This is a genomic window from Spartinivicinus marinus, from assembly GCF_026309355.1.
In the GTDB taxonomy this organism is placed as follows: Bacteria; Pseudomonadota; Gammaproteobacteria; order Pseudomonadales; family Zooshikellaceae; genus Spartinivicinus; species Spartinivicinus marinus.
In genome coordinates this window covers 1,554,454-1,612,124 of sequence record NZ_JAPJZK010000001.1, presented here as the reverse complement: position 1 = coordinate 1,612,124, position 57,671 = coordinate 1,554,454, and the positions used below count along the sequence as shown (strand labels likewise).

The 57,671-nt window shown below is 39.5% G+C and carries 55 protein-coding genes (1 of these 55 running past the window's edge); 41 read left to right on the top strand and 14 right to left on the bottom strand.

Annotated elements, in window-relative coordinates; translation table 11 throughout:
- Positions 1-224 carry the 5' portion of a hypothetical protein gene (locus OQE68_RS07440; RefSeq protein ID WP_180571025.1) on the bottom strand. It extends 148 nt beyond the left edge of the window, so 224 of the gene's 372 nt are visible here — the first part of the coding sequence; the start codon lies at positions 222-224; its stop codon lies off the left edge, out of view.
- On the bottom strand, positions 202-381 hold the full coding sequence (locus OQE68_RS07435; RefSeq protein WP_180571024.1) for a hypothetical protein: 180 nt from the start codon (positions 379-381) through the stop codon (positions 202-204). The genes OQE68_RS07440 and OQE68_RS07435 overlap by 23 nt, the downstream gene beginning before the upstream one ends.
- A 1,115-nt stretch (positions 382-1,496) precedes the next feature.
- Between OQE68_RS07435 and OQE68_RS07430 the strand changes: the two genes are divergently transcribed.
- The 17 genes from OQE68_RS07430 to OQE68_RS07340 all read left to right on the top strand — a co-directional run bounded on the left by OQE68_RS07430 (position 1,497) and on the right by OQE68_RS07340 (position 19,238).
- Positions 1,497-1,763, top strand: coding sequence for an IS1 family transposase (locus OQE68_RS07430; RefSeq protein WP_180571023.1), 267 nt, complete (start codon positions 1,497-1,499; stop codon positions 1,761-1,763).
- 534 nt (positions 1,764-2,297) lie between these two features.
- A complete protein-coding gene (locus OQE68_RS07425) occupies positions 2,298-4,976 on the top strand; it encodes a right-handed parallel beta-helix repeat-containing protein (RefSeq protein ID WP_180571022.1) in 2,679 nt (892 codons plus the stop codon).
- 145 nt (positions 4,977-5,121) lie between these two features.
- Entirely contained in the window at positions 5,122-5,796 is a 675-nt protein-coding gene (locus OQE68_RS07420) for a deoxynucleotide monophosphate kinase family protein (RefSeq protein WP_180571021.1), read from the top strand.
- Positions 5,797-5,907: 111 nt separating this feature from the next.
- On the top strand, positions 5,908-6,375 hold the full coding sequence (locus tag OQE68_RS07410; protein WP_289623323.1) for a GspH/FimT family pseudopilin: 468 nt from the start codon (positions 5,908-5,910) through the stop codon (positions 6,373-6,375).
- A complete protein-coding gene (gene pilV, locus OQE68_RS07405; protein ID WP_180571020.1) occupies positions 6,375-6,944 on the top strand; it encodes a type IV pilus modification protein PilV in 570 nt (189 codons plus the stop codon). Before OQE68_RS07410 ends, pilV begins: the two co-directional genes overlap by 1 nt.
- Positions 6,941-8,029 carry a PilW family protein gene (locus OQE68_RS07400; protein ID WP_180571034.1) on the top strand — a complete coding sequence of 363 codons (1,089 nt, stop codon included), beginning with the start codon at positions 6,941-6,943 and terminating at the stop codon, positions 8,027-8,029. Before pilV ends, OQE68_RS07400 begins: the two co-directional genes overlap by 4 nt.
- Positions 8,030-8,031: 2 nt before the next feature.
- Entirely contained in the window at positions 8,032-8,631 is a 600-nt protein-coding gene (locus OQE68_RS07395; protein WP_180571019.1) for a pilus assembly PilX family protein, read from the top strand.
- 28 nt (positions 8,632-8,659) lie between these two features.
- Positions 8,660-12,208 (top strand): pilus assembly protein, encoded by a 3,549-nt coding sequence (locus OQE68_RS07390; protein WP_180571018.1) that lies wholly within the window; start codon positions 8,660-8,662, stop codon positions 12,206-12,208.
- Between the two features lie 18 nt (positions 12,209-12,226).
- Positions 12,227-12,586 (top strand): hypothetical protein, encoded by a 360-nt coding sequence (locus OQE68_RS07385; protein ID WP_180571017.1) that lies wholly within the window; start codon positions 12,227-12,229, stop codon positions 12,584-12,586.
- A gap of 23 nt (positions 12,587-12,609) precedes the next feature.
- Positions 12,610-13,005, top strand: a complete 396-nt coding sequence (locus OQE68_RS07375) for a type IV pilin protein (protein ID WP_180571016.1) — start codon at positions 12,610-12,612, stop codon at positions 13,003-13,005.
- Between the two features lie 458 nt (positions 13,006-13,463).
- Positions 13,464-13,772, top strand: a complete 309-nt coding sequence (locus OQE68_RS07370) for a hypothetical protein (RefSeq protein WP_266195563.1) — start codon at positions 13,464-13,466, stop codon at positions 13,770-13,772.
- Between the two features lie 257 nt (positions 13,773-14,029).
- Complete coding sequence (locus tag OQE68_RS07365; RefSeq protein WP_180571014.1) at positions 14,030-14,788, top strand: rhodanese-like domain-containing protein; 759 nt, start codon at positions 14,030-14,032, stop codon at positions 14,786-14,788.
- A gap of 1,163 nt (positions 14,789-15,951) precedes the next feature.
- Complete coding sequence (locus OQE68_RS07360; RefSeq protein ID WP_180571013.1) at positions 15,952-16,263, top strand: TRL-like family protein; 312 nt, start codon at positions 15,952-15,954, stop codon at positions 16,261-16,263.
- Between the two features lie 362 nt (positions 16,264-16,625).
- The gene (locus tag OQE68_RS07355) at positions 16,626-16,895 is read left to right on the top strand and encodes a hypothetical protein (protein ID WP_180571012.1); all 270 of its coding nucleotides are present in this window, start codon (positions 16,626-16,628) and stop codon (positions 16,893-16,895) included.
- A 282-nt stretch (positions 16,896-17,177) separates the two neighbouring features.
- The gene (locus OQE68_RS07350; RefSeq protein WP_219340196.1) at positions 17,178-17,774 is read left to right on the top strand and encodes a hypothetical protein; all 597 of its coding nucleotides are present in this window, start codon (positions 17,178-17,180) and stop codon (positions 17,772-17,774) included.
- Between the two features lie 228 nt (positions 17,775-18,002).
- Positions 18,003-18,722, top strand: a complete 720-nt coding sequence (locus tag OQE68_RS07345; RefSeq protein WP_180571011.1) for a DUF1266 domain-containing protein — start codon at positions 18,003-18,005, stop codon at positions 18,720-18,722.
- An 18-nt stretch (positions 18,723-18,740) separates the two neighbouring features.
- A complete protein-coding gene (locus OQE68_RS07340) occupies positions 18,741-19,238 on the top strand; it encodes a hypothetical protein (protein ID WP_180571010.1) in 498 nt (165 codons plus the stop codon).
- Positions 19,239-19,471: 233 nt separating this feature from the next.
- Here OQE68_RS07340 and OQE68_RS07335 read toward each other — a convergent pair whose 3' ends face one another.
- Complete coding sequence (locus OQE68_RS07335) at positions 19,472-19,609, bottom strand: hypothetical protein (protein ID WP_180571009.1); 138 nt, start codon at positions 19,607-19,609, stop codon at positions 19,472-19,474.
- 273 nt (positions 19,610-19,882) lie between these two features.
- Between OQE68_RS07335 and OQE68_RS07330 the strand changes: the two genes are divergently transcribed.
- From OQE68_RS07330 to OQE68_RS07310, 5 genes are all read left to right on the top strand, one after another.
- Entirely contained in the window at positions 19,883-20,221 is a 339-nt protein-coding gene (locus OQE68_RS07330; protein WP_180571008.1) for a DUF5713 family protein, read from the top strand.
- Positions 20,222-20,313: 92 nt separating this feature from the next.
- Entirely contained in the window at positions 20,314-20,727 is a 414-nt protein-coding gene (locus tag OQE68_RS07325; RefSeq protein WP_180571007.1) for a hypothetical protein, read from the top strand.
- Positions 20,728-20,810: 83 nt separating this feature from the next.
- The gene (gene istA / locus OQE68_RS07320) at positions 20,811-22,013 is read left to right on the top strand and encodes an IS21 family transposase (protein ID WP_180571876.1); all 1,203 of its coding nucleotides are present in this window, start codon (positions 20,811-20,813) and stop codon (positions 22,011-22,013) included.
- Positions 21,991-22,770, top strand: a complete 780-nt coding sequence (istB, locus tag OQE68_RS07315) for an IS21-like element helper ATPase IstB (RefSeq protein ID WP_180571877.1) — start codon at positions 21,991-21,993, stop codon at positions 22,768-22,770. The genes istA and istB overlap by 23 nt, the downstream gene beginning before the upstream one ends.
- An 807-nt stretch (positions 22,771-23,577) precedes the next feature.
- Positions 23,578-23,919 carry an immunity 51 family protein gene (locus tag OQE68_RS07310; RefSeq protein WP_180569942.1) on the top strand — a complete coding sequence of 114 codons (342 nt, stop codon included), beginning with the start codon at positions 23,578-23,580 and terminating at the stop codon, positions 23,917-23,919.
- Between the two features lie 439 nt (positions 23,920-24,358).
- On the opposite strand, the gene OQE68_RS07305 is transcribed toward OQE68_RS07310, so the two are convergent.
- Positions 24,359-25,495, bottom strand: a complete 1,137-nt coding sequence (locus OQE68_RS07305) for an acyltransferase family protein (protein ID WP_180569941.1) — start codon at positions 25,493-25,495, stop codon at positions 24,359-24,361.
- Between the two features lie 265 nt (positions 25,496-25,760).
- Entirely contained in the window at positions 25,761-27,026 is a 1,266-nt protein-coding gene (locus tag OQE68_RS07300) for a 6-phosphofructokinase (protein ID WP_180569940.1), read from the bottom strand.
- A 381-nt stretch (positions 27,027-27,407) separates the two neighbouring features.
- Here OQE68_RS07300 and mpl point away from each other — a divergent pair, with 381 nt between their 5' ends.
- The 3 genes from mpl (at position 27,408) to OQE68_RS07285 (ending at position 30,091) form a co-directional block, all read left to right on the top strand.
- On the top strand, positions 27,408-28,778 hold the full coding sequence (gene mpl / locus OQE68_RS07295) for a UDP-N-acetylmuramate:L-alanyl-gamma-D-glutamyl-meso-diaminopimelate ligase (RefSeq protein ID WP_180569939.1): 1,371 nt from the start codon (positions 27,408-27,410) through the stop codon (positions 28,776-28,778).
- On the top strand, positions 28,775-29,398 hold the full coding sequence (locus OQE68_RS07290) for a flavin prenyltransferase UbiX (RefSeq protein WP_180569938.1): 624 nt from the start codon (positions 28,775-28,777) through the stop codon (positions 29,396-29,398). The genes mpl and OQE68_RS07290 overlap by 4 nt, the downstream gene beginning before the upstream one ends.
- Before the next feature lie 105 nt (positions 29,399-29,503).
- Positions 29,504-30,091, top strand: coding sequence for an LON peptidase substrate-binding domain-containing protein (locus tag OQE68_RS07285; protein WP_180569937.1), 588 nt, complete (start codon positions 29,504-29,506; stop codon positions 30,089-30,091).
- A 1-nt stretch (position 30,092) separates the two neighbouring features.
- Here the strand turns inward: OQE68_RS07285 and OQE68_RS07280 are convergent, their stop codons facing one another.
- A complete protein-coding gene (locus tag OQE68_RS07280) occupies positions 30,093-31,526 on the bottom strand; it encodes a bifunctional DedA family/phosphatase PAP2 family protein (RefSeq protein WP_180569936.1) in 1,434 nt (477 codons plus the stop codon).
- 429 nt (positions 31,527-31,955) lie between these two features.
- On the opposite strand from OQE68_RS07280, the gene OQE68_RS07275 reads away from it, so the two are divergent.
- From OQE68_RS07275 to lipA, 13 genes are all read left to right on the top strand, one after another.
- Positions 31,956-33,545, top strand: a complete 1,590-nt coding sequence (locus tag OQE68_RS07275; protein ID WP_255490971.1) for a M28 family metallopeptidase — start codon at positions 31,956-31,958, stop codon at positions 33,543-33,545.
- Between the two features lie 158 nt (positions 33,546-33,703).
- Positions 33,704-34,297, top strand: coding sequence for a DUF2845 domain-containing protein (locus OQE68_RS07270; protein WP_180569935.1), 594 nt, complete (start codon positions 33,704-33,706; stop codon positions 34,295-34,297).
- Positions 34,298-34,454: 157 nt separating this feature from the next.
- Positions 34,455-35,711, top strand: a complete 1,257-nt coding sequence (locus OQE68_RS07265) for a glutamate-5-semialdehyde dehydrogenase (RefSeq protein ID WP_180569934.1) — start codon at positions 34,455-34,457, stop codon at positions 35,709-35,711.
- A 58-nt stretch (positions 35,712-35,769) separates the two neighbouring features.
- Positions 35,770-36,117 (top strand): ribosome silencing factor, encoded by a 348-nt coding sequence (gene rsfS / locus OQE68_RS07260; protein ID WP_180569933.1) that lies wholly within the window; start codon positions 35,770-35,772, stop codon positions 36,115-36,117.
- Positions 36,118-36,134: 17 nt separating this feature from the next.
- On the top strand, positions 36,135-36,602 hold the full coding sequence (rlmH, locus tag OQE68_RS07255; RefSeq protein WP_180569932.1) for a 23S rRNA (pseudouridine(1915)-N(3))-methyltransferase RlmH: 468 nt from the start codon (positions 36,135-36,137) through the stop codon (positions 36,600-36,602).
- A 25-nt stretch (positions 36,603-36,627) separates the two neighbouring features.
- Entirely contained in the window at positions 36,628-38,502 is a 1,875-nt protein-coding gene (mrdA, locus tag OQE68_RS07250; protein ID WP_180569931.1) for a penicillin-binding protein 2, read from the top strand.
- Positions 38,499-39,659: a rod shape-determining protein RodA gene (rodA, locus tag OQE68_RS07245; protein WP_180569930.1), complete on the top strand. Its 1,161-nt coding sequence runs from the start codon at positions 38,499-38,501 to the stop codon at positions 39,657-39,659. The genes mrdA and rodA overlap by 4 nt, the downstream gene beginning before the upstream one ends.
- A 288-nt stretch (positions 39,660-39,947) precedes the next feature.
- Positions 39,948-40,970 carry a lytic murein transglycosylase B gene (gene mltB, locus OQE68_RS07240; protein WP_219340126.1) on the top strand — a complete coding sequence of 341 codons (1,023 nt, stop codon included), beginning with the start codon at positions 39,948-39,950 and terminating at the stop codon, positions 40,968-40,970.
- A gap of 63 nt (positions 40,971-41,033) precedes the next feature.
- A complete protein-coding gene (locus tag OQE68_RS07235; RefSeq protein WP_180569929.1) occupies positions 41,034-41,861 on the top strand; it encodes a septal ring lytic transglycosylase RlpA family protein in 828 nt (275 codons plus the stop codon).
- Between the two features lie 180 nt (positions 41,862-42,041).
- Entirely contained in the window at positions 42,042-43,208 is a 1,167-nt protein-coding gene (locus tag OQE68_RS07230; protein WP_266195560.1) for a D-alanyl-D-alanine carboxypeptidase family protein, read from the top strand.
- Positions 43,209-43,549: 341 nt separating this feature from the next.
- A complete protein-coding gene (locus OQE68_RS07225; protein WP_180569927.1) occupies positions 43,550-43,828 on the top strand; it encodes an HP0495 family protein in 279 nt (92 codons plus the stop codon).
- 13 nt (positions 43,829-43,841) lie between these two features.
- Complete coding sequence (lipB, locus tag OQE68_RS07220; RefSeq protein WP_180569926.1) at positions 43,842-44,531, top strand: lipoyl(octanoyl) transferase LipB; 690 nt, start codon at positions 43,842-43,844, stop codon at positions 44,529-44,531.
- Positions 44,532-44,534: 3 nt separating this feature from the next.
- Positions 44,535-45,527, top strand: coding sequence for a lipoyl synthase (gene lipA / locus OQE68_RS07215; RefSeq protein WP_219340125.1), 993 nt, complete (start codon positions 44,535-44,537; stop codon positions 45,525-45,527).
- A 78-nt stretch (positions 45,528-45,605) separates the two neighbouring features.
- On the opposite strand, the gene holA is transcribed toward lipA, so the two are convergent.
- From holA to leuS, 3 genes are read right to left on the bottom strand one after another with little or no spacing between them, the layout of a single operon-like run.
- Complete coding sequence (holA, locus tag OQE68_RS07210) at positions 45,606-46,613, bottom strand: DNA polymerase III subunit delta (protein ID WP_180569925.1); 1,008 nt, start codon at positions 46,611-46,613, stop codon at positions 45,606-45,608.
- A gap of 45 nt (positions 46,614-46,658) precedes the next feature.
- On the bottom strand, positions 46,659-47,234 hold the full coding sequence (locus OQE68_RS07205) for an LPS-assembly lipoprotein LptE (RefSeq protein ID WP_180569924.1): 576 nt from the start codon (positions 47,232-47,234) through the stop codon (positions 46,659-46,661).
- Positions 47,235-47,261: 27 nt separating this feature from the next.
- Positions 47,262-49,865: a leucine--tRNA ligase gene (leuS, locus tag OQE68_RS07200; RefSeq protein ID WP_180569923.1), complete on the bottom strand. Its 2,604-nt coding sequence runs from the start codon at positions 49,863-49,865 to the stop codon at positions 47,262-47,264.
- A 274-nt stretch (positions 49,866-50,139) separates the two neighbouring features.
- Here leuS and OQE68_RS07195 point away from each other — a divergent pair, with 274 nt between their 5' ends.
- Both OQE68_RS07195 and OQE68_RS07190 read left to right on the top strand, forming a co-directional pair.
- Positions 50,140-50,448, top strand: a complete 309-nt coding sequence (locus OQE68_RS07195; protein WP_180569922.1) for a hypothetical protein — start codon at positions 50,140-50,142, stop codon at positions 50,446-50,448.
- A gap of 154 nt (positions 50,449-50,602) precedes the next feature.
- Positions 50,603-51,346 carry a YdcF family protein gene (locus tag OQE68_RS07190; protein WP_180569921.1) on the top strand — a complete coding sequence of 248 codons (744 nt, stop codon included), beginning with the start codon at positions 50,603-50,605 and terminating at the stop codon, positions 51,344-51,346.
- Here OQE68_RS07190 and lnt read toward each other — a convergent pair.
- The 5 genes from lnt to miaB all read right to left on the bottom strand — a co-directional run bounded on the left by lnt (position 51,343) and on the right by miaB (position 56,950).
- The gene (lnt, locus tag OQE68_RS07185) at positions 51,343-52,923 is read right to left on the bottom strand and encodes an apolipoprotein N-acyltransferase (RefSeq protein ID WP_180569920.1); all 1,581 of its coding nucleotides are present in this window, start codon (positions 52,921-52,923) and stop codon (positions 51,343-51,345) included. The two genes, OQE68_RS07190 and lnt, sit on opposite strands and share 4 nt — an antisense overlap.
- A 127-nt stretch (positions 52,924-53,050) precedes the next feature.
- On the bottom strand, positions 53,051-53,887 hold the full coding sequence (locus OQE68_RS07180; protein WP_180569919.1) for a CorC family transporter: 837 nt from the start codon (positions 53,885-53,887) through the stop codon (positions 53,051-53,053).
- A gap of 13 nt (positions 53,888-53,900) precedes the next feature.
- Positions 53,901-54,365 (bottom strand): rRNA maturation RNase YbeY, encoded by a 465-nt coding sequence (gene ybeY / locus OQE68_RS07175; protein ID WP_180569918.1) that lies wholly within the window; start codon positions 54,363-54,365, stop codon positions 53,901-53,903.
- Positions 54,362-55,375 carry a PhoH family protein gene (locus OQE68_RS07170; protein ID WP_180569917.1) on the bottom strand — a complete coding sequence of 338 codons (1,014 nt, stop codon included), beginning with the start codon at positions 55,373-55,375 and terminating at the stop codon, positions 54,362-54,364. The genes ybeY and OQE68_RS07170 overlap by 4 nt, the downstream gene beginning before the upstream one ends.
- A 216-nt stretch (positions 55,376-55,591) precedes the next feature.
- Entirely contained in the window at positions 55,592-56,950 is a 1,359-nt protein-coding gene (miaB, locus tag OQE68_RS07165) for a tRNA (N6-isopentenyl adenosine(37)-C2)-methylthiotransferase MiaB (RefSeq protein ID WP_180569916.1), read from the bottom strand.
- A gap of 346 nt (positions 56,951-57,296) precedes the next feature.
- On the opposite strand from miaB, the gene OQE68_RS07160 reads away from it, so the two are divergent.
- A complete protein-coding gene (locus OQE68_RS07160) occupies positions 57,297-57,620 on the top strand; it encodes a DUF1820 family protein (protein ID WP_219340124.1) in 324 nt (107 codons plus the stop codon).
- Positions 57,621-57,671 lie beyond the last annotated feature (51 nt).

Genomic DNA, 57,671 nt, shown 5'->3' with positions numbered 1-57,671 from the left:
GTATTGCTTTGCTGTTCAATTAAGGATGGAACTAATATAGTAGGTGAATTATAGTATTTAATAAAAGCCCTTTGGGCTACAAGCTCATCAAGGGATATTAAATCTACCCGTTTTTTATTGATCATTTTTATGCATTGTTCCAGTGTGGCGGGTTGAATAACTTGTAGCTTGAATTTTTTTATAACAGTTTTTATATGGGCATCAGTCCAGCCTAAAGGGCGCATAATATTTTATTGTTCCATTTACTCCTTGTTTATCAGAATTTCTGACATAATAAAATAGTTTTGAAATTAATATTGGTGAGCTATATAAAAAGCTTTGTTCCCGTTCAGTATTCCATGCATAAGGGTAGATACCATCAAGTTTAACTTTCTGAGCCATATTATAACCTCGATTCCAGGGTATACCAATTTAAACAAGCATATACTGGTATACCGTCTTTATAAGGAGGATAGTTTTCCCCTTGAATTAATGCGAGCTGCTTGGAGTACCTACCTTCCGAGTGAAATCTACTCAACAGTTACATTTTTGTTTATTGCACCTATTGCTGTATCTATTACTATTTTAGTTAGGAAAACCAAGATTTTATATCAAAGATAAAATTAAATTAATGTATAGACAAAATAACTTTGAATCATAGCACTAACCCTATTGTAATACTCTGATCAATACTACTAAAGTAGTATACTTTATTGTTTTAAATAGACTGTAATCGTCACAGAACGGTTTTAATTAGCAAAAAACCTTTTTGGCTCCTGTATCCATCATGGTTATGTTTTGTTTTTGCCTAAGTAGGATTAGGTGCTATCTACACAATTAATAGTTAATACTATTTACACTACTACTATAGCCCCAGTGTAGTCCTACTGCTCACTTTCCCCCCATTCAGTTTTTTACTAATTATTTGTTTCTAGGAAATATAAGTAGTAGCAGTTTTAATTAACTGAATAGTTAATATACCTTCAATATGGTGATTAATAAGGCTCAAACTTTGAGGATAAGGCAATGTATTATCTTTCATTTAGGTATCGGGAAATTGCTTAGGAATAGTTTAGTAGCCGCTGGTTTTTGTGGGGTACGTCACATTTTTTTGGTGTAGTAGTATACGGGGAACAATAATATTGTGTTCATGGTTCTCTAGACACACAAGTATAGGTAAACTGCGATCCAGTTAAATGTTTGTTTAAAAGTAAGAAAAGAAATTTAAAGTATATAAAGCTTAATTTAAGTTATAAGCTATCAAAATCCGAGTCTAACCACTTGATTGTTGAGATAAGATAGTTAGAAATGAGTGTTAATAGGTTTGCATATCTAAGTAGCTAAATTTCAACGATGTAAGTGAGTATAAGGCTAAGTATAACTGCAGGGTTTTTATAAAGCTTTGTATATATTAATAGGAAACTTAATTAGCCTCTAAGTATAAGTCTATATGAATAAGTAATATAACAACTAATACTAGGCTGATTATCAGCTGTATACGTCTGTGTAGTGTTTTTTTGTTAGACAATAATGTTGTGAGTATAGCTGTGATAAAAAAAATGGTGTCATGCAATAAATGTGGCAATGGCCGTGTTAAAAAGATTGGTCGCACATTACAGGGCAAGCAACGCTATCTTTGCCAAAATATAATTTGTAAAAAATCATTTATTCTAGATTATACCAATAACGTCAGCGAGCCAAAGGCAAAACAAGCCGACATGAGATCAATAAATGAAATAGTATCTACTACAAACAATAAGTTAGGTGTGACTGATGAGTTTTAAAACTATGGATATTTATATATGGCTTGTCTATTAACGTCACAAAATGTCGATAATAAAAAAGCGTATTATGAAATACCTTACTTATAATCCCCATGTAGAAAAAACTATTTTAATTAATTTTTCCTATGTGCTAAAGAAACCTTCTGAGGATTAAAGGCTGATAGCAAGATTTGTTGTATGTAGCCTTCTTGTTTCTCAGTGAGGATCAGGGTCTTAACTTTTGCTCAAAACAAATATGCTAGAAAAATGAAATAACTAAAAATGGCATAAATAATTGTAGTTAATAGCTTAATCTATGTGTATTACAATAAAAGCGTTGGTTTTTACGGTGAAACAAAATGTATGATATACCTAGCTAGGCTTTTTATTATTCAAGATGCTGGCTTTAATTGTTGAGCAATTGATTAATAATTTTTTAGAAAAACAAGAGTTAAACCTATATTAAAAAATAAAAATGTATCAAAGAGAGGCTGATTTCAGAATCACAACAATCACATAAGTAATAGGTAGTTACGATAGAAGTAGGAGAAGTATATGAATCAAAAAAGCCACTATTTGGGTAATATTTTACTCATTATTTTACTTTGCATGCTCTCTGCATGTAAGAGCGATAGCGATAATGATAATGAAGACAGCACTCCAGACCCATTTGCTTTTTTACCAGTCAATGATGTAGAGATATCGACCCTCACGGAATCTGCCCCTGTCACTATTCAGGGAATAAATACAGCTAGCTCCGTTCACATAAGCGAAGGGGAATTCAGTATTGCCGGTGGTAACTATACCAGTTCCCCTTCGACGATTAATAACGGGCAATCAATTAGTGTCCGTATTATGTCTTCGGCACAACAGCTGGGTACTGCATCAACAACACTAACGATTGGTGGAGTGTCTGCCGTGTTTACTGTTACTAGTAGAGGTAATGACAACACTCCAGATAACTTTCAATTTTCACCCATTACTAATGCAGAAAGATCAACGAATGTTGAGTCCAGCTCGGTGATTATTCAGGGTATAAACACACCGGCTCAGGTGAAAATAAACGTTGGGGAATATAGCATTAATGGTGGCAGCTATACTAATGCCCCAGCAACGATTGAGAATGGGCAATCTATTCGTGTGCGTCTGATGTCATCACAACAATATGAGTCTAGTACTTCTTCAACACTCACTATAGGGGGGATATCTTCAGACTTTAACGTGACAACAAGAAATATTGCTTCTTCTGATGATTGTTTTTTTTCTGCACAAGACATTCAAGCGAATGAAGTGGTTTATATCAACTGTCAGCTAAATTTGAGAGGGCAATCTATTAATTTGCCTAGTAATGTGAGTTTTGTTAATGATGGTGGGCTAATAACAAACGGAACGCTAACTTTTAATACTGGCAGTATAGATGGAGAATTATTGAATGCCTCTCTGACGGTTGAAGGAGTTGCGCACTTGACTCGCCCAGAGTTTACATTGATCAAAGAACGTTGGGATATCATGGAAGGTCAAGTAGATGAAGCAGTCGCTCGAAACAACAAAGCTATAATGCGGCAGCTGATTAAACAAATAAAGCTTTTAGGAGCTAAAACACTCAAAATTAATCAACTTGATGCCTATTTTTATCCAAGTGAGTTTGCTATTCATCCCGTTTCTGGCAAAAAGGTATGGCCGCATGATGCGCCTTTTGAACTACCTTCTGATTTTACTTTATTGATGAGTGATGACACTTTTATTCGTGTGTATAAGAATGACATGGCTAGGTATGAGTTAGTAAGGATCGGTAATGGCAAAAATAGAACTGGCGATGAGGATGACCCTTTTACTGATGTTAAGAATGTGAAAGTCATTGGTGGAAATCTAATAGGTGATCGTCAAGAGCATAAATATACCGATGAAGGTAAAACTCATGAATGGGGGCATTTGATTGATATAGTACATGGGGAAAACATTGAAATTGATCGAGTAACAATGAGAGATGCCAGTGGTGATGGGATTCATATTTCTGGTCAAAGGTATGGGGTGGTTCCAAATAATACAGATCGTGGGTCAAGAAATGTTCTTGTTAAGAATTGCCTATTTGATCGAAATAGACGTAACCAAATTAGTCTAGTTTACGGTTATGATATTACCATTGAAAAAAATCACTTTAAAAATTCAAAGGTTAACTTAGCCACTTCAAATTACATTGCACCAGGCTTACCTATTGATATAGAGCCTGAGGTGTATCAAGAAGTATACGATGTTAAAATAATAAACAATACGCATGAAGGTAAAGGTAGTTTCCATGTGTATAAGTCTACACCAATGCCTACAGATTATAATTCACCACACCCTTATATTTCTCCTTTTAATATTGCCACTGAAGATCGTGGTGGTAGCATTATCTTGGAGGGAAATAAAATGGAAGGTGCCATTACAATGCTGCTAGGTAATGGGGTCCGTATTCGACATAATCAAATTTCAAAGATCTTGACTGGCCGCGCATCAGCTTTTGATAAGAAAGAACTAATTTTTGATAACATTATTCATGATAATATTATCGATGGTAAATTCAGTCGTGATCCAAATATAAATCGTCCTCATGGCATTCTTGCTGCAGGAAGAGACATTAAAATACATCATAACAAAATTCGTAATGTTTCAACCGGCATATATATTGGAGCTGGTTCAAGAGCTGATGAACTTGGTGGTTTGAAGGATACACAAATCTACGATAATGATATTACTGCAAATAATTTCGGAATTGCAGCTATTAATGGAGTGGATAATGTTAGTATTGAAAATAATTACATTACAGTAGTAAGGTCTAATTCATCTACACTAGGCGTTGGCCACATTAGACTTGGTTTGGTAAACAATAAAGAACAGTATAAGGATTATACATTTAGTATTGCAAGCAATACTTTTAGGGGGCGTTTTGAAAATCAGGATAGATCATATTCATCTATTTTCAATAATGTTACTGGTATAAAGATCACTAACAATGATTTTAGTGGTGGTATTTCATTAATAGATGTGAATAACAGTGAGTTTTCATCAAATACCATTTATAGTAACACCTCAAATGGATTTTATAATTTAGGAAATGTTAATAATTCGTCTATTGTAGGTAATAAAGTCAAAGTCGAGCAAGGGCCTTTTGTGTGTTTCAAACAGAAGGAAAACACCTTTCCAGGAATAAATCTTGTAATAAATAATAATGAATGTCAGCAGGGACTCTAGTATAAAAAGATAGTATTTTTAATTGCAAATTTTATATATTCCCAGCAAGCGTTAGTATTCTGAACATTACTCTAAGGGCTGGGAATGTTTATGCTCTTTTTGTGCTTAAACTAATTTATAGGATCCTATTAACTAAGGAGTAAAGATGCTAATAGGAATAACAGGTGAAACCCAGTCAGGTAAAAACTATTTTGCAGACCTGCTGCAAGAACAATTGCCAGAATACAATAGGTATGATTTATCTAGCTGTATTAATAAAGTCATTAATGAACACTTCTGGAAAGACTTAAATCCAGATCAGTTTAAAGATATAGAGGTGTTTACTTATCCTAATAAAGTAAGGGAAATAATCGAAAGTCTTGAGCGAGTTACTGGCAATAAAATATCAAAATTTAATTTGATTACAACTTTTATAAGAACTTTTCAGGCGTACAGGGTTAATGAAAAAATTGATGAGAATGGTTTTCGTCAACCGCCAATATATAAAATTAGCCCGAGAAGAGCCTGTCAGATATTTGGTGCTGAGGTTCGCGGTTATTTGGATGCAGAATTCTGGTTGAAACCATTAAAAAAAATGACTGATACTATAGTGACTGATGTGAAAACAGATAAAGAAGCTGAATATATCAGAGGGAGAGGAGGAATAATGATTAGTATTGTAAGAAGAAATAATTTATCTATAGAAAATTTTGTTCTTGGACAAGAGGTGTCTCAGCATCTTATAAACCAAACTGTACTATATCATGCTGATTCAGTATTAATGCTTAAGGCTAGTCAGATTGCTAATAACCTTGCAAAAGGCTCACAATATATTTGCTAAAATTATAGTCTATATAAACAATAATTTTTTTAAATTCGCCACTATATTGTTAAAAGTTTGTATTATTATCTGTTTTTTTAAATTTAATTATAAAGCATGGGGCGTGAGTATATGCGGTCAATAGGCTTTACACTCATAGAGATGTTAGTTACACTAGCTATTGCCTCTATTCTATTAGGAATAGCATATCCTTCATTTAAAAATATGATTAACAATAATCGTTTGGCTACTACAGCGAATGCTTTTATTGGTGCTTTAGCAATCGCCCGCAATGAAGCTATAAAAAGAGGAAAAAAGATAATAGTTTTAGCCAAAAAAAAAGATAAAAATAATGAGTGGGGAGGTGGTTGGGTGGTTGTAGATGCAGATGATAATATAATTCGTGATTTTTCTTTATTGGGTAAACAAAATATTACTTTAAATAGTAATAATGATATTAGCGAAATCATATTTAATGCTAGAGGATTTCTTTCCGAACCTCTGATCCAAGATATTATTGAAATTAAAATGCCTGGCTCAATAAATAGCCGGTTAATCACTATCACTGCTTCTGGCGTTACCCGAGTTGAGAAGAAATAATGAAAAAGTCAGGTGGCGATCGAGTATTAAATAAGAAAAAATTTCATTCATCTGTTACTTTAAATCTACAGCAAGGAGTTGGATTAATTGAAATTCTAATTTCTATATTGGTGTTGTCTATTGGGCTATTAGGTTTGGCTGGGTTACAGGCTGTAGGATTAAAAAATAACAGTCAGTCATTTGATCGTAGTTATGCAGTCTTCTTAGCCAGTAATATTTTAGATAGAATACGTGCAAACCCAACTGCAGATTATACGACAGAAGTTAATGATGAACCTAGTATAACAGCAAACAAGTGTGAAAAATCTTCTTGCGATGTGAGTGTTTTAAGAGACTATGACTTATCACAATGGAAGTGTTTGCTAGGTCATTTTAATCAACATGCTAATTGCTCTACATTAAAATTTGGTGGTGATGAGCAAGATGCTCAAGTACAAGGTTTACTAAATGACGGAACCGGTTCCATAATCAGGAATGGTTCTCGTTACATCATCACTATTGAGTGGTCTTCCCCAACCAAAATAGACCCTAATAATCGCTCTTCTTATAATATGGTTACGGATATATGAAGATTTATAAAATTCATAAAATTAGGGGTTTTACTATAGTTGAAATGATGATTTCTTTGGTACTAGGAGCACTTCTACTAGGGGGTATTATTAGCTTATTTACTAATAATCATCGAACTTATCTAATTATCCAAAGTACAGCAAATTTACAAGATAATGCTCGGTTTGTTATTGATGTGATCAGTGAAGATATTCGAATGGCTGGTTATTACGGATGTTTGTCAAAGAGAACTGATCCTGTTTATAACCCTTCTCTACTTCAAACAGGATTAAATATTGATTTTCTATTTAAAAATTATTTTCTAGGGATAAAAGGATTTGAGGCTGCTAGTACAATGGCTTGGCAGCCAGAATTACCTGAGTTATTGACGCGATTAAATCCAGCACCTCTTGAAGGTAGCGATATTATTACGATAAAGAGGATTGTTAATAATGGAGCTAAACTAAGCAGCTTAAATGAATCTGAAAGAACAATGAAGTTAGTTGAAGAAAGTTTATTCAAAAAAAATGATGTTGCTATTATCAGTGATTGTGAAAAAGCTACTTTATTTCAAATCTCTTCAGTAAATAGCTCTGGTAACAACCAAGTTATTCAATATCAAGTTAATGGTGGAACACCTGGTAACCAAAATATCCCTATATCAACAGGCGCAAGCTATATCCCAAATTCTTCTAATGTATACCTCTTTGCTAGTAGAGTCTATTACATAGCTCCTGCTTGGGACATAGTTAATAACCAAGCAATAACAAATAATATGGGTAAACCGGTTTTTTCTTTATGGCGTTTGCAAGGTATTGATACAATCGGGAATCCATTAACACAAGAATTGGTTAGAGGTGTAGAAAACTTACAAATGACTTATGGAGTAGATAGTAGTCCAGCCTCACCAAAAGTCGGTGATGATAGAATAGACCAGTATTTGAATGCCGACCGGGTTGATCAAATAGATAATGGCTTTGAAAGAGTAATTGCGGTAAAGATTGAGCTGACAGTTAACTCAATAGACTCTATTGGTAGTAAAAATGATGGTGTATTGCGTAAAACCTTATCCCATATTGTCAAAATTAGAAATAGAGGTAGTTAAAGGTGAAGAAAATAATACTGTCAAAAAATAACGGACTATCTATGAATATATCAAGAAAAAATATTCTTACCACCCTGGCTGCTAAACAGGAAGGTGCTGTTTTATTTGTTAGTCTTATTATATTGCTTGTGTTATCTATGATTGGAATTAGTGCAGCAAATAGATCAAATATTGATGCTAAAATAAGTGCAAATTATCGTGACTATAATATAGCATTTCAAACTGCTGAAAAGGCATTAATAGAGGCAGAAAACTATGTGAATGATGATGTAGTAACTTTAGCACTATTCACAGACAACGGTGATAACGGTCTTTACTCAAAAAATGCGATAAATGGTAGCATGTGGCATGAGTGGGAAAATATCAGTACACAAGCTCTTACTACTCAGCAAATGGAAAGTTATGAAGTAAATGGTATGCCCGAGTACTATATAGAAAATTACGCAACAATTAAGCCTGATAGTGCCATTTTAAATCAGGATAATTACGGTGAAGCAACTGTTTTAGGCGAAATTGAAGTATTTCGTGTTACTGCCAAAGGTGTAGGTAGTTCTCCTGATTCACAAGTTATTTTGCAAAGTATGTATGCAAAACAAATGTAGTTTAGATTGCCTGCAAGGTGTATAACAAATGAAATGCCATAACTATATCCTAACAAGGAAACCCATTGCATTAGTGGTTATAACTATTTTGGGCTTGCCAATGGTTCATGCTGGTCCCCTTAGATTGGCCCAAGATGCACTGGAAATAGCACCAGGTGCCGAGCCTAATATTGTCATTTTATTTGATGATTCTGGAAGCATGGACTTTGAAGGATTAATGCCTACAGATGAGATGAAAGCAAATCAGCCTAATGGTACAAATATTGAGGGACCAAAAGGCTCTGTTATTCACCAGCCAAATTGTAGTTACCCCTATAATTATGGAGTTCAGTTTAATTCAAATACTTTTAATAAAAATTATGGTAAATGCTGGGTTGCGGAGATGAGCAACTGGCGGTTCAGAAACAGCAATTTTAACAAGTTGTATTTTGATCCTAATAAAGTGTATAAACCATGGCCTGGTTTGGACAAGCAAGGTATCCCTTTTGGTGATATAGATATAACTAAAGCACCCGATAATCCATATTACCCAACAGAATACATTGATTTAACCAAAGATAATGAAATATTCCCAAGGAATGGGGCATCGGAGGGGTTTAAATATTATACCTGGACAGATGATGGTGATGGCCTTTTTGAAAATGGAGAGGAAACAGAGTTTAGAATAAAGAGTGCTGATGCAAAAACACAACAGAACTTTGCTAACTGGTTTAGCTATTATCGTTCTAGAGATCTTGTTGCAAAAGGTGCTTTAGGTTTTGTATTAGAGAGTGTAACAAACGCGAGAATCGGTTTTACCACGATCAATACTAAGTCGAATAACTTCCCTGTTGCTTCAATGAATGCTTCTGCATTGTCTGGTAATAAAAAAGCACTTTTAGATAAAGTTTATGGAACCCCAATACCGGCAAAAAGCACACCGTTAAGACAAAACTTACGAGATGTGGGTAAATATTTTGCCTGTGAGTCTGGTAATCGATTCGATGCAAAGGGTTATAGTTGCCCGATTCAGTCTGCACCTATTGGAACCTGTCAGCAAAATTATGCTCTATTGATGACAGATGGCTTTTATAGTGGAGGGACACCAAACATAGGAAACCAGGATATAAATACGAATAATTTGTTTGATGGAGGGGCATTTGCTGATGATGTTAGTGAGACACTAGCTGATGTGGCAATGAAATATTATAAAACAGATTTATCCAGTTTAGCTAATAAAGTTCCCACTACGAAGTACGATGTGGAACGCTCTACTTATTTAACTAATAACAATACACTTCACCAACATATGTCTACCTTTACTGTAGGATTTGGTTTAAAAGGTAATGTAAGTGATTTTCCCTCTAATTCTGAAACTACATTTAACTGGCCTAACCCTTTTAGTAGTAATTTGGCTAAGGTCGACGATTTATTGCATGCTGCTTATAATGGTCGCGGCAATTACTTAAGTGCAGGGGATCCTTCCCAGTTGGTACTGGGACTAAAAGAAATGTTTCGTGGTATTCAAGCGGATTCTGGTGCAGCAAGCGCTGTAGCATTTAATTCTCAAAGTATAAAAAATAACTCGGTGGCATATCGAGCCTTGTTTAACCCTAAGTTACACAGTGGTGATGTACTTGCTCACCCTATTGACTCTACAACCGGTGTGATAGATACCAGCACAGTACTATGGTCTGCTGCAAAAAAATTAGATGATAAATTATCGGGGAGTAATATTAATAATCGTAATATCATTACTTATCGAGTAAATGAAGATGGAACCAAGCTAGGAGTACCTTTTAATTATGATACCCATTTAAATGTTACTCAAAAAAGTTTATTAGACACCCCTATTCCTTTAGCTTTACCTGAAAATTACGGTGATAATGATGGAAAAGTAGGCGATGAACGTATTGCATATTTGCGGGGTGATCAAATCAATGAGGGGCCAAAGTCTAACCAAGGGCAATTCCGCGATAGGTTAAAAACAAAGGGTCGATTAGGTGATGTTATTCATTCTACACCGAGTTACGTTGGTGCGCCTTTGTTTTCCAATCGAGATAAAGAGCCATATTCTACTAGTAAACCTTATTCAAATTTTGCTAAAGCACATAAAAACAGAAATCCTATGTTGTATGTAGGTGCTAATGATGGAATGCTGCATGGATTTAATGCAAATACTGGAGAAGAAGTATTTGCTTATGTACCCAATGTGTTGTTTGCAAATCTAGTAGATCTAACCTATCAAAATTATGTACATAAAATGTATGTGGATGAAAAACCTAGTATTAATGATGTGTTCTATAATGACGCGTGGCACACGGTTTTAGTAGGAGCACTTGGTGCTGGTGGTAAGGGGTTGTTTGCGTTAGATATAACTAATCCGACTAAATTTAGTACAGAAGCAAGTGCTGCAAAAAATGTGATGTGGGAGTTTACCTCAAAGGATGATATAGACTTGGGGTTTACCTATAGTCGTCCAATTATTACGATGACCAATGCGAAAAAAGGAGGAGAACATATTTGGGCTGCTATTTTTGGTAACGGCTATAATAGCAGCAGTGAAGATGGTGATGCAGCTCTTTTTATCAATCAGTTGTCAGGTGGTTTGGACGGTAGCTGGCTACGTAATCAAGACTATTATAAGTCAGTAACAGGTAAAGGTAAGGCTGAAAGTAGTGATGGATTGACTCCTAACGGTTTAGGTATCCCTAGAGCTGTGGACAATGATGGTAATGGAACAGTTGACTATGTGTATGCAGGAGATTTGCAAGGTAATCTTTGGCGGTTTGATGTAACCAGTAGCAACCCATCTGACTGGCAAAGTAGCAAAAATCGTCAAATTATATTTAAGGCAACTGATAGCACTGGTAATCCCCAGCCCATTATAAATCAGCCCGTTGTCGTTCGTAATCCACAGCCAGGTTTAATTGGAATAATCGTTGTTATAGGGACAGGCTCCTGGATATTAAAAGATGATATTGATTCAACTGACTTACAAACAATGTATGGCATTTGGGACGATTTTTCTAGTAGTGGTTATCCAGTAGAAAAAAGTAAATTAATTGAGCAGAGCTTTATTAATAAAATAGATACTGTCAGTGGATTTACAGTTAGAAGCTTAACTAATAAAACAGTTGCTTATTCTAAAAATGGTAATGTCATGGGTTGGAAGCTAAATTTTGATACAGCTGTTACTGGTGGAGGAGCAGTTCAATACCCTGGTGAAAGAGCTGTTCGTAAACTGTTTTTGGTTGGAGATAGTTTATTTACTACCACTGTTATTCCTAATCCTGCACTAGCTTGTTCTATATTACCAGGGGGCTTCCTGATAGGGATTGATCCAGCAACAGGTGGGCGCTCAAAAACAAAAGTACTATTTGATTTAAACAATGATGGAAAATTTGATGATAAAGATAGCTTACCTAATGGTACCTCTGTTTCTGGTATCAGATTGGATGAAATGCCCAATGATCCATCATTTATTGGCAATAGAATAGTAATACAGCAGCACAATGGGAAAGTAACTGGGTTTGGAGCCAATACTGAAGGTGTTAATACAGGAAGGCTTTCATGGAGACAGCTGTATTCTGAGTAAACTGCTGAGGGGAATTTAATGATTTACGTTAGACTAATAATAGTACTAATATTATTACTAAGTAAGGGAGTGTGTGCTGAGTATGTCGCTTTGCAACAGGTTGATAAAAATAAACTACCAATATACTACCCTTCTCAGTTTGAGCAAATAAAAACAATAAGCTCAATTAATGTAAGAAAAAGTCTACTTGAGGCTGATGCTTTACATTTTAAAATTTGGAATAATACTAAAGTACACTTGTTAAATAAGAAGTTTGGTACTGTATCTGACTTGAAGTCTGGTATGGTCATCGGATTTTCTATCAAAAAATTTGGTAATGGCAACTATATAAATGAAATTTGGCAGCTCCCTCTTGAATTAAAGCCTCCACTTCAATGATTAGGTATTGGAAATAAATAGTGATGAAAAAAAATAAGTTAGGCTTTAGTTTAGTTGAGTTGCTAATTGTCATTGCCATTATTGGAATATTAGCTGCAATAGGGTATCCTTCTTACCAAGAGTATGTTAGGCAATCAATGCGTGCTGATGCTCAATCAGCCCTAATGCAGTTAGCTAATGCAATGGAACGTTATTACACAGAACAATCACCATCTACTTATGAAAAGGCTACACCACAAAATTTATTAGGAACCAATCAGATTCCAATTGACCAGACTAATCCGTACTATACGTTAACAATATCCGATTTAACCTCTACAACATATACATTAAACGCTGTACCAATAGCAGATGGACCAATGAACGAACAACCTACTATGTCAATAACTCATACGGGTCAAAAAACAAACTGGGAATAATTTATAGAGGATTCTACTAATAAGTACAGCTCACTTTATCAGTACTCAATACCCTACTGATGATTGACTCGTTTTGTATTAAAGCTATGAAAATCTGAGAGACTTAACTATCAATGATTTTGTTCAAAATAAAAGCTAATAATAGTACACCAAACTATAATTGGTTCTATAAATTTCGCTCTATATTGATGTTGATATTACTCTTTGTGGTAGCTTTAATTTGTGTAATATCAACTTGTGTAGTATTTAAATACAATAAAATCAAGTTTAAGGTGTATGGAGATCCTGATATACTTCAGTTTATGACAATAAATGTAGAGATGCTCACTGACCCTAATTCAAAATACAATAGAATTGAGACTTTACTCTATAAAGGAACAAAGTATAATATTTTTCATGAGCCGACAACATTTTACCGTATATTTTATTCTTATAAAGGTGATTTGGTAGGAACTCTAATGTTTGAGAATAAATTTCAATGGGCAAAAGGACATATCAATCATTTATATGTTAATCTAGATAAAGATGGTAGTTTATATATACAGTATATAGGTGTGGAGGAACTTGCTTTGAAAAAACAGTTTAATAATATTGATAAATATACATCTAAAGCAGTGTACATTGATGACTTTATAAGACACCATTTCCTAAAGTCAGAAAATGAAACAAAATTAGAATTACATGGGGTGAAAGTAGTAGGGAGAGTACTGCGCAGTTATTTAAAGGGTTGTATAGATCAAAACATTTTTTTTCAACAGAGATATTAGATGATATTTATTTAACTTTGTAGTATCTTTATATTGACTTTTATAATAAAATGATGTTTTAAATATAACTCTATAAATCATACATAAACTTCTATACTAATAGATTATTACTTTCGTAAAGGGAGTATAAATTTATTTGGGTTTAACTGTATTGCATGTCATCAATATCGTTTGTATATTAAGCTTACGGAAAAACCTTATTCAAACATATAGGTATGAGTAATGTTAGGTATCAATCATAAAGAAAAAAGATAAATATGCGTAACATATTAGTGAGAGTTGATTTTTATCTGCTATTAATAGTTTTAATAAGATGTGCGGATGCTGAAGACTATCCTTATAGAAAAGATTATCCAAGCATAAAAATAATTTCCACTGAGTCACTTTATAAGTCTTTATCCAAGTGCTTAATTATTGATGTCAGATCTAAGCTAGAATATTCTGTCCTTCATATTAACAGCTCAAAAAACATTCCTCTTTCAATGGTTGATTTTAAGGATTTAGTGGTTAGGAATACTGAAAAAAACGGAAAAAGTTGTGTAGTCTTTTACTGCAATGGCCATACATGTACAAAATCCTATAAAGCTTCAGAAAAAGTTCCTTCTATACCCAGTTTTGCTTATGATGCAGGTATTTTTGAATGGGCATATAACTATAGTAGAAATACAGTTTTTCTCGGACAGCCTATGCAAAGTGCGGAGCAACTTATATCAAAAGAAGAGTATAAGCGATTTGAAATATCAAAAACAGAAGTGCTGCGAAAATACGAAAAGTTTAAGATAATTGATACTCGATCTTACTTTCAAAGGAAAGAGATTAAACTTCCTTTTAAATATTATAAAAGAATTCCTATGGAACGCATAAGGCCTTTACTGACAAGGAGAATAATTAAAGATGAAGATTTACTATTTGTTGATGCTGTAGGTCGTCAAAACAAATGGCTACAATACTACCTAAAAAATAATGGGTATACAAACTACAAGTTCCTGAAAGGGGGCGCTGCTGTCTTTAAGTAGCTAATATAACAGCATCTTATCGGTAAAAATTTAATAAACTAACAAAAGCATTTGTCAACCGCTATATGTCATCAGTATTAGTAAAAAAAAACTGTATAATACTTATTTTTATGTTGTTTTTTCTATTATATGTGCGATACCAATATGAAAAAGTCTATCTTAACAGAACGACCTCTATAGAATACCAATCATTATATTTAAATGGAGATCTTGATATATTGACTGATTTTGTAAAGAAATATAATAAACTTTTAGAAAATAAAGCTCGGGAAGAAAATACTAAAATAAGTATATTTAATCAGCCAGTAACACTTTTTTTTTAAAAAATAGAGTTCTATACTCAAGAACAGCAGGTGCTATCGGCAGTAAGCAACCTGCGGGATAAAAAATTTGAAAAGATAGTTATTGTTAAAGAGAAGCATAAAATTGAAAAACGCCTTTCCAAGTTGTATATGAAATACAAATCTATACCAATCTATCATAGTTTAATATATTCAGAAGTGGAGGGATATCAGAATTACAATCGAGTTGCACTTCATTCCAAATGGTACTTTATATCTTTTACAGATAGAGAGAACGATAGTCGTACTTTTTTAGACTTCAAACCCTTATGGAGCTTACCTTATTTCGAAGCGATAAATTTTTTTAAAGAAAACCCTATGAAACTCTTGAAACCATAGTTAATTGGTATACTCGTTGTCCTCAACAATAAAGCTAGCCAGTTGAGATTAGGCTGTCAGAGTTTTCAAAGATAATGCGAATCGATGTTTATTAAAAATATATAATTCTGTGCTAGTGATTAGACTAAAGTCTAGGGCATTTAGATTGTATTCTACCAGGCGCTTATATACATGTATAAAGTGTGTCTGTAAATAGTTATAAAGTTTGGTTTCTCTCCGAGGAATCATAAATAAATATAAATTGTTACTTAATTCTTTACTTTTTATTTAGGCTTGTTGTATATTACAATCCTGTAGCAACATGCACTAGCACTAATTATAATGTCATTACTATCTATAGTTTTATATAAATAATATGATTGCTTTGTATTCAAGTTGAATGCGTTTTGTGCAAGCCAACTTATGTTGCCAGCTTTGTTTTATGGAAAATAAAAGATATTTATTATTTCCATTAGTTAGGTAAAAGAAGAAGGAAAATACCCAATGAAAAAACTAATCATGACTGCCACTATTGCTTCAGTTGCTATGTTAACTGGTTGCGCAACGGGCATGTCTCCTGTCAGTGTTGGTTTAATTACTGACGTTAAAGGGCCAATCACAGCTACTGGCTTGACAGGAAGTAAAAAGGGCGAAGCCTGTGCAACAACTATTATCGGATTAATCAACGAGGGAGATGCTTCTATTGAAACAGCAAAAACTAATGGAGGTATTTCTAGAATAGCAACTGCAGATTATCATACTAAAGGTTTTTTTCCTTTTTACGGTAGTAGTTGTGTAATAGTAACAGGTCAGTAGGTTTTATATTTTTATCGTACTCCTTTGATAACACATATCAAGTGTAAATTTTGTCAAATACATAGTTGTTTAATAAAAAAGTTTAATCTGTAGTAGTAATGGTAAAGACTGACTTTATGGTAACACTGTTACTGAATGTCTTTACCGTCGTTTTAAAAAGAAGTGTGTTTATTAATATACTATTGGTTACTAGGAGTAGCTTAAAATATAAACAGCCTCAACTTATGGATGTTATCATCATCAGTGAAAGGCTCTGTTTGAATGAACTGCTCATGATATTCGTTTACTTAGTTATATCCATAATATAATATTGAAAAACACCTTTTATTTTTCTTATGCCCTTTTACTAGAAAGGAAACCCCATGAAAAAACTTATCGTACTCCTGTTTGCAGCCACTGTCATTGCTTCATCCGCTCAGGCAGGAGAGCACAACTGTACCCCCGAGGAAATGCAACAAAAGGGTATGGAAGCAGCTACAGCCATGCAGTCACTGGCTGCAACTAATCCAGCCAAAATGCAGGAGATTATGCAAGCTTTGCAAGACCTGCAAGTGCAAGCCGCTAATACGAAAGGCTCTTATTCCGCTCTTTGCAAAAAATACGATGAGTTGCTCGAAAAAGTAAAAGGTTAAAATCTGAAGCCAACCTAGTACTGTCGGCTGACGCCGACAGTACTCTGTGATTGTCGCCGATAATGCAATAAACTTTGACGTAATTGAATAAGCTGTCCATAATTCTGGGGGTTTTGTTGAATCGCTCATTAATAAATCAATATTTGGTACCTGAGCAACCTACATTATGCATTAAAAAGTGTGGCATACACCATGATTAGCCTACGACATTTCTGTTAGAAATTATTATTTAATTGGTAGGTTATCTTTAGCTAAGGAGTGTCATATAGAGGAGTTTTAGATTTGCTTGGTCTATTCAAGAAGAAAGAAAAGGCAGTAGAAATTGAACCGCAGTTCATTGTCGTCATGGTAAATGCCCGCCTTCAACCTATACATAGAGGCGAGATTTATGAAGATCCTCTGTATGATATTCTTTCAAAAGAATCAAAAGGAAAAGTTTCTGGTGGTGGTACACTTCTATCAGGATCTGGTGAAATTGAATATTGCGATATAGAAATACAAGTTAATGAATCTGATAACTCGACAGTTGAGTTAATTAAATCGTCGTTTGAGCAAATGGGAGTTCCCAAAGGCTCAAAACTAAAAATAGAATTAACTGATACTGAAATAGAGTTTGGCAACTTAGAGGGTTTAGCAATCTATCTAAATGGCACAGACTTGGACGCAGAGGTTTATGAAAATACTGACTCAAATCATGTCTATAGTGAACTTGACCGACTCACTCAAGGTGTGGGTAAGGTATTTAGTTATTGGCAAGGCCCAACAGAAACGGCTTTCTATTTATACGGTACATCATACTCTCTAATGAAATCTCAAATTTCTGAATTGGTTAATAATTATCCACTTTGTCAAAAGTGCAGAATTGAGCAGATTGCATAGAAGTGTCTAACAATCGGCTGCACACGGACCCAAAAATTGCTTCTTCTGAAACGATGACCCAGGGGCTGCTAGCACCCCAATTAAACCTACATTATGCATTAACAGGATAAGTCTGTCCAAAGAAAAGTTGTTTTAACTAATTCAATATTTGCACACAACCAGAAAAATAACTCCTTCAACCATACTACACTGGTGGTTATTTAAACGTATCATGAGAGGTGGAAGTTTATGTCAATACATTTTTTAAAAAAAATGATCAAGATAGTAACTCATAAAAAATATCAAAAGAATCCAACGGCAAGCAACTTGTTCCAAGAGCAGATTCTTGCATTGAATATTGGAGCAATTAATTCAGAACAAGTTATGTACTATTGTGATAGTTTAGATACAGGGGCTGACCTTACAGAAGTACGACAGAATTTGGCAGATTATTATTCTATAGTAGATAGAGAGTCAGCATTAGAAGTGTTGAGCTGGCTTAAAGAAAGAGGCCACAGTGTATATTTTGATGCAATTAAAAAGTTTGTTGCTGGAGAATCTTCAACTATTCAGGATTTTCTTTTAGAAGAAAGTGAAAAAAAAAGGGCATACACCTATATACATTCGCTTCAAGATACCCTTGAATTTTTGGTTGAAAACAACTTTATAGAACAAGCTTCCGACTTAGGCAGAAAATCTATCATAGCATGGGATCTGGGACGATTAGTTTTAGTCTCTCGTTGCTGTTATGAGTGTGGTTACTTGAATGAAGAGGAAGCATGGGAAAATATAATGTTTTCAGCTGAAAGGTGTAGAAAAGATTACTCTGATTGGGAAGAGTTTGCTGTTGGCTATATTATTGGAAGAAGTATGTGGTGCGGAAATAGCATGACTTTGAGAGGTATTGTGAGCATTATAAAAGATTTACTTATAGATCAAGATAGTCCTTGGTTGAAATATAAGTTTTAATACAATTAAGAGATTGTGATGGACAATAATTTATTATTAATACCGCTAATTATTCTTTTAGTTGGCGGATTTGTGATGGTATTCTTGACTATAAAGGGTAAACATTCACAAGGAAAAGCTCGGAGTGTTATGACAGAATATGTACGTAATGAAATACCAATCCTTAGAAATACAAACTTTGATGTTATTAATCTCTTAGACAATTCTTTGAATGCACAGCATATATGGGTCTTTGCGTATAATTTAGATGGGATGTATTTAATTCCTACTACAACCAACCCATTTACACAAACTATGAAGCGATATGAAGGTGAAACACATTATAATTTAACAGATTTTATGCCTTATTCTGGAATCAATACTGTGACTATTGACAGAAATAAGAAAAGGATAGAGATCTGTATTGGTGATATATCACAAACATTTAGATACCAGAATAAAGATTGCTATGGAGCCACTCAAGAAAAAACAATTGAACATTTTTTTAATTATTTGGAGAAATTGATTGTGTTGTAAATATTGAATTAATTTAAGGTCTCATTTATTTTGGCAGACTTGTCTTGTTAATGCATAAAATATTTCAGTGGTTGATAATTCACCACGATATTGTTGTTTTATCTATAATTTTTTAACATGCATGAGTTCAATGCCTGTGAGTGTTTATTGTATTGCATGAATCTTTTGAAATCCTAGCACGGATCGATGATGTGTTTAATCGACCAATGATCTTTCTTAACAAGATAATTAAGTTATTTAACCAGTTGTACTTCAATGGGGTGATCACACGCTTCATTATAAGCCTTTATTGCAGATTTATTAGCACTACTTTTATCCATATTAATTAAGATGGTTTGGGCATTGCGACTCCGGTTGATGGAGGCGTCCATCTCATCACAACCAGAGATTTGCTAGAGATCAAGATGGCGATTTACTGAATCCTTTTTCAAACTAGACCTAAATAATGGGTATGTATTTTGGAATGAAAAAGATCATGAATATAGGGAGCCATTGATCCGTGGACTATCTGCATAAAAGCCTAACAAGTTGCTGTTGTTCGGCCTCCACCGGATGCAGCATGCTGTACTGCAAAGCAAAGCAAAGCAAAGCAAAGCAAAGCAAATCGTTATGTGTAAATATAAGACCGATCAAGGAGAATAGATATGAGCCTTAAAAATGAAAAAATGGCGGACTATAAATTTCTTGCGGATATGTATAAAAATGGTTACTTTCCAAACCATTTGGTAGATAAAGGTAAAGAAATTCTTATTAGATTATGCAAGCAAATGGAGGATAAAGCACCAAGTAATCTAGAAGAATTATATCAACTGACGCATGCTGCTACAGAAGAGTTTAATGATCTAGCCGAAGAGTTTGAAGAGAACGATAGTGAAATAGAAACTGCTGCTAGAGACTGTATTGGTGTTGATATTGAGAACATATCGATATCATATGGCTTTGAAGCAGATATAGAAGAACTTATTGCACCAAGAGATTGGTAGAGTCGATAATATAACTCAAACACATAACAAAATGATCAACCGGATTCCAAAAAGCGCCCATTATCACGACGTTACACGTATAAGGAGCAAGAGTGCTAGAAATTAATTTACCCAAAAAACTTAGAAAGGCTTTAGAAAAAGAAGCTTTTGATGCAAATATTAGTCTCTCAGCTCATATCATCAAAAAACTCGATGGGATTACACCACCTTCAGAATTTATCGATAAAAAGAAGCTTAAAGCAGGTCTTCCTATTTTAGTTACTTATTTAAATAAGTTGCCTGGTGTTATTGTGATATCTAGCAAGGTGACTGAAGACGCATATTGGTGGGTAAAGTTAAATATCGACATTTCAAATAATTTTTCTTGGAATGTGGTTCAAGAACTTGGTTTTGTATTGAACTATATTTCAGTTAGTGAGCCAATGCCTACAGTATTTAAGCCTGTTTCACCGCCACCCTATATGAATGGAGGTCCAGAGGATTTCCTGTGTCAGTGCCAGTGCTAAAAGTCCTATGATTGCCAAAATAAAATGTCCTCTCATTAAATCGACCATGCTGTTAGTGATATCACCAACACTGGAGTGTGGTCATGCTGTGCCAGGAGGACTATCACATGATAATCCACTTACATCGCCAAGGGATTTACCAAAAAGATATTGCTAAACGTGTAGGCTGTTGTGAAAGAACAGTAAGGCGGGTATTACAGCAAGGTGGATCGCCGCCATCAAAATCGCGCAAACCAAAACCCAGTAAACTCGATCCTTATAAGCCAACGATTGATCGTTTATTGCAAGAAGATGTCTGGAATGCAGTGGTTATTTTTCGTGAAATTGTAGCGCTAGGTTATGATGGCAGCACCAGTTTGTTGCGCGCTTATATTACACCGAAGCGACCATTACGAAAAACAAAAGCAACGGTACGATTTGAAACCCCACCAGGGAAGCAGTTGCAGCATGACTGGGGAGAAATCGAGACCCTCATTGCAGGTCAAGTAAAGAAAATTTATTTTTCAGTTAACACTTTAGGTTACTCCCGTCGTTTTTATTTTTGGGCAACAGAGTGTATGGATGCGGAGCATACACTAGAAAGCCTGATTCTCAGCTTCCAATGGTTTGGTGGCATTCCACAGGAAGTGCTTGTTGATAATCAAAAAGCCTTAGTATTAGCCCATAGCCCAGGTGGTCATGTCCGTTTTAACCCACGCTTTTTGGATATGGCCAGTCACTATGATTTTATGCCAAAAGCCTGTCGTCCAAGGCGCCCGCAAACCAAAGGCAAGGATGAACGGATGGTGGGGTATATTAAGCACCACTTTTTCCAGCGTTATCGCCAATTTGACAGCCTGGATCATTTAAATCAGCAGGCACAACAATGGTTGCAAACAGAAGCCGATCAGCGTATTCATGGCACCTACAAAGCGCCCGTGATGGAACGGTTTCACCAAGAGCAAACGGCGTTAATTCCCCTTCCTATGCAACGTTATGACACCAGTTACCGTGAAAGTCGCTTGGTCAATTGGGATGGCTACATTGATGTATCGGGTAATCGCTATAGCGTGCCGGACTCTGAAGTGGGTAAACAAGTCATCATTCGTATTAGCTTAGACGGTGAGTTACGTATTTATGATGGAGAAAATCATCAACTTCTGACGAGGCATTTACTGCAGCCGATACAGCAAGGATGGCAAACACAAGCAGATCATCATCGTGCTCTCTGGGCTCAATGTACCGTAGAGCAACGTAGTTTAGCCATTTATCAGGAGGTGATCGATGAACCTCTGCCAACTATTTGAACGACTCCGGTTTGAATATTTACCCCTACAGCTTGATAGTGTCTGTGAACAAGCCACACAACAAAGCCTTAATTTACAGGAGTTTTTAACCGAAGCATTGGAAGTGGAATGGGCAGGCCGTTATCAAAAAGGGCTAGAAGGACGGCTCACGCAGGCCCGATTACCATGGGTTAAGTCATTAGAGCAATTTGATTTTAGTTTTCAGCCCAGCATAGATAAAAAAGTGATTCGTCAATTAACCTCACTTCGTTTTATTGAGCAGGCTGAAAATGTCGTCCTACTTGGTCCTCCCGGTGTTGGTAAAACCCATTTAGCCATTGCCTTAGCGGTTAAAGCGGCTGAAGCAGGCCAGCGTGTGTTATTTCTTAGCTTTGAACAATTAATGACAAAACTCAAAAAAGCGGAATTAGAAAATAGGCTGGATCGTCAGTTACAACAATTAATTTACCCTCGGGTACTCGTGCTGGATGAAATTGGCTATTTACCATTAACTCATCAAGAAGCGAGCTTGCTGTTTCGCTTAATTGCCAGACGCTATGAAAAAGCCAGTATCATCCTGACGTCAAATAAAAGCTTTATTGACTGGGGTGATGTGCTAGGTGATCAAGTGATTGCAACAGCCATTTTAGATCGGCTTCTTCATCACTCAACGACAATCAATATTAAAGGAGAAAGCTATCGACTGAAAGATAAACGTAAAGCAGGCATATTAACAAAAGTAACAAATGCGACTAAATCAAAAGAAGAGGCATCATAATGGTGCTAAAAACCGGACATTTTAAATTGGCAAACAGCGGACTTTTTAAGTTGGCATTGACACCTGTCATGGGTTATCGAATCTACCTACAATTATATTGACCCTTTGTGGGTTCAAGAAACTCTTGAAGGCAGGCTACCCAACCCGGTAGAGGATATATCCCAATGGGAAAGCGAGTAAATATGATCTTCACCTCTAAGTAGGGTTAGATATATTACTACACGAATTAATACATCAGGGTGATAATGATTGAGCCAATGAATAAAATAATTCTCAAGCAATCAAGCAATCAAGCTATGGCCGAAGCTTCGGTTGGTATATTTTATTTGAAGAAAAAAATATTGGAGAATTAATTGATTATAAATTTGTAGAGATATTTTGGGATTCTTATAAAGTCGTTCACTATGGAGATGAGGAGCTTAAAATCCTTCAAACTAATAATCATTGGGAAGCAGATGATGTTAAGTTTAAGAACAAAGTTATTGGCAAGTTTGCAGAGAATGCATTTGGAAGCTATTTAGATTATACATCAAACAAAACTAATCGAGTGCTTATGAGAGGGTTGTACTTTCCTCATCCAAAATTATTTTCTAAACTTAAGAGAAATCTACTCAAAAACTGAGCTTAAAAAAGAAAACAGGCATAATAGATTCTAATCAAAGTATAGAACTCGCTGGTATCCACCCAAAACAGACTTTGTTGAAGAACGGATAAAATACACCTTGCCAAAAAAGAAATAAACTGCTACGGTAACATTCTTCTACATGAGTTTAGTTATAGCAAAAAAAAGAACAGAAGCGATAGCCAATGAACTTTAAAGAAACCATAAAACCTTTTTTCTGGAATGAATATTCAAATAGTTTTTCCTTATGTTTAAATGTAGGAGAATATAAAAATGAACTTTTTCAAAAAAGATCAGATGAAGGCTTTGAAGGAAATGGCTATGATTGGGCTTCTTTAGCAAGGGTATTTCTAATGGAAAAAAAGCCTTTATTAGAAGAAACTATTAAGTTTGACCCAGAAGGAAGTATGTTTTGTGCTTATTCATCTAAAAAAGAAGCTTTAAAAGAGTTTGCTATATCATTTAAAAGTGCATGTGAAAATGATACATTAATACACGATTTATTTCTAAAAGCAGAACTAGATTAAAACAACATAGATATTGAACACTTCCCTGTTTGTAGTGGCTTTGTTGGTCTCAATTCTAAGCCTGGAAACCCTGTAAAATCAGGGGAGTTGCATGGCTCTTTATTTTCTGTCTTCTGGGGAGGAAATAATGTCTACAGGGCCATGGAAGCCCTCTTTCCTGAAGCTGTTATTATCATTCCCCCCCCCCCAAGGATTATCGTGTTATGTGGCTGATAGAGTTTTTTGCTTTCACACGCCATTACAGAGGGGACGCAATCAAGCGGAGATAAAACAGTTTAATAAAGACAATAATATGCGCTTTAAAAAACGTCAATGTAAATTGCTTAAATAACCTCATCGAGCAATACCACAGCCGTATTAAAGTAGCTATATGTGATAAAAATAATCATTGAATCGCACTCTATTCCAAATGATATTTTGCTATACCTCTCAAGCGTAACTAAGCTTTAAAAAAAATCTGCTTTTTATAGAAAACCAGCATAATTGCCCATACTGCAAGAACATGAAAACAGGCAAACAGCAGTGAACCATTCCAGTTGCCGGCTAGGGGAACAAAAACTATTTGGTAAAAGGCTTGATAGCCATCTGAGACTATTTGACTCTGGTCGTCTTTTATTTGAATAACAAAGAGTAAAACTCGAACCCATAGATCGGCGAGTATATAAGAGAGTAGAGGGTTTGCACCAAATATCAGGAGAGGCCTGACTGGCTTAAGCCAGGCTTTTATATCAACAACTATAATAAATAAAACTAGGATAACTTGTGCTATTCCAGTGGTAAAAAGCACATAGGAGCTTGTCCAAAGGTATTTATTAATAGGAAAGTAACTATTCCATAGCAGGCCTGATAAAGATAGCAGGATGCCACTGCTCAATAGATAATAACAGGCTTGAGGCTTGGTTAATGACTTTTCATTAATCATATAAGCAGTCAAATAGCCTATTAAACAAGTACTGATAGCAGGTAAGGTACTTAAGATACCTTCTGGATCAAATGGGACTCCATTAATCTGCCACATATGGTTGGCGCCTAATAGCCATAGGTCAAATTCGCGAACTATATTGCCTGTCAAACTGTAAGGGGCAGTCATGTAATAAGGAGTATTACTTCCGAAACCCCATAAAATTAACCAATATCCAATTAAAATAATCAAAATAGCAATAACTAGCTGCCTGGGTTTTAGCCATTGGATTAATAGTGCACTAAAACAATAGACTAAAGCGATTCTTTGTAATACCCCCATAATTCGCAGATCAGCTAAATTCTTATTAAAATAGGGGAAGCCATGTAATAATAAACCGATGCTAAAAATGATGGCTGTGCGTTTGAGAATTTTATAATAAATGGCTTGTTGGTTATTTTTCTTTTTAAATGAGTAGTAAATAGAAATACCAACGATAAATAAAAAACAAGGAAATACTAAATCAGTTGGTGTGCAGCCATGCCAGTCAGCATGTTTTAACGGAGCATATACATAAGACCAGCTGCCAGGTGTATTAACCAATATCATAAAAGCAATAGTTATGCCGCGAAAAGCATCAATCGCATACCAGCGTTGAGAGTTGTTATTTTCCATTTTTGACTCATCCTTGAAACGTTAAAATAATGGTAGTTTATATAGAGAAAAATTGCTTATGGGAGGTGTCGTACGGCTCATAATTATGGATAACAGCCCTTCAAAAGCGGCGGAAGAATACGATGTTGCTCCATAGCAAACACTAAATTTATTTTTTTATTTCGTGATATGTTTTATCTGGGTAGGAGGTTTTGAATTGGTATGTTTTAGGGGGAGAGGCATAAAAGAAAAAAATAAGTGGCGACAGTGCGCCACTTATTAGGTGCTATACTTTAAAATCAGTATTTAGTTTCTTAGCGACAGGCACCATTTTTAACCGAGCATATACTGGCATACCGTCTTTATAAGGAGGATAGTCTTCCCCTTGAATTAACGGCTCTAAGTAATCGCGAGCTGCTTGGGTGATACCAAAACCATCTTCAGTAATAAAGTCGGCAGGCATCATTTTTTCCTGATTAGCCACTTGGCTTAAACAAGCTTCACCAATTGACCATTGATAAGGTGCTTGACTATCACGTTGGATAACAGGCATCACTGCATTTTTACCATTAACGGCAAACTCAACCGCTGCTTTACCCACAGCGTAAGCTTGATCAACATCTACCTTGGACGAAATATGCCGAGCGGCGCGTTGCAAATAATCAGAAACGGCATAGTGGTACTTATAGCCTAAGTTATCTTTAATGAGTTTGGTTAGTACCGGGGCAATTCCACCTAACTGCTGGTGACCGAAAGCATCTACTACGGTGGTTGATGCTGAGATTAACGAGCCATCCGCATGACTAGTCCCTTCTGAGGCAACAATAACACAGTAGCCGTGTTGCTTAACTGCTTCATCTACTTTGGCAAGAAACTTAGTTTCATCAAAAGCGGTTTCAGGGAATAAGATCAGATGTGGTGGATCACCTGCTTTTTCAGCAGCAAGACCACCCGCAGCAGCAATCCAGCCAGCATGACGTCCCATGACTTCTAAGATAAACACCTTAGTGGATGACTTGCACATAGATTGAATATCTAAAGCCGCTTCTTTAGTTGAAATCGCTACATATTTTGCGACAGAACCAAAACCTGGGCAGGCGTCAGTGAATGGCAGGTCATTGTCGATGGTTTTAGGGATACCGATACAAGTAATGGGGTAACCCATCTTTTCACTGATTTGAGAGACTTTATAAGCAGTATCTTGAGAATCACCACCACCGTTGTAGAAAAAATAACCTATGTCATGAGCTTGGAAGACTTCAATCAATCGTTCGTACTCTGCACGATTGCTCTCCAGGTCTTTCAGCTTGTAACGACATGAGCCAAATGCACCACCAGGTGTATGTTTTAATGCGGCTATAGTAGCTGAATCTTCTGCGCTGGTGTCGATCAAGTCTTCAGTGAGTGCGCCAATAATCCCGTTATGCCCTGCATAGACATTATTGATTAGGTCAGGATAACGGCGAGCTGTTTCAATTAGACCGCAAGCTGTAGCATTGATAACAGACGTTACACCACCAGACTGGGCGTAAAAGGCATTTTTTTTTGCCATTTAATTAAAACTCCAGTTATGAGTTCTTGTCACCGCATCTAAAACTGTATAACGTTTTTATTATATAAGAGTCTTTCTTGAAGAAAGTAACGTTTTAAGCTCCCAAGTGTCCTAGGCTGCGGCTGCTTTACTTGTAGAGTGGCTACTTCTCAAGCGAGGCAGTTTCCACAAAGGGGCGAATGATAAAGCAATTTAACTTTTTTTGCATGGTTAAAAGTTGCACAGGTGAATCAGGGTAACAAGTTTTGTTTAATTGTATTTTGGTTACTTTGATTAAACATCCTTATTTATAGGATTTAGCACAAGATTTATACTTAGCTGAATAATCCTCCTTCATGTGTTGTCTAACACCGCGAGATAACCACAGGTGATAAAACCCTTATGCATATACATATTTTAGGTATTTGTGGGACATTTATGGGCAGCTTAGCCTTGCTGGCAAAAGAGCTGGACTATCAAGTAACCGGGTCTGATGAGCATGTTTATCCGCCCATGAGCACTCAGTTATCTGAGCAGGGTATAGATGTTAAAGAAGGTTATTTGCCAGAGCATTTGACTCCAGCCCCTGACTTGGTAGTGATTGGTAATGCGATGTCTCGTGGCAACCCAGCTGTGGAATATGTACTAGACACTGGACTTCCCTACGTATCAGGTCCTGGGTGGTTAGCTCAGCACTTGCTGCAGAATCGTTGGGTGTTAGCAGTATCAGGAACTCATGGTAAAACCACTACCTCTAGCATGTTGGCCTGGGTTTTAGAATATGCGGGTATGTCGCCAGGTTTTTTGATTGGAGGAGTGCCTAAAAATTTTGGCTATTCAGCCCGTTTAGGTGAAAGCTCGTTTTTTGTTGTAGAAGCTGATGAATATGATAGCGCCTTCTTTGATAAGCGCTCCAAGTTTGTCCACTATCAGCCAAGAACCCTGATTATCAACAACCTTGAATATGATCATGCAGATATCTTCCCTGATCTAGCTGCTATCCAAACCCAGTTTCATCATCTGATTCGTACAGTGCCAAGCAATGGCTTGGTTATTTATCCTGAAGGAGAGCCCGCCATTGGCCAGGTGATAGAAAAAGGCTGCTGGACCCCAACACAAACCTTAAATTTAAGTAGCTCTTCAAATTCCAAAGGCGACTGGCAGGTGCAGCTGATTAAGCCTGATGCCAGTCACTTTGAGGTCTATCTTAATGGACAACTGGCAGGAGAGGTTAACTGGGAGCTAAGAGGTATGCACAATATGGCAAATGGTCTAGCTGCTATTGCAGCTGCTCGTCATGTGGGGGTGTTGCCTGAATTAGCCAGCGAAGCACTGTGCAAGTTCCAAGGAATTAAGCGGCGACTAGAGCTAATAGCGGAAGTGAAGGGGGTGCAGGTCTATGATGATTTTGCTCACCACCCAACCGCTATTGCCACCACTTTGGAGGGTTTAAGAGCCAGCGTGGGTACTGAAAAAATCATTGCAGTCATTGAGCCGCGCTCAAATACGATGAAAATGGGAGTGCATAAACAGCAGTTAGTGGAATCGACACAAGCAGCTGACTTGGTGTTCTGGTATCAACCTCAGGGGATGGAGTGGGATCTCACAGCAGCCTTAGCGCAGGCTAACGGAAAAGCTGTATGCTGTGAGCAAGTATCAGATATTGTTGACCACGTGAAGGCTCAGGCAGGTTCAGATAGCCATGTGGTTATTATGAGCAATGGTGGGTTTCAAGGCATTCATCAACAAATAGCTAAGGCTCTAGCAGAATGACCAAATCGAGTGCACTGTATAAGCAAACTGTCACCATAGCGATGACGGGGGCTTCAGGTGCTCAATATGGTTTAAGGCTATTGGAAGTATTGGTGCAGCACCAGGTTCAAGTATTTTTTATGATTTCTAAGGCTGCTCAAGTGGTAGTAGCAACTGAAACAGACTGGAAACTGCCTGGCAAACCGGATGTGCTTGCAGAGTATTTTCAGCAGAGGTTTCAAGCAAAACAGGGGCAAATCCAGGTGTTTGGTCGTGAGCAGTGGATGGCGCCTGTAGCATCAGGCTCTGGTGCTCCTAGTCAAATGGTGGTTTGCCCTTGTAGCACGGGTACTCTGTCAGCTATAGCAACAGGCGCTAGTAACAACTTAATTGAGCGGGCTGCTGATGTAGCCTTAAAAGAGCGTCGTCAGCTGATTCTGGTGCCAAGAGAAACTCCTTATTCAGCAATTCACTTAGAGCACATGTTAAAACTGACCCAGCTTGGTGTGACCATTTTGCCAGCCAGCCCAGGGTTTTATCAGAAGCCGCAGTCAATAGATGATATGGTGGACTTTGTCGTTGCTCGGATTTTAAACCAGTTAGGTATTGATCATCAGTTGCTTCCCCGTTGGGGAGAGTAATCAACTATACATATAAGTGTTGCGGATTGGCGATTGAGAATAAACCACACAGGCTGCGGTCTTAGTTAGTAGTGGTTGAATATATTTGATTAGGGAGCATAGCTGATGGCGTCAATCCCCATTTTCCCCCTTAATACCGTACTTTTTCCTAAGTGCAAACTTCCATTACAAATATTTGAACCACGCTATCTAGATATGCTGTCACAAAGCTTAAAAGCAGGGAGTGGTTTTGTTATAGCATTGGCTAAATCTACTCACCAGACAGCCATTATGCCCAAAGTTTATTGTGTAGGGACATTGACGCAAATAGTGGATTTTGGCCAATTACCCAATGGTCTGCTAGGGGTAACTGTAATGGGGCAAGATAAGGTAGTAATTGGCTCCGGCTGGTTGGAAGATAGTGGCTTAATGGTGGCGGAAGTATCTCCTCTACCTATTGAACAATCGATATCATTACCTAAAAAATATCAGTGTTTGGCTGAAGTGTTGGGAGCGTTGCTAGCCCATCCTATAGTGGCTGAGTTGGAAGTATCAAGTAACCTGAGCAATGGTTTGATAGTCGGTTGGCAACTGGCAAACTATTTACCCTTTAGCTTGCAGCAAAAACAGTTGCTGCTGGAGCTCAATAATCCTCTATTGCGGCTAGCACAAATCAGCCATTTATTGGATGACATGGCTCAAGCCGCTGTTTAACTTATTTAAGAAGATAAAGCTGTTGTGCTTCAGGGAAAGTAAACACGACATAAGCAGAGCTTATTAGTAATACACCAGCTAACAACACAAATAAAGCAAAATTTGTATGTAGGCTGGTCTTGTCGTGAGGCGTATAAAAGAACCGAGCTAATGCAGTAATAATAATACTAAGAAGTAATCCAGCTAGAATATCTGTGAACCAATGACTACCTAAATAAACTCGACTAAATCCGACCAAGCAGCCTGGTAATATACCTAGAAAGTAAATCCACCAACGTTTTTTTACAGGTTGTTCAGTCGCAACTAAACAGCTAATAGTTAATGCTAAAGTAGAAAGTAGCGTAGTATGGCCGCTAGGAAAAGAGTAGGGACTTGGCAGTTGTATTAATACATCGGGTCGAGGCCAGGCCAATGATACTTTAAGAGCCCAAGTAATAAGTTGGGCGGCAATCATACAACCACCCACGTATACTGCGGTAGCGCGATATTGGCTAAACCATAGCCAGCATACAGCGAACACAGTAAGCAATAAAATATTCTGAGTGTCACCCAGTAAAGTAATCCCAATGACTGCATTATCAATTAATGGCTGGTGAAGATTAATAAAATAGCTGAGTAAATTCTGATTAATATCATCCCACCAGTCTTGTGTAATAGTGATAAACAGTGAAATGAACAGAATCGTGCAAACCAAACTGGCTAGCAAATCAGCTAAGGGAAAACTATGGCTGACTTGTTGTCGAGGGGAACAAAAGCGTTGCCACCAAGATTTGTAAGCAAAATGTTGTGCAAACCAATGGTAGCCTCGTTGGTCTGCTGTTAGTTGGTGAGTAGTTTGGCTGACTAGCCAGCAGAAAGCGCCTATACCTATAATAATAATGACCAGCCCTAAATAGAAGGAGCGGGGTAATTCAAATGAGGCTTGTAACAATAGCCCAGATACATAGCCCGGCAACAAATACACCGGGGCCCAAGCGACTGCCGAACTAATGTTGATTAATAGGAAGCGGCTGGCAGGCATATTCAAAATACCTGCAACCAGAGGAATTACTGGCCTAATAGGACCAACAAAACGGCCAATTGCAATGCTTTTGCCACCATGCTTGTTGAAGAAGGCTTCGCCACGTTCAATAAATGTAGGGTAGCGATTAAACGGCCAGCGTTGCTTAATTTGCTCATGATAATGATGGCCAGCTAAAAAACTAATGCCATCTCCCAAAACAGCACCTATAAATCCACAACCAAGTACTAGCCAGATATTCATTTCCAGCTTTCCCGCTAAAGCAGCCACACCATAAAGTAAGGCAACTCCTGGAATAACTATCCCAACAATGGCCAGAGATTCAAAAAAGGCAAACAATAGAATAGCAATAGCAAGCCACTGTTGGTTGGCAGATAACCAGTCAAGTAAAGGTTGTACGGCAGAAAGGTCCATAGAGCTTCCGATCTATCAAAGGGAAGCGTTATCTTACCGAAAAACTGGGAGTAGGTGATAGCTTGTTAAAGGTGGGGTATGGCTGTTTTGGGTGCTTTTTCTATTATGCTTCTCAATGGCTTCTGGGCGGTTCTAATAAAAATAAACTAATAAAAGACTTTCTGTTTGTACCACCGTTCGCTTTTTATACTTTTGTCGAAAATCTAATTTTTTAATCGTCAAATCTTTTTGTAGGTGTTAAAAAGTGTTGTATCGGCAATTTACTGATTGTTGATACTGCTGGTTTTATTTGATACTTAAATTATAAAAATTGAAAGAGATAGACTGGTGAGTACTTATTTTAAATAAAATCAGTGTTGGCTAGTCATATAATTTTATGTGTATACATGAAATTAGGACATTAAAAAAATAATAAAATGGAGGGATTCCATGAAGAAAACACTGCTCCCTATTATGCTAAGCATTATAGGAGTTTCTGGGAGTGCGCTGGCTAACGACTGGCTTGTTTCCGACTCTGATGAAGGCTGGTCTTGTGAATATCGTGCAAATAATACCCCTTGGCGTTTAATGCGTTGTGTAACAGCAAATGGTGTTATGCAGCATTTAAATGTATTGCAGGCAATCGCCGATGCTAATAATGGTACTCGGGTCGCTGGCTCCAATGGCTATACCCAGTCAGTGCAGTATATTGCTCATAAAATGTCAGCTGCTGGTTATAAAGTTGAACTGAATCCTTTTTCTTTCCGACAGTTTAAAAAACTAGGGCCTGCTACGTTGAAGCAAACCTCACCTAGAGGCGATGTTTATGAGGAAGATAAGGATTTCAGGGTTATGTCCCATAGTGATGGAGGCGATGAAACTGCATTGGTGACAGCTGTGGATCTTGATTTAGGGCCAGATAACAAGTCAAGCAGTGGTTGTGAGGCTGATGATTTTGTAGGGTTTCCTCAAGGCCATATTGCGTTAATTCAGCGGGGAAGTTGCTCTTTTCAACAAAAAGCTGAAAATGCCGCTAATGCAGGTGCTGTTGGCGCGATCATATTTAACCAGGGTAATACTGATGACCGAAAAGGTTTGATGAGTGGTACATTGTCATCTGACTATAGCGGAGGTATCCCCGTCTTTTTTGCTACCTACGACAATGGTGTGAGCTGGGCTGACACGGCTGGACTAAACCTGAATATGTCAGTCAAAGTCGACCGCACTGAAACCACTACTTACAACGTCATTGCTGAGAGCCGTTTAGGCAATCCAAATAATGTCGTGATGGTTGGCGCTCATTTAGACTCTGTTGATGATGGGCCTGGTATTAATGACAACGGCTCTGGCAGTGCAGCAGTATTAGAAGTGGCGTTAAAAATGAAGCGGGTAATGCCGAAGAACAAACTGCGGTTTGCCTGGTGGGGAGCTGAAGAGTTTGGTTTAGTTGGTTCTACCAAGTATGTTGAGTCTTTATCTGATGCTGAAAAAGATAAGATAGCCCTCTATCTTAACTTCGATATGGTTGGCTCGACTAACTATAAGCTGGGTGTATATGATGGCGATGGCTCAGAGTTTGGACTGAAAGGTCCGAAAGGGTCGGATGCGATAGAAGCCTTATTTAACTTGTACTTCAATATGCAGGGCACTCAAAGTACGCCTTCAGAAATCAGCTTCCGCTCTGATTATGCTGCTTTCTTTAATGAAGGCATCCCATTTGGAGGCTTGTTTACTGGAGCAGAAGGGATTAAAACTGAAGCCCAGGCTAAACTGTATGGTGGTAAAGCCGGTGAGCCTTTTGACCCATGCTACCATGCTGCCTGTGATACCACTGATAACATCAGCAAAGCGGCTTTAGAAATTAATGCGGATGCTATCGGCTTATCTACTTTGTGGTATGCCTTCTCTACAGAGTCTGTTAATGGAGGGGAAGCAACTTCAGAAGATCAGCCTGAACGAGCTCTTCGCCGTTCACTGGCTGACGAAGCGGCTAAGCCTAAACTTGAACCAGAGCGACTGGGTCATATGTGGTTAAAGTAGCGTAACAATTTTTTTTCGATAAAGAACAAAGCCAGGTATAGCCTGGCTTTTGTGTTTATAGCAAGTGGGTATAGAAAAGGAGTGAAACAATATTGGTTGAATTTTGATCGTATAGTTATGTGAGGGCTTATTAACAATCAATATTCATTGGTAACTCAATGTTTCATTTCTCACGAGCCATAGTCATCATTACCTCTCTAGTGATTGGCTGGGCACTTTCCTTACCAGGTTATGCTTTTCGATGCAAAACCAAGCTGGTGGTAGAAGGCTATACAACAGGACAAGTGATTAACCGCTGTGGTAAGCCTGCTATTCGAGAGGAAATCGTGGTTGAGTATATTCGCCGCTATCATGATGGCTATGAAGCCTCAAACTATGTAACAAAAGAGTTCTGGGTATATGGTGCAAGTTCTAGCCGATTTATTCGCATTTTGACATTTGAAGATGATGAGCTAGTAAAAATTGAAACAGGTGGCTATGGCGGCCATATTGCCAAACGAATCAATTGTTTAGAGCCAAAGGGGGCGATTGAGCAAGGTGATAACATAGCTTTGGTAGCTTATCTGTGTGGTGAGCCTACTAGAGCCAGGCTGATTGGTCGGATTAAAGGCCGCTACTTTTACCGAGGGTATAACTTTTCCAATCAAATTATTGAAGAGTGGGACTATTTTCAAAGGGGCTCTAATCGTAAGCGTGTCTATCGTTTTAGAGATGGTATTTTGGATTCAATCCGAGAAGACGACTTGTACTAAGGGGGTTAACTGCTGCTAATCTTAATTTATAGACATTCATAAAAGAGGTGCTATAACGCCAATTGTTGAATTATCCTAACAAATTATGTGCAGAAGACTGGAAGCTGGCTATAATCGTGCGCTTGAATTTATACCATAACAACTTTAGGATAGCTGTATGGATGTGAAAGCGTATATGGCAGATGTAGGCCAGCGAGCTCGCCAAGCTTCAAAAGTAATAGCCAAAGCCCCCACACAGCAAAAAAATGCCGCATTAACTCATATTGCGGAAGCGTTGAGCGCTTCTCACTCATCATTACTTACTGCAAATCAGCAAGACTTAGTCCAAGGCCAGCAGAAAGGGTTGGATGCAGCACTGCTTGACCGTCTAGAGCTAACGCCCATACGAATTGAAGCAATGATTGATGGTTTAAATCAAGTAGCCAGTTTGCCAGACCCTGTTGGTGAAATTGCTGATCTCAAGTATTTGCCCAGTGGTATTCAACTAGGCAAAATGCGCGTTCCACTTGGAGTGATTGGGATCATTTATGAGTCACGGCCTAATGTCACCATTGATGCAGCTAGCTTATGCCTAAAGTCCGGTAATGCCACCATTTTAAGAGGGGGCTCAGAAGCCTTTCACTCAAACCAGGCCATTGCCCAGTGTATCCAGCAGGGTCTTGAAAAAGCGGGTCTGCCTTCCGGTAGTGTGCAGGTAGTTGAAACTGTTGACCGTGCGATAGTGGGTGAAATGATCACCATGCCTGAATATGTTGATGTTATCGTACCCCGTGGCGGTAAAGGGTTGATAGCGCGAATTAGTAGTGATGCCTCCGTTCCAGTGATAAAACACCTGGATGGGGTTTGTCATGTTTATATAGATAGTGAAGCAGACCCAGAAAAAGCAATTTCAATAGCAATTAATGCGAAAACTCGCCGTTATGGTGTTTGTAATGCAATGGAAACATTGTTAATAAATGAACAGCAAGCAACAAGCTTGTTGCCAAAACTAGCAGATATGTATCTTGCCAAAGGGGTTGAGCTAAGAGGCTGTGATCGCGCCTTGTCAATAGTAGCTGGTATGAACCCTGCTAGTGAAGAAGACTGGTATACCGAATACCTCGCGCCAACATTATCAGTGAAAGTAGTGGCTGATATGGCGGAAGCTATTGAGCATATTAATCACTATGGCTCCCATCATACGGATGCCATCGTGACAGAAAATTATACAAAAGCGAGAGCTTTTTTAACCGAGGTTGATTCTAGCTCCGTCATGGTTAATGCCTCAACTGGTTTTGCTGATGGCTTTGAATATGGCCTTGGCGCTGAAATTGGTATTTCTACAGATAAGATTCATGCGAGAGGGCCTGTAGGTCTTGAGGGCTTAACCTCGCAAAAATATGTGGTGCTGGGGGATGGGCACATTCGTCAGTAACACTTGCCAGCTTAGCTGGCGTTATGTTTGGTAAAGAAAGAGGACTAACAAAACCTATATGTATTCTGAACAACTTAAGCAGCTTGTTGTTGATACCCTTGAAGATATGAAAGGGAATGACATAACTTGCCTCGATGTGAAAGGTATGACCAGCGTTACCGATCATATGATTATTGTCAGTGGAACCTCCAACCGCCATATCAAATCCCTTGCTGATTCAGTGATTGAAAAAGCCAAAGAGAATGGTGTTCGCCCATTAGGTGTTGAAGGACAGGATTCTGCTGAGTGGGTGCTGGTCGACTTGGGTGATGTTGTAACTCATATTATGTTGCCTGCTACTCGTCAATTTTATGACCTGGAGCGGCTATGGGAAACCTCTACTGCTAGCTTAGAGCATCAGCACTAGTAAAAAGGTTTTCTGATATGCGAGTTCGCTTAATTGCTGTGGGCACTAAAATGCCTGCATGGGTTGTTGCTGGTTATAATGAGTATGCCAAGCGACTGCCTTCTGATTGTAAGCTGGAAAGTTGTGAAATTCCTTTAGCAAAACGTACCAAAGGCAGCGACTTGAAGCGGGCTCAAAAAAAAGAGGGGGAGCAGATGCTCTCCGCTATTGCCTCAAGTGACAGAGTGATAGCGTTAGATCTTACTGGTAAGCCCTGGTCTACAGAGCAGCTTGCTGACCAGTTGTCTGGTTGGCGGTTAGATGGACGTAATGTGTCTTTATTAGTGGGTGGGCCGGAAGGTCTGGCGCCAGAGTGTTTAGCTAGAGCTGAACAAAAGTGGTGCCTTTCTCCTTTAACGCTTCCTCATCCGCTGGTTCGAGTATTGGTAGCTGAACAGCTGTATCGTGCTTGGAGTATTCTCCAGAACCACCCTTATCACCGTTAAGCAAAGCAAGTATTAGTGATGAGCAATGAATGACCGGGATACTCTGAAGGACCATAGGCGAGAAGTTAAAATCTTTAAAAACCGGATTGTTCTTGCTGCATTTTGTCTGGTGCTATTAACCGGGCTACTACTATCAAGATTATTTGTTCTACAAGTTGTTCAATATAAAGAGTTATCAACTAAGTCAGATGAAAATCGGATTCATTTAAAGCCAATCCCACCAACCCGAGGCTTGATCTACGACACTCATGGCATATTGCTGGCGGATAATAAGCCAAGCTTTAACCTGTCTTTAATTAAAGAGCGCATCAAAGATTTAGATGCTACGGTGCGTGACCTGGCTACACTAATAAACATTTCAGAAGAAGAAATTCAGGGTTTTTATAAACGCTTACGTAAAAGGCGTGCTCCCTATGAGCCAGTGCCACTAAAGCATGGTTTAACAGAAGAAGAAATAGCCATTATCTCTGTGAATGAACAGCGTTTCACTGGTGTTGAGATCGAAGCCCAGCTGGTTCGCTTTTATCCACAAGCAGAACCTTTTGCTCATGCAGTTGGTTATGTAGGAAAAATTAATGAAAGAGAGTTAAAGCAGCTTGATCCTCAAAAATATAGCGGAATGCGTTCAATTGGAAAAATCGGTGTTGAACGTTTTTATGAAGAGGATCTGCTTGGTCAGGTGGGCTATCAGGAAGTTGAAACAAACGCTAGAGGCCGTGTATTAAGAGTTTTAAACCAGCAGGATCCCCAGCCAGGGGTTAATTTAACTCTGTATTTAGATAGCTATTTACAACAAGTTTCGTATGAGGCGTTGGCTGGTAAGCGTGGAGCTATTGTAGCAATTGAGCCTAAAACAGGTGGGATACTCGCTATGGTTAGTCAGCCCGCTTACGACCCTAATTTATTTGTTTCTGGTATTCCTTATAAAACGTATAGTGCTTTAAGAGACCACCCAGATCGTCCTTTATATAATCGTGCATCGTTAGGAGAATATCCTCCAGCTTCAACTATAAAGCCAATGCTGGCACTAGCTGCTTTAGACTTGGGTGTAAGGGAACCCAGCTATAAAATTTTTGATCCTGGTTACTATAAACTGCCCAATAAGCCTCGTTTATACCGAAACTGGAAGCGAGGAGGTCATGGCTGGGTGAATTTGGAGCGAGCAGTTTATGTATCTAATGATACTTATTTTTATGACTTAGCTTTAAATATGGGGATTGATGATTTACATGATTATTTAACTAAGTTTGGTTTAGGTATACGTACAGCAATGGATGTTGCTGAGCAGCGGCCGGGGTTGATACCGTCTCGTGAGTGGAAAGAGGGTGTTAAAGGAGTGCCTTGGTTCCCTGGAGAAACCTTAATTAGTGGAATTGGCCAAGGCTATATGCTATCCACACCACTACAACTAGCAACGGCAACAGCTGTGATAGCTAATAGAGGTAAGTGGATTCAACCCAAACTACTTAAGTCCGCTTCTGGAGAAATAAAACGAGAGTTACCTACCGCTCCAAAATCAATAGAGGTGTCTAACCCAGCTTACTGGGATTTCGTTAATGAGTCCATGCGTAAAGTAGTTCATGATCCCCGTGGTACTGCTAATTACCGAATAGGCAAAGACTTACAATACACCATGGCAGGAAAAACAGGGACAGCACAAGTGGTTGGGATTAAACAAAATGAGCGTTATGATGCGAAAAAACTAAAAAAAATCCACCATGATCACGGTTTATTTATAGCATTTGCACCGATTGAAAATCCACAAATAGCGATAGCGGTTATTGTCGAAAATGGAGGCGGGGGAAGTTCTGCTGCAGCACCTGTTGCTCGTAAAGTGCTAGATGCTTATTTGTTACCCAAGTTGGCAGAGCAGCGATTAGCGGTGAGTAAGCCTGAATGAGTCCAGAATATGTAAGACAACTGTCCTCTGTTACCCATGGGCAGCTAAGCAAGCCTCCGGGGTTTTGGTTTAAGCTCCACCTTGATCCAATTTTACTGGGTGCTCTGTTATTGTTAACAGCGGGGGGCTTATTCATTTTATTTAGTGCCAGTGGTCAAAGCGAATCTATTATGACCAGGCAATCGATTTATCTTGCTATTGGTTTTGTGGTGATGGCTTTGTTTGCCCAAGTGCCCCCTCGTATTTTTTGTCGCTGGGCTCCTTGGGTATACCTAATCGGCTTAGCACTGCTTGTTGCAGTACTGTTGTTTGGCACAGGTGCAAAAGGTGCTCAGCGCTGGATTGCCGTACCGGGTATGTCCAGTGTGCGGTTCCAGCCTTCTGAAATTATGAAGCTGGTCATGCCAATTGTGGTTGCTTGGTTTCTATCAAAACATATCGTTCCTCCTTCATTTAGAGCTGTTATAGGTACATTGCTGTTGGTAGCCATTCCAGTAGGCTTAATTGCGAAGCAGCCAGACCTGGGAACATCGTTGTTAGTAGCAGCGGCAGGTTTTTTTGTGTTGCTACTCGCAGGCTTGCGCTGGCGCTTTATTTTTGGAGCTGTAATGCTTGCTGTACCTGCTGTTTATGTGATGTGGCATTTTGTCATGCGAGAGTATCAAAAGCAGCGAGTGTTAACTTTTTTAGAGCCTGAAAAAGATCCCTGGGGAGCTGGTTGGAACATTATTCAGTCAAAAGTAGCCATCGGCTCAGGTGGAATACATGGAAAAGGCTGGTTAGCAGGTACCCAATCGCATCTTGATTTTCTCCCTGAGAGCCACACAGACTTTATTATTGCTGTATTAGCGGAAGAGTTTGGGCTAATTGGCGTTGTGCTATTGTTGTGTATTTATGCTGTTATTATTACACGTGGACTTATTATTTCTGCTAAAGCACAAACACTGTTTGGCAAACTGTTAGCAGGTAGTGTGACTCTCACTTTTTTTGTATACATTTTCGTAAATATTGGGATGGTTAGCGGATTGCTGCCAGTGGTTGGTGTACCATTACCATTAGTGAGTAGGGGGGGGACCTCAATAGTTACTCTGATGGCAGGTTTTGGTATTTTAATGTCAATTCACACTCATCGAACACTGCTAGGCCGGACCACATAGTGCTTATTAAGCACTAGAAATAAATTGCTAGTACTAGAATAAAATAGTAAATCGCGTCTCCTAAACTATAAGGCAGTTAAAGTAACAAGTTTGCTTATACAGTTTACAGTTATAGCCTAACAAGCAAGTATTGTTGTTTGAAAATAGTTATTTAAACATAGCTGCTTGAAAAAGGTTGTTTAAAAAATAAACCAGCTGAGCTTTTTGTTGTTTTTGCTGTCATAAGAAACAGTATTTTTCAGTTGAGCTATCAGCTTAGTTCTTACAAGATTGATTGAGTTGAGTGGTATGGTTTTGGTAAAAAAAGCAATTTTAATGGTTACTCTTCCCCTTTTATCATTAGGGGCAATGGCTAAGCAGACAACATCCACTGCTTTTGATAAGCAAGTGGTTGAACACTTTGTTGCTGAAATGGAAGCTAAACACCAGTTCAGCCGAAACACACTGGAAACCTTGTTTGCCAAGGTTGAAAGAAAGCAGTCAATACTCGATGCAATGAGTCGCCCAGCAGAAAAAACCAAAACCTGGGGTGAGTATCGAGAAATCTTTTTAACCAATAAACGAATTAAAGGTGGTGTGGAGTTCTGGCAAAAGAACCAGCAGGCACTAACTAGAGCTGAGCAACAATATGGTATTCCAGCAGAGATTATTGTAGCGATTATTGGCGTAGAAACTTTTTATGGTCGTCAGTCAGGCCGTTTCAGGGTAATGGATGCATTATCAACACTGGGTTTTGAGCACCCGAAGCGAGGGCCGTTTTTTCGCAAGGAGCTTGTAAATTTTTTACTGATGAGTCGTGAACAAGGCATAGATCCTTTAGCACTCAAAGGTTCTTATGCTGGAGCCATGGGTTATCCGCAATTTATTCCCAGCAGTTTTAGAAAGTTTGCAATTGATTTTAACAATGATAAGAAAGTTGATATTTGGAAAAACTCTACAGACGCGATTGGTAGTGTAGCTAATTACTTTAAATCTCATGGCTGGGAAACAGGTAAACCTGTACTGGCAACGGCAAAAGTATCAGGGAAAAGCTACCGGCAAGCATTACAACCAAAACTAGAGCCACAAAAAACAATAAGTCAGATTAAGTCTCTGGGCTGGGAGTTTGCCACACCTGTTGTAGATAAAACAAAAGCAAGAGCTATAGAGTTAACTGGAAAACAAGGTGTAGAGCATTGGGTAACACTACCCAACTTCTATGTTATAACTCGATATAACCACAGTACATTATATGCAATGGCTGTTTACCAATTAGGGCAAGCAATTAAAACTGAGCGATTAGCGTTAAATCAATCAAACTCTAAAGGGTGAGTTATACTTAAAACTGTAGTGGTTTTTTGTTGATAACTGACTTTAAGCAAGGTAAATGGCGGCATGTTTAACTTGAAAAAAAACTCTTGGTTTTTTTCTGTACTGAGTATTTTTGTCTTATGGCTGGCAGGCTGTACTTTTAATCCTTCTATTGAAAAGGATGGAGCACCTAAAGGCGACTTTGATGCTGCGAGGGTTCCTGATGCAGTACCTCGCCCACATTATGGAAAAACTAAGAGCCGCCCTTATAAAGTGCTTGGAGTGACTTATAACCCGTTAAAGTCAGCTACTGGTTATACAGCTGAAGGCGTAGCATCTTGGTATGGCACTAAATTCCATGGTAAAAAAACGGCTTTAGGTGAGACATACAATATGTATGGTATGTCAGCTGCCCACCGTACGTTGCCACTGCCCTCCTATGCTAAAGTAACTAACCTGGATAATGGTAAATCAGTTGTTGTGAGGGTAAATGATAGAGGGCCTTTTGTTAAAGATCGCTTGATAGACTTGTCTTATGCTGCTGCCAAGAAGCTGGACTACCAAAAGAATGGTACGGCCAGAGTTAAAGTTGAGGGCATTGTTCCACCACAGTATCAAGCCAAAAAAACCACCCAAACGGCGCCGGCAAAAAGCTTATTGAATGACTATACCAAAAATAAAAGGATGTATTTGCAGGTAGCTGCGTTTAGTCAGCTAGAGTCAGCTCAGGCATTAAAGCAACGTTTGCATACCTTAACTAAGCTACCGGTTACGGTATTATACGCCCCTTCTGCTGCTCACCCTTTACATAGAGTTCGAATTGGCCCAATCTCAGATGCTGAACAGCTTGAGCAATTAAGATTAAGGATTGCTAATGCCAAGTTGGGAAGCCCGCATGTAGTGCTCGAATAGATTTTAATTTGTATGCTATCACTAAGGACGATATGATGAGTAAACAGAAATTTACCATACTTTCTAACTAGGCTATTGTAAGCATTATTTCTTATTAACGGGCCTGAATGGTTTTTATTGGGGACATTAAGTCAGCGAGCTTGATTTTCGCTTATTATGAAATACTTCAAATTTTTTTCAGTGAAACTTACTTCTTTTGTTTTACTTATTAGTTTGCTAGGTGCTAACCAAGCACTGGCTGTAATTCCTTCGCCGCCCAAACTAGCAGCAAAAAGTTATCTGTTAATCGATGCAGATACTGGCGAAGTGTTGGTGGAAGAAAATGCTGATGAAAAGCTACCACCTGCCAGTTTAACTAAAATGATGACAGCTTATATAGCTGAGGCAGAAATTGCTTCAGGTAACTTGCAGTTAAATGAAACTGTTACAGTTAGTGAAAAAGCTTGGCAGATGAAAGGCTCCTTGATGTTTATTGAGGTAGGGGAGCAAGTCTCAATCGAAAACCTGCTAAAAGGAATTATTATTGTATCTGGTAATGATGCCAGTGTAGCAATGGCAGAGCATATTGCAGGTAGTGAAGAGTCGTTTGCGGATGTAATGAATGCTACTGCGGCCAAACTGGGGATGGCTAATACCCATTTTGTTAATGCAACTGGCTGGCCAGCAGAGAATCACTATACGACAGCAAGAGACCTAGCCAAGCTGGCAAAAGCTATTGTTTACGACTACCCAGAGCGGTATGGTGTTTATTCTGAAAAGTATTTTCAGTATGGGGTTGATAAACGTACAGGAAAGCCTTTAAAGCGCCAAGCCAACCGTAATGCACTATTATGGCGAGACTCAGCAGTTGATGGGCTGAAAACTGGTTATACCAAAGAGGCTGGTTACTGTCTGGTTACTTCGGCTAAAAAAGAAAATCAGCGGCTTATTTCAGTGGTAATGGGAACCAAAAGCTCAAAAGCACGGGCAGCAGAAAGTCAAAAGCTGCTGACGTATGGGTTCCGCTTTTTTGAAAATGTAAAAGTTAAGTCAGCAGGGGCTTCACTAGAAAAAGTCTCTGTCTGGAAAGGTGATGCCAATCGTGTATCAGTCGGTGTTGCTGAAGATTTAGTGGTGACAATCCCAAGAGGGGAGTCGAAAGCGCTAAAGGCTGAAATGGAAGTTAACGCTGTAATTGAAGCACCACTTGAACAAGGTCAGCCACTTGGGGCAGTAAAGATTTCTTTAAATGACCAGCTTATCAGAGAAGTGCCTTTAGTTGCTTTGGAGTCAGTAGCAGAGGCTGGTTTTTTCAAGAAACTGTGGGATCAACTACGACTGTTTTTTTTCCAGCTATTCACGGATTAGCCCTTCCTCCTCCTTGCCCAGGCCCTCTTAATGAGGGCCTGTTTCGTATATGGCCATACTAAAGTTAACTCAAATCAGTTTCTTGCTTTGCTTTAGTGATGAGTGCTTGTGCTTTAGGTAAAAAAATTTACAATAGGAAACAAAGTTTATTATTGTGAATAAAAAGCTTCTTAAGTAAGCACTAACGCTGGCTAATAAGATTTCTTGACTGGCTAGACGGATGTATAATAGGCAGATTATCTGCACTAACTAATAGCCTTAGCGGGACAATAGTTTGAAGAAACCCTTGTCCGCTAACTTTTACGACAGTCTCATAGCGAGAGAGCATTGCTGGTTGATATATGACTGAACAAGATAAAAGTCAGACACCTCCTAAAATAGAGTTTCCATGCGATTACCCAATTAAAGTAATGGGTGTAGCAACTACTGACTTTGAGCAGTTTGTTATTGATGTTATGAAAAAACATGACCCTAGTTTCAGTGGCAAAGCAGCCATTCGTGATAGTCGCAAGGGTAAATACCAGGCTGTTAATGTCACGATTACTGCGACTGGGGAAGACCAGCTAAAAGCTATATTTGAAGAGCTAAAAGCCAGTGGTCGCGTGGCGATGGTGCTATAGACAAGAGGCATTTATGAAAGCACCAGCAGATCAGCCGCTTATTTTTCGCTATCTCAGTCAGCAGTCATACTCTGATGTGTTTCAACTGATGAAACAGTTTACAGAGAGTAGGCAGCCTGAAACAGCTGATGAAGTTTGGTTGCTAGAGCATGACCCCGTTTTTACTCAGGGTCAGGCTGGTAAAACAGAGCATGTGCTACTGCCAGGAAATATCCCTGTTGTTCAGGCCGATCGTGGTGGTCAAGTGACTTATCATGGTCCAGGCCAGTTGCTAGGTTATCTACTACTGAACTTAAAACGGCTGGGCTGTGGGGTGAGAGAGTTAGTTACACTAATTGAGCAAACATTAATTGATACATTGGCTCAGTTTAATCTTGAGGCTGCTGCCAAGCCTGATGCACCTGGTGTTTATGTTAATGGTGCGAAAATAGCTTCTCTGGGTCTGAGGGTAAGACGAGGCTGTTCATATCATGGCTTTGCCTTAAATGTGAATATGGATTTAGAGCCATTTGCTCGTATTAATCCTTGTGGTTATGCAGGTATGAAAATGGCTGATATGGCAGGGTTGTTAACCAGGCCAAAGCTCACCCTTGGTGAGGTGAGTGCTATTATCCAGCAAGGCCTGCAACAACGGCTGGGGTACACAAGGGTGGTGACTCATGGTAGTACTGCTCAAACTGAAACAAATACAGATTGGGATTAGCAAATGACAGATATGCAACCAATGCCGCCTGCTAAGAAAAAGCCAGTACGTGTTGAGCGTGGAGTAAAGTTACGTGGTGCTGAAAAAGTTGCCCGTATACCTGTAAAAGTAATCCCAACTGAAAAAGAAAACATGCCTCGTAAGCCAGATTGGCTGCGAGTCAGAATGCCAATTTCACCTGAAGTAGACCGTATTAAAAAGTTGCTGCGCAAACACAAGCTGCATACGGTGTGTGAAGAAGCTTCTTGCCCAAACTTAGGTGAGTGCTTTGGTGGTGGTACAGCAACCTTCATGATCATGGGGGACATTTGTACCCGCCGCTGTCCTTTCTGTGATGTGGCTCATGGCCGTCCGAACCAGCTGGATGCAAGTGAACCTGCTCATCTTGCTGCTGCTATTGCTGACCTGGGTTTAAAGTATGTGGTAATTACTTCTGTAGATCGTGATGATCTGCGTGATGGTGGGGCCCAGCATTTTGCTGATTGTATCCGTGAAGCCAGAGCAAGAAGCCCGAAGCTGGAAATTGAAGTTTTAGTACCAGATTTTCGTGGCAGAATGGAAGTAGCCTTGGATATTTTAGGTGAAACACCACCAGACGTGTTTAACCATAACCTTGAATCTGTACCAAGTCTGTATCGGAAAATTCGCCCTGGCTCTGATTATCACTGGTCACTGGATCTATTAAAGCGCTACAAAGAGCGGGTACCCCATGTGCCAACCAAATCAGGCATTATGCTGGGGTTGGGAGAAACTAAAGAAGAAGTAATTGAAGTGATGCATGATATGCGTGAGCATAAGATTGAAATGATCACGTTAGGCCAATATTTACAGCCTAGTCGTCATCATTTGCCTGTGGATCGCTTTGTTCATCCAGATGAGTTTGCAGAGTTGGCAGAAATTGCTAAGTCATTAGGCTTTGATAAAGTGGCCAGCGGTGCTCTAGTTCGCTCTTCTTATCATGCTGACCTGCAAGCCAAAGAGGATATGATTATCTAAGGGCGTTTTAAATTACAAAAAAAGCCCTCAAAATAAAACGTTTTCGAGGGCTTTTTTATTTTTAACTTTGTGATCTTTTTATATCTGAGCACCTGCCAGCTTTAACGTCAGTTGAGTTAATTCATCCCAGACATTTTCTTTGATTAGCCCTTTAATTGCCGTATCAATCTCAGCCGCATGTTGCAGCATTGACCGGAAGTCTTTTTCTCTATGGCGTCGAGCAGCTTGTTGAATGAGAGGCTTGCGTTTTGGCCAAATTTTTAATTGTTTACAAACTTGGTCAACTGAGTTTCCTTGATGTACTAAGTAACTAAACTCTGATAGGTTGCGAACCTCTCTAGTGAGAGCCCATAAAATAAGCGTGGTTTCTGAGGCTTCAGCTTTCAACCCTGAAATAATTCTTAGGCAGTGCCTTATATCACCCTGTAATGCTGCATCAACCAGCCCAAATACATCATAACGTGCGCTATCTGAAACAGAGTCAGTAATATGAGTCGCTGTGACTTTACCATCAATAGCCAGCAGCTTAAGCTTCTCTATTTCCTGGGAAGCAGCTAGTAAGTTTCCTTCAATACGATCTGTCAGTAGCTCAATCGCTTCTGGGGAGGCTGAGAGGCCTGCTTGTTGAAATCGCTGCTTCAGCCAGTTTGGTAAACGACTGGGCTCAACTGGCCAAATAGGTAAGAAAATACCTAGTTGGTCGAGCTTTTTAAACCATTTACTGCGTTGAATAGCGCCATCTAGTTTTGGAGTGATAACTAATAAAATATTGTCAGGGGAGGGGTTCTGACAGTAGGCTTCAAGTGCTTTATTGCCTTTTTCACCAGGTTTTCCATTAGGGATTCTCAACTCTATCAGTTTTCGATCAGCAAATAATGATAGCGCATTGGCTGACTCAAGTAGCAGGTCCCAGTCAAAGCTAGTTTCAGCATGAAATAATTCTCTCTCAGTAAAGCCCTGATTGCGGGCAGCTGCACGAACCTGGTCAACGGCTTCTATTTGCTGTAAAGGCTCGTCGCTGGCTATTAAGTAAATAGGTTTAAGGGGTTTTAAATGGGAGGGTAATTGATCAATACGAATTTTCATGGCGGGACTGTAGGCCTGATATATTACCAGGCCAAAAAGGTTAATTTATAAAGGCTGCTTTTTTTTCTCTTCTGCTAGTTTTTTTGCCTCGGCTTCTGCTTCTGCATTTTCTATATCAGTGTTGCTAAGTGCGGCTAAGCGTAGCTGAATTTGACGGATAATATCTTTATCCAATTCTTCTGTAATAAGTCGTTCTTCACTTGCTGAAGCAGCTGCATTATTAGGCTCATGAAGAAATACTCGCTCTGCTTGTGCTTTGAATGGGCCAATAATTACCAGTCCAGAGCGATTTTCCAGTTGGTATTTATTGGTTAATCTTACCCGGTATTCTGCGGCTTGAGCATTTCCAGAAAAACTGGCTACTTTTCTTTCTTGCTCATTGCTAAGCACTTTAAGTGTATAAGGCGCTTGGTCAGACACGCTGATATTATTAGCTTCCAGGCTATGGACGAGCTTGCGACTAAACTGACTGTAATTATCAGGGGTAGTTACTTTTAAGGTGGATAGTAGTGGTGCTACTTCAACTAAGCCTCGTAGTTGAAAGCCGCAGCCCGTCATTAAAGTGGCTGCCATCACTGTTATTAATGCTTTCCCTAACAGGTTGTTCAGGGTAATCCGCATAGCTTACTCCTAAATAAACAGGTCGGCTTAGCCGACCACAATATTGACCAGTTTGTTTGGAACAACAATCACTTTGCGTACAGTTTTATCCGTAATAAATTTTTGCACGTTTTCACTTGTTAAGGCCGTTTGCTCAACACTGGATTTATCAGCATCAGCAGCAACCTCAATTTTGGCTCTGACTTTACCATTGACTTGAACTACGTACTGTAGAGTGGTACGAGTTAATGCACTTTCATCAACTGAAGGCCAAGTGGCATCAACTACTGCTCCTTGATGGCCTAGTGTTTGCCATAAATTGTGCGCAATATGAGGTGTAATTGGCGCTAAGGTTAATACCATGGTTTCAAGGGCTTCTTGGGCAACTGCACGACCTTGAGGGGAACTATCCTCAAATTTTGCTAATGCATTAACCAGCTCCATGACCCTGGCAATAGCGGTATTGAAAGTTAATCGGTTAGCAAAGTCATTGGTAATATCGCGTATGGTTTCATGGGTTTTCCGGCGTAAATCTTTTTGCGAGTCACTTAGCTCAGCAGGATTTACCTTGTCAGCTGGGCCTCGGCTTGCATGTTCATAAACCTGTTTCCAGGCACGTTTTAGAAAACGGTGAGCCCCTTCTACACCAGCATCTGACCATTCTAATGATTGCTCAGGTGGAGCAGCAAACATAGTAAACAAGCGGACAGTATCAGCACCAAACTTGCTGATAATTACCTGTGGGTCGATGCCATTATTTTTTGACTTCGACATTTTGCTCATACCGTCATAATGAACTGGCTGGCCATCGACCTTATGCGTTGCTTTAATCAGACGCCCTTTGTCATCAAGTTCAACTTCAACATCTTGTGGTGAAATCCAGATTTTGCCGCCTTTGTCATCACGGTAATAGGTTTCAGCCAGTACCATGCCTTGGCACAACAGACGCTTGAATGGCTCATCACTGCTAACTAAGCCCTCATCACGCAGCAGTTTGTGGAAAAAGCGTGCATATAATAAGTGCAGAACTGCGTGCTCAACACCTCCAATATACTGGTCGACAGGCAGCCAATGGTTGGCCTTGTCTTTGTCTAGCATGCCATCGTTAAATTTGGCACTACAGTAGCGGGCGTAATACCAGGATGACTCCATAAAGGTATCAAAGGTATCGGTTTCACGAGTAGCAGCTTCACCTGTTGCTGGGTCAGTGGTTTTAGCCCACTCAGGATTACTTTTAATAGGTGACTGCACGCCATCTAAGGTGACATCAGTAGGCAATTCGACGGGTAGTTGCTCTAGAGGGACTGGGACAGCTTCGCCATTGTTGCGGTGAACCATAGGGATAGGTGTACCCCAGTAGCGTTGACGAGAAACACCCCAGTCTCTTAGGCGGTAATTAACCTGCTTGCTGCCTTTGCCTGCTTCAATTAGAAAGTTGGCAATGGCTTCAAATGCCTGCTCGAAATTCAGGCCATCAAATTGATCTGAGTTGATTAAAACCCCCTTCTCAGTAAAGGCGGCTTTGCTCAGGTCACACTCAGAATCGTCAGTTTCGGGCTTAATGACTTGCTTAATGGTTAAGCCATATTTAGTGGCAAACTCCCAGTCTCGCTGGTCGTGGCCTGGCACAGCCATTACTGCACCTGAGCCGTAGTCCATCAAGACGAAGTTGGCTACCCAAACGGCAACCGGTTCGCCAGTAATAGGGTGAATAGCGGTTAAGCCTGTATCTATCCCTTTTTTCTCTATAGTGGCCATATCAGCTTCGGCCACTGTGTTTTGTTTACACTTTTGAATGAAACTGGCCAATTCAGGATTATTTTTTGCTGCCGCTAAAGCGATGGGGTGTTCTGCTGCAAGGCCTACATAGGTAACACCCATCACGGTGTCAGGGCGAGTGGTATAAATTGAAAAATCGGCTGGGGCATCTGCAACTGGGGCTGCCAGTTGAAACTGCATTTCTACTCCTTCAGAGCGGCCAATCCAGTTTTTCTGCATGGTTTTGACTTGCTCTGGCCAGTCAGGTAGTTGCTCTAAATCGGCCAATAATTCATCCGCATAATCAGTGATTTTGACAAACCATTGGGGAATTTCTTTTCGCTCAATTAAAGCACCTGAGCGCCAGCCACGACCATCAATAACCTGCTCATTGGCCAGCACAGTTTGATCTACAGGGTCCCAGTTGACGGTAGCCATTTTTTTGTACACCAACCCTTTTTCAAAAAGGCGGGTAAAAAACCATTGTTCCCATTTGTAGTAGTCTGGTTGGCAAGTAGCTAATTCACGAGACCAATCGTAACCAAAACCTAAGCTTTTTAGCTGATCTCGCATGTAGGCAATATTTTCTTCCGTCCATTTGGCGGGGGCGACTTTATGTTGAATTGCTGCATTTTCCGCTGGTAGGCCAAATGCGTCCCAGCCCATCGGTTGCAGTACATTTTTACCCTGCATCCGTTGAAATCGGCTGATCACATCACCAATGGTGTAGTTACGAACATGTCCCATATGTAGCCGTCCACTGGGATAGGGAAACATGGAGAGGCAGTAAAATTTTTCTTTGCTGGAATCTTCGGTGACTTCGAATGAACGATTGTCATTCCAGTACGCCTGTGCGTTGGCTTCAACACGCTGGGGTTGATACTGTTCTTCCATTGCGATGATCGGGATTTCTCTAAAAGGTTGCTAACAAATAGTGATAAAGTCTAAACAGCGTAGGATACATTAGACAGAAGATAACGGGTAGTGCTGATTCATAGTCTAACCTTATATTAAGCAAATTGTGAAAAAGAGGATGATAGCAACCAAATTTTCGTTAGTGTGTTGTTTCTTGTGGTAGCCACTAAAGAGAGTTTTATCGCTTAGTTTTTGTAACCCGCGGTAAATAGGGTTATATAGAGTAAATGCTCATGATGAGCTGGGATGGATAATGAAACTACATTTGGTTTGGGATAACGGAGTTTTATACCCGCACAATGAACCACAACAGTTACAGTCAGTGGTGCCTGCTAGTAGTGAACAAACTCCTGAAACCAAACAAACAACCTATGATCACCTAATTGACTCTTTAGAAAAAACCCTGCAAGGTTATCAGACGCGACAATGGCAAGCGGTTGATAAACCTGACCAAAAGCCTTCCGATGTGGTGGAGATACCTGACCTGTCTCATAATGAGCTGGAAATTGTCAGTGCTTATTTTCGTAAAGATGCCAGCTTGATCTGTCGTTTTTTAAAGTAAAAATAATATTTATTTTTTATACTGCTAGCTTTTACACTGTATAAACAGTAAGTAAAAGATTTACCCGAGTGCTTTATTATATTTTGGGTATTCAGGCTAGGTATATTTTCCCAATAAGACGACTTTTTGGATCTAATATTAAATGTTACACACCATGATTAAGTTATTGGTGCTACCTCCTGGCATCAATTTAGTCTTGTTGTTGTTCGTAGGGATATTGTGGTTTAAGCGACGTACGATGGCTTTGTTTTTATTAATTGTTACATTTTTGCTTACCTATTGTCTGGCGACCCCGTTTGTAGCCAATAAGTTGCTGCAACATCTTGAATCTGGTTTTCAACCATTAGATATCAGTGATAATAGCCAGCTTCATGCAGAGGCTGTTGTAGTGCTTGGTGCTGGACGACATTCCCAGGCAGCCGAGTTTTCGGGGGAAGATGCGCCGTCAGCGTTAGGGCTTGAAAGGATGTTGTATGCTGCACATTTAGTTAAGCAGCTTCAGTTACCGCTGGCGGCGGCGGGTGGGGCTGTTTTTGATCCTGAAATGGAAAGCGAGGCCAGCATTATGGGCCGCTATTTTTTGGAGTATTTTCACATTATTACCCGCTGGCAAGAAGGAGGCAGCCGCAATACCTGGGAAAATGCCATTAATTCCGGGCGAGAGTTTGGTAACCAAGTATCCACGATTTTATTAGTAACTCATGCTTGGCATATGAAACGGGCAAAAGCCTGTTTTGAAAAAGCAGGCTTTACGGTAATTCCAGCGCCTACCCGTTTTACCAGTGATAGTTTGCCGGTTGCTTTGAGCTTTATACCTAGTGCTAGTGCGCTAAGTAAATCAACCTATGCGCTGCATGAATATATAGGAATACTGTGGTATAGGCTGGTTTATTTTTAGCTGGCATGATTAACTTTCTGCTTGGTATACACTTCATGAAGGGTAATCTGTCGGAAAGCTAGTAGCCCAGCCATCATCACTAATGTCAAAATGATAATTGGCCAACTTTGCCACTGCATGAACGGTGTTTTTCCTGCCATTGCTTTAACTTCTCCTGTCAATACGCCCTGGTCAAATTGCGGGAGTTGTTTAACAGTTTTGCCAGCAGGGTTGATGATAGCGGTAATACCATCATTAGTGGCACGAATTAAATAACGTTGAGTCTCTAGCGCTCTCATCCTGGCCATTTGGAAATGTTGATGGGGGCCGATTGAGTCACCAAACCAGGTGTCATTACTAATAGTGATTAATACATCTGTTGTGGCATTTTTAGCGACAAAGTCAGGGTAAACGACCTCATAGCAAATAAAGGGGGCAATCGTTGTATTGTTAATACCTTGTAATGGTGGTTGGCTGTCTTTACCTTTGGAAAAGCTGGACATAGGTAAGTCAAAAAAAGAAATTAAGCCGCGTAGCCAGGATTCTAATGGCACGTATTCACCAAAGGGGACCAGTTTTTGTTTATGGTATCGTGTTTCTTGGTCGCTGATGGCTAAAATGCCGTTGAAATAACGGTGGTTAGTTGGAGTGTTTTCGATAAATGGAATGCCTGTTATGAGAGTTGTGTTGGTCTCTTTAGTTTGGCGGGTGAGGCTTTCTAATAAGCGCTGTGCCCGTGGGTATAAAACAGGTATAGCATTTTCAGACCAGACCAATAAATCAACATTCCAGTGTTTTTCGCTCAGTGTTAAATAGCGCTCAATGGTGGTTTTTACATAGTTAGGATTCCATTTGAGCGTTTGAGGGATGTTGGCTTGTACTGCTGCCACTTGGAGTGGTGGTTGTGACTTAGGAGATGTCCAGTTGGTATTTTGGGCTAGCCAGCCACTCCCCCACAAGCCCATAGTTAAAATAAGTGGAGTTAAGTTTAACGACCAGCTGACTTGTTGGCTTGCTTTTAGCTTTTCACTGGCAGTGAACCATAGCTGCCATATCAGCCAGGCGCCTGATAATAAAGCTAAGCTGAGGGATAGCACGCCAAATATAGGGGCTAGGCCTCTTACAAGGGTATCAGTTAAACTGTAGCCTGCTAAGAGCCAAGGGAAGCCAGTTAGCAGCCAGGTTTTTGTCCACTCAACGAGTAACCAACTAGCAGTAAAAGCCAGCCCAGTAACAACAGCATTTGCAACGAAGTTTCGGCTCAGAAAGCGGTATAAAAGTGCTTGAGGTATTGCAAATAACGCAGCAATAAAGGCCACAAATAATAAGGTCAGAAATCCGGCCAGAATGGGGTGGGCATTGCCAAACTGATTAATACTGACATACACCCAGGATACACCTGTACCATACATTCCCAAGCCAAATAGCCAACCTCGAAGAGCGGTAGCTTTAGCTGTCGGTTGGCGTAATAGTGGAATGAGTAGTGTTAGTGACAGTAATGTGATTAGCCACCAGTTAAAAGGGCTAAAGCCAAGTGGATAAATGGCTCCTGCAATGAGTGTAAGAATATGGCCTGGCCAGGGAGTGGATTTGTTCATTAGCTATTTGGGGCTTTGCTGAGTGAGGCAGGTATTGTTATCAGTGAGAGGTGTATGCGTCAATATCATTCAGACCAGCTTAGAATTTCTAAGCTGGTCTTACAAAGCCACTCACAAAAAATTAAGGCTAAGCAGGAGTTACTCTCAATAGCCGAATTCGGCGACTATCTGCATGGAGAACTTGGAACTGGAAGCCTTCTATATTAACCGTTTCGCTACGCTTTGGCATATGACCAAAGTTATGCATTACGATACCACCAATAGTGTCGAACTCTTTGTCACTGAATGAAGAGTGAAAGTGTTCATTAAAGTCATCAATTGGAGTAAGCGCTTTAACAATAAAGTGACCATCTTGCATGGGCTTTATATTAGTGTCTTCCTCGACATCATGCTCATCTTCAATATCACCTACAATCTGCTCTAACACATCTTCAATGGTGACCAAGCCAGCAGTACCGCCATATTCGTCTACCACTATTGCCATATGGTTGCGAGTGGAGCGGAACTCATTAAGTAATACGTTTAGGCGCTTACTTTCGGGTACAACCGCCGCTGGGCGGAGTAGGCTCTTGATATCGAAGTGTTTATCAGGAGCTAAAGCAAGAGGCAAAAGGTCTTTTGCCAGTAAAATGCCCAACACATCATCTTTGCTCTCGCCAATAACTGGATAGCGGGAGTGGGCGCTGCTGATGACTTTGGGGAGAAATTGCTGGGGAGATTGATCTACACTAACACACACCATTTGGGCTCGAGGGATCATGATTTCTCTTACTTGCATTTCAGAGACCTGAAAGGCGCCTTCGATGATGCTAAGAGACTCCGCATCAAGCACTTCGTTGGTTTCTGCTTCTCGTAATTGTTCCAGCAGCTCTGTGCGGTTGCGAGGGTCGCCTGAAAAGGCTTGGGTAATTTTGTCTAACCAGGTTTTTTGGTGATGACCTGAACTCGATCGATCGTCGCTCATGACTCCATTTACTCTATAAGGACTCACTAGGTTGGTAGGGATTGGGGTAATCTAATTCCATTAAAATCTTGGTCTCAAGGGATTCCATGATTTCGGCATCTTTATCATTAATATGGTCAAACCCTAAAAGATGCAAGGTACCATGTATCACCATATGAGCCCAATGGGCTTCTAATGACTTATTTTGCTCAGCTGCTTCACGAAGTACAACAGGTGCGCAGATAGCTAAATCACCTAGTAATGGTAACTCAACAGCCTCAGGCAGCTCCGCTGGAAAAGATAACACATTAGTAGGGCCTTGCTTTTGACGGTAAGCAAAATTCAACGCTGCGCTCTCTGTTTCATCAATCACTCGAATACTAAGTTCAGCAATCGTTTTATGGCCATAAACTGCAGCTGCCGCCCACTGAGAAAATTGCTCTGTGGGAGGGATGCCTTGACACTCTGAGGCTATTTGAATATCGACAGAAACACTCATGACTTATTTACTTCTTCAGTCTTCTGTCGCTTATGTTTTTGGTTGTCATGTCGTTCATAAGCTTCCACGATGCGTTGAACAAGGGGATGCCTGACAACATCTTTAGGTTTGAAGTAAGTCAGACCGATACCTTTGACTTCATTAAGTACCTCTATAGAGTGCTTCAGCCCAGATTTAGTGCCTTTGGGTAGGTCGACTTGAGTGGTATCACCAGTAATGACGGCAGTTGAGCCAAAGCCAATCCGAGTTAAGAACATTTTCATTTGTTCGACAGTCGTGTTTTGGCTTTCATCAAGAATAATAAATGAATTATTGAGTGTTCTTCCTCGCATGTAGGCGAGAGGGGCCACCTCAATAACATTTTTCTCAATCAGCTTTTCTACTTGTTCAAAACCCATCATCTCATATAAAGCATCATAAAGTGGGCGTAAGTAAGGGTCGATTTTCTGGCTTAGATCACCGGGTAAGAACCCTAGCTTTTCACCAGCTTCTACAGCAGGTCTCACTAGTAGGATGCGTCTTACCGTTTCTTGCTCTAAAGCTGCAACAGCGCAGGCGACAGCTAAGTAAGTTTTGCCAGTACCAGCAGGGCCAATGCCAAAATTGATATCATTATTTTGGATGGTTTTAACGTATGTTTGCTGGTTGGGGCCTCTTGGTTTAATCAGTGCTTTGCGAGTTTTAATCACAACTTGCTGCTGATGCTCAGAGTCGTTGCCTTCATAAAGAGCTTCTACACCTGACTCTTGGAGGTAAAGATGCACAATATCAGGACTGAGCTCTGTGCCATTACAGCTCTCTCGGTAGAGTCGTTTAAGGATTTCTTCGGCAGCAAGAATACAGTTGTGCTCGCCTTCTACTTCGAATTGATTACCGCGGTTGCGAATGCGAATGTTTAGACGTTGCTCTATTTGTTTTAGATGTTCATCAAATTGTCCGCATAAATTGGCAAAGCTTTTAGAATCGTGGGATTCAAGTGAAAACTTAACAAGTTCTGTTGGTTCGCTCAAAATGTCTTTCAGCCTCGGGGGCTTAACCTCTTTTTCAGCCTTGATACTGTTAGCTTAGTGGTAGTTGATTGGATAAGGCAATGACTGACTCCGGATTATATGGAGCGCTAAGGTTGTTATTGTGGTTGCCTTTTATAATTTGGAAGTACTGTGTTTTCCCTTAGAGGGTCATTGTTAAGCGATACCCTCTAAGAGTAGGAAGCAATCAATTCACCACTAATTTACGGTTGCGCTGTCATCCAGCTCAGAGCCTACCATATCGCCTCTTAACGAATTGGGAAGCGCTTCGGTAATAATTACATCAACAAACTTTCCAATCAACTGAGGATCAGTGGCCTGAAAGTTGACTACTCGGTTATTGTCGGTGCGGCCTTGAAGCTGGCCTGGATCTTTCTTTGAATAGCCAGTTACCAGAATTCGCTGCTGACTGCCTACCATTCGGCGGCTAATCGCTTGAGCATTTTGGTTGATGCGCTGCTGCAAAATTTGCAGGCGTTGTTTTTTTGCTGCTTCAGGGGTGTCGTCTACTAGGTCTGCAGCTGGTGTCCCTGGTCTGGCGCTATAAATAAAGCTGAATGAAGTATCAAAGCCAATCTCTTGAATCAGATTCATGGTGGCTTCAAAGTCTTTTTCTGTCTCGCCGGGGAAGCCAATAATAAAGTCAGAAGATAAGCTGATGTCTGGGCGAATTTTTATCAGGCGACGTAGTTTAGATTTATACTCCAATACTGTGTGTCCACGCTTCATAGCAGCAAGGATGCGATCCGAGCCACTTTGTACGGGCAAATGTAGGTGGCTTACTAATTCGGGTACATCAGCATATACATTGATTAGGCTGTCAGAGAATTCCACTGGATGTGATGTGGTAAAGCGAATCCGATCAATACCGTCAATTGCAGCGACATAGGTAATCAGCTCTGCTAAATCAGCTGTATCACCATCATCTTTTAGCCCCTGATACGCATTTACATTTTGACCTAGCAGGTTAACTTCTCTAACTCCTTGCTCAGCCAAATGGACGCACTCAGCCATTACATCATTAAATGGTCTACTGACTTCTTCTCCGCGGGTATAAGGCACAACACAGAAAGTGCAGTATTTACTGCAGCCTTCCATGATTGAAACAAAAGCAGAAGCACCTTCAACACTTGGATCAGGCAGGCGATCAAACTTTTCAATTTCAGGAAAGGTGACATCAACAACCGGTACATGCTGTACTTGGCTGGTCTCAATCATTTCTGGCAGCCGGTGCAGGGTTTGAGGGCCAAAGATGACATCCACATAGGGTGCGCGATCTTGAATAGCGCTTCCTTCCTGGCTGGCAACACAGCCACCGACCCCAATGACTAAGTCAGGATTTTTTTCTTTTAAAGCTCGCCAGCGGCCTAGTTGGTGAAATACTTTCTCTTGGGCTTTTTCCCTAATTGAGCAAGTATTTAACAGAAGCACGTCAGCTTCTTCGGGGTTTTCAGTCAACTCCAGCGCATGGCTTTCACCCAATAAGTCAGCCATGCGAGATGAATCATATTCATTCATCTGGCAACCATGGGTTTTAATAAAAAGCTTTTTGGCCATCGATTGACACCTAATAAACTTCACATATTAGCTTGCAGTGCTGTTAAGTAAGCATTGCAATAGGGTTGAAAATTACGGACCGGGCATTATATCTGCCTGAGTACTTATTGCCTATAGCTGTGGATAATATTTGTTAAAATCCTGATGCCAACAGGCCATACTATAGATAATAGCGAGCTTGCTAGGGCTTTTCTTTTTTATGAAAGCCGGTACTGGGGCTTAGTTAGCTAGGATGGCAAAACTAAGAGAATGTAATGAGCCCTGAGTTTCTGCTATTCTTGCTCCACCAAAAAACAGGGTCTGCGATAGGCCTGTAGTCTCACCTTCAAGGCAGATGATAATCAATATGATGAATACGATTTTTAAGGTTATTTTCTTTAACCAAGGTCATGTCTATGAGGTTTATGCAAGGCAAATCTTTCAAAGTGAGCTTTACGGCTTTATTGAAGTAGAGGAATTTGTTTTTGGCGAAAGATCCCAAGTGGTGGTTGATCCAAGCGAAGAAAAGCTCAAGACAGAATTTGATGGGGTTAAACGAAGCTATATTCCAATGACCTCTGTTATCAGAATTGATGAAGTAGCTAAAGAAGGGGTAAGTAAAATTAGTGAAGCGAAAGGTGAGAAAATTGCCCAATTTCCACTACCCCCAGTGCCAGGTAAAAAGGATTAGCCTTATTACTGTTTGCTGGTGTCGCTTGTAGCTGACTAAATAAAGCAGGCG

Coding starts and splice junctions, on each gene's coding strand:
- OQE68_RS07355 (WP_180571012.1), top strand. CDS start 16,626: ATGAAAAAACTTATCGTACTCCTGTTTGCAGCCACTGTCATTGCTTCA.
- OQE68_RS07305 (WP_180569941.1), bottom strand. CDS start 25,495: ATGGAAAATAACAACTCTCAACGCTGGTATGCGATTGATGCTTTTCGC.
- OQE68_RS07280 (WP_180569936.1), bottom strand. CDS start 31,526: ATGGACCTTTCTGCCGTACAACCTTTACTTGACTGGTTATCTGCCAAC.
- OQE68_RS07400 (WP_180571034.1), top strand. CDS start 6,941: ATGAAGATTTATAAAATTCATAAAATTAGGGGTTTTACTATAGTTGAA.
- OQE68_RS07290 (WP_180569938.1), top strand. CDS start 28,775: ATGACCAAATCGAGTGCACTGTATAAGCAAACTGTCACCATAGCGATG.
- leuS (WP_180569923.1), bottom strand. CDS start 49,865: ATGGAAGAACAGTATCAACCCCAGCGTGTTGAAGCCAACGCACAGGCG.
- mpl (WP_180569939.1), top strand. CDS start 27,408: ATGCATATACATATTTTAGGTATTTGTGGGACATTTATGGGCAGCTTA.
- OQE68_RS07265 (WP_180569934.1), top strand. CDS start 34,455: ATGGATGTGAAAGCGTATATGGCAGATGTAGGCCAGCGAGCTCGCCAA.
- OQE68_RS07435 (WP_180571024.1), bottom strand. CDS start 381: ATGGCTCAGAAAGTTAAACTTGATGGTATCTACCCTTATGCATGGAAT.
- OQE68_RS07275 (WP_255490971.1), top strand. CDS start 31,956: ATGAAGAAAACACTGCTCCCTATTATGCTAAGCATTATAGGAGTTTCT.
- OQE68_RS07180 (WP_180569919.1), bottom strand. CDS start 53,887: ATGAGCGACGATCGATCGAGTTCAGGTCATCACCAAAAAACCTGGTTA.
- OQE68_RS07300 (WP_180569940.1), bottom strand. CDS start 27,026: ATGGCAAAAAAAAATGCCTTTTACGCCCAGTCTGGTGGTGTAACGTCT.
- OQE68_RS07310 (WP_180569942.1), top strand. CDS start 23,578: ATGAACTTTAAAGAAACCATAAAACCTTTTTTCTGGAATGAATATTCA.
- miaB (WP_180569916.1), bottom strand. CDS start 56,950: ATGGCCAAAAAGCTTTTTATTAAAACCCATGGTTGCCAGATGAATGAA.
- OQE68_RS07425 (WP_180571022.1), top strand. CDS start 2,298: ATGAATCAAAAAAGCCACTATTTGGGTAATATTTTACTCATTATTTTA.
- OQE68_RS07360 (WP_180571013.1), top strand. CDS start 15,952: ATGAAAAAACTAATCATGACTGCCACTATTGCTTCAGTTGCTATGTTA.
- OQE68_RS07420 (WP_180571021.1), top strand. CDS start 5,122: ATGCTAATAGGAATAACAGGTGAAACCCAGTCAGGTAAAAACTATTTT.
- OQE68_RS07370 (WP_266195563.1), top strand. CDS start 13,464: ATGTTTGAGAATAAATTTCAATGGGCAAAAGGACATATCAATCATTTA.
- mrdA (WP_180569931.1), top strand. CDS start 36,628: ATGAATGACCGGGATACTCTGAAGGACCATAGGCGAGAAGTTAAAATC.
- OQE68_RS07195 (WP_180569922.1), top strand. CDS start 50,140: ATGAAACTACATTTGGTTTGGGATAACGGAGTTTTATACCCGCACAAT.
- lipB (WP_180569926.1), top strand. CDS start 43,842: ATGAAAGCACCAGCAGATCAGCCGCTTATTTTTCGCTATCTCAGTCAG.
- OQE68_RS07190 (WP_180569921.1), top strand. CDS start 50,603: ATGATTAAGTTATTGGTGCTACCTCCTGGCATCAATTTAGTCTTGTTG.
- OQE68_RS07160 (WP_219340124.1), top strand. CDS start 57,297: ATGATGAATACGATTTTTAAGGTTATTTTCTTTAACCAAGGTCATGTC.
- OQE68_RS07410 (WP_289623323.1), top strand. CDS start 5,908: ATGCGGTCAATAGGCTTTACACTCATAGAGATGTTAGTTACACTAGCT.
- rodA (WP_180569930.1), top strand. CDS start 38,499: ATGAGTCCAGAATATGTAAGACAACTGTCCTCTGTTACCCATGGGCAG.
- mltB (WP_219340126.1), top strand. CDS start 39,948: ATGGTTTTGGTAAAAAAAGCAATTTTAATGGTTACTCTTCCCCTTTTA.
- OQE68_RS07225 (WP_180569927.1), top strand. CDS start 43,550: ATGACTGAACAAGATAAAAGTCAGACACCTCCTAAAATAGAGTTTCCA.
- OQE68_RS07205 (WP_180569924.1), bottom strand. CDS start 47,234: ATGCGGATTACCCTGAACAACCTGTTAGGGAAAGCATTAATAACAGTG.
- istA (WP_180571876.1), top strand. CDS start 20,811: ATGCTGTGCCAGGAGGACTATCACATGATAATCCACTTACATCGCCAA.
- OQE68_RS07375 (WP_180571016.1), top strand. CDS start 12,610: ATGAAAAAAAATAAGTTAGGCTTTAGTTTAGTTGAGTTGCTAATTGTC.
- OQE68_RS07330 (WP_180571008.1), top strand. CDS start 19,883: ATGAGCCTTAAAAATGAAAAAATGGCGGACTATAAATTTCTTGCGGAT.
- OQE68_RS07335 (WP_180571009.1), bottom strand. CDS start 19,609: ATGGACGCCTCCATCAACCGGAGTCGCAATGCCCAAACCATCTTAATT.
- lipA (WP_219340125.1), top strand. CDS start 44,535: ATGACAGATATGCAACCAATGCCGCCTGCTAAGAAAAAGCCAGTACGT.
- rsfS (WP_180569933.1), top strand. CDS start 35,770: ATGTATTCTGAACAACTTAAGCAGCTTGTTGTTGATACCCTTGAAGAT.
- pilV (WP_180571020.1), top strand. CDS start 6,375: ATGAAAAAGTCAGGTGGCGATCGAGTATTAAATAAGAAAAAATTTCAT.
- OQE68_RS07345 (WP_180571011.1), top strand. CDS start 18,003: ATGTCAATACATTTTTTAAAAAAAATGATCAAGATAGTAACTCATAAA.
- holA (WP_180569925.1), bottom strand. CDS start 46,613: ATGAAAATTCGTATTGATCAATTACCCTCCCATTTAAAACCCCTTAAA.
- OQE68_RS07340 (WP_180571010.1), top strand. CDS start 18,741: ATGGACAATAATTTATTATTAATACCGCTAATTATTCTTTTAGTTGGC.
- OQE68_RS07385 (WP_180571017.1), top strand. CDS start 12,227: ATGATTTACGTTAGACTAATAATAGTACTAATATTATTACTAAGTAAG.
- OQE68_RS07390 (WP_180571018.1), top strand. CDS start 8,660: ATGAAATGCCATAACTATATCCTAACAAGGAAACCCATTGCATTAGTG.
- rlmH (WP_180569932.1), top strand. CDS start 36,135: ATGCGAGTTCGCTTAATTGCTGTGGGCACTAAAATGCCTGCATGGGTT.
- OQE68_RS07365 (WP_180571014.1), top strand. CDS start 14,030: ATGCGTAACATATTAGTGAGAGTTGATTTTTATCTGCTATTAATAGTT.
- OQE68_RS07285 (WP_180569937.1), top strand. CDS start 29,504: ATGGCGTCAATCCCCATTTTCCCCCTTAATACCGTACTTTTTCCTAAG.
- ybeY (WP_180569918.1), bottom strand. CDS start 54,365: ATGAGTGTTTCTGTCGATATTCAAATAGCCTCAGAGTGTCAAGGCATC.
- OQE68_RS07235 (WP_180569929.1), top strand. CDS start 41,034: ATGTTTAACTTGAAAAAAAACTCTTGGTTTTTTTCTGTACTGAGTATT.
- lnt (WP_180569920.1), bottom strand. CDS start 52,923: ATGAACAAATCCACTCCCTGGCCAGGCCATATTCTTACACTCATTGCA.
- istB (WP_180571877.1), top strand. CDS start 21,991: ATGAACCTCTGCCAACTATTTGAACGACTCCGGTTTGAATATTTACCC.
- OQE68_RS07270 (WP_180569935.1), top strand. CDS start 33,704: ATGTTTCATTTCTCACGAGCCATAGTCATCATTACCTCTCTAGTGATT.